General features: G+C 73.7%; 46 protein-coding genes (1 of these 46 only partly in view). 21 read left to right on the plus strand and 25 right to left on the minus strand.

What is annotated here, in order from left to right:
- Positions 1–131: 131 nt before the first annotated feature.
- Both ACIPLC_RS16965 and ACIPLC_RS16970 read right to left on the minus strand, forming a co-directional pair.
- Complete coding sequence (locus ACIPLC_RS16965) at positions 132–1487, minus strand: M64 family metallopeptidase (RefSeq protein ID WP_400473762.1); 1356 nt, start codon at positions 1485–1487, stop codon at positions 132–134.
- A 432-nt stretch (positions 1488–1919) separates the two neighbouring features.
- Positions 1920–3107, minus strand: a complete 1188-nt coding sequence (locus tag ACIPLC_RS16970) for an FAD-dependent monooxygenase (RefSeq protein WP_400473763.1) — start codon at positions 3105–3107, stop codon at positions 1920–1922.
- Positions 3108–3285: 178 nt separating this feature from the next.
- Here ACIPLC_RS16970 and ACIPLC_RS16975 point away from each other — a divergent pair, with 178 nt between their 5' ends.
- A complete protein-coding gene (locus ACIPLC_RS16975; RefSeq protein WP_400473764.1) occupies positions 3286–4005 on the plus strand; it encodes a TetR family transcriptional regulator in 720 nt (239 codons plus the stop codon).
- A gap of 139 nt (positions 4006–4144) precedes the next feature.
- Here ACIPLC_RS16975 and ACIPLC_RS16980 read toward each other — a convergent pair whose 3' ends face one another.
- Positions 4145–5464: a cation:proton antiporter gene (locus ACIPLC_RS16980; protein WP_400473765.1), complete on the minus strand. Its 1320-nt coding sequence runs from the start codon at positions 5462–5464 to the stop codon at positions 4145–4147.
- Positions 5465–5770: 306 nt separating this feature from the next.
- Here ACIPLC_RS16980 and ACIPLC_RS16985 point away from each other — a divergent pair, with 306 nt between their 5' ends.
- Genes ACIPLC_RS16985 through ACIPLC_RS16995 form a run of 3 tightly spaced genes read left to right on the plus strand, consistent with a single transcriptional unit; the run spans position 5771 to position 7000 of the window.
- On the plus strand, positions 5771–6718 hold the full coding sequence (locus ACIPLC_RS16985) for a Scr1 family TA system antitoxin-like transcriptional regulator (protein WP_400473766.1): 948 nt from the start codon (positions 5771–5773) through the stop codon (positions 6716–6718).
- Positions 6681–6812 carry a DUF397 domain-containing protein gene (locus ACIPLC_RS16990; RefSeq protein ID WP_400473767.1) on the plus strand — a complete coding sequence of 44 codons (132 nt, stop codon included), beginning with the start codon at positions 6681–6683 and terminating at the stop codon, positions 6810–6812. The genes ACIPLC_RS16985 and ACIPLC_RS16990 overlap by 38 nt, the downstream gene beginning before the upstream one ends.
- Positions 6809–7000, plus strand: a complete 192-nt coding sequence (locus ACIPLC_RS16995) for a DUF397 domain-containing protein (RefSeq protein WP_400473768.1) — start codon at positions 6809–6811, stop codon at positions 6998–7000. The genes ACIPLC_RS16990 and ACIPLC_RS16995 overlap by 4 nt, the downstream gene beginning before the upstream one ends.
- Positions 7001–7018: 18 nt before the next feature.
- Here ACIPLC_RS16995 and ACIPLC_RS17000 read toward each other — a convergent pair whose 3' ends face one another.
- From ACIPLC_RS17000 to ACIPLC_RS17025, 6 genes are all read right to left on the minus strand, one after another.
- Positions 7019–7243 (minus strand): holin, encoded by a 225-nt coding sequence (locus ACIPLC_RS17000; RefSeq protein WP_063346317.1) that lies wholly within the window; start codon positions 7241–7243, stop codon positions 7019–7021.
- Between the two features lie 171 nt (positions 7244–7414).
- Positions 7415–8110: a formyltransferase family protein gene (locus tag ACIPLC_RS17005; protein WP_400473769.1), complete on the minus strand. Its 696-nt coding sequence runs from the start codon at positions 8108–8110 to the stop codon at positions 7415–7417.
- 5 nt (positions 8111–8115) lie between these two features.
- Positions 8116–9354: a cytochrome P450 gene (locus ACIPLC_RS17010; protein WP_400473770.1), complete on the minus strand. Its 1239-nt coding sequence runs from the start codon at positions 9352–9354 to the stop codon at positions 8116–8118.
- A complete protein-coding gene (locus ACIPLC_RS17015) occupies positions 9351–11144 on the minus strand; it encodes a beta-ketoacyl synthase N-terminal-like domain-containing protein (protein WP_400473771.1) in 1794 nt (597 codons plus the stop codon). Before ACIPLC_RS17015 ends, ACIPLC_RS17010 begins: the two co-directional genes overlap by 4 nt.
- 66 nt (positions 11145–11210) lie before the next feature.
- Positions 11211–13037 (minus strand): amino acid adenylation domain-containing protein, encoded by a 1827-nt coding sequence (locus tag ACIPLC_RS17020; RefSeq protein WP_400473772.1) that lies wholly within the window; start codon positions 13035–13037, stop codon positions 11211–11213.
- Entirely contained in the window at positions 13034–19138 is a 6105-nt protein-coding gene (locus ACIPLC_RS17025; RefSeq protein WP_400473773.1) for an acyltransferase domain-containing protein, read from the minus strand. The genes ACIPLC_RS17020 and ACIPLC_RS17025 overlap by 4 nt, the downstream gene beginning before the upstream one ends.
- Positions 19139–19898: 760 nt before the next feature.
- On the opposite strand from ACIPLC_RS17025, the gene ACIPLC_RS17030 reads away from it, so the two are divergent.
- Positions 19899–21254 (plus strand): MFS transporter, encoded by a 1356-nt coding sequence (locus ACIPLC_RS17030; RefSeq protein WP_400473774.1) that lies wholly within the window; start codon positions 19899–19901, stop codon positions 21252–21254.
- 240 nt (positions 21255–21494) lie between these two features.
- Here ACIPLC_RS17030 and ACIPLC_RS17035 read toward each other — a convergent pair whose 3' ends face one another.
- Complete coding sequence (locus ACIPLC_RS17035) at positions 21495–22037, minus strand: hypothetical protein (protein ID WP_363589385.1); 543 nt, start codon at positions 22035–22037, stop codon at positions 21495–21497.
- A gap of 178 nt (positions 22038–22215) precedes the next feature.
- Between ACIPLC_RS17035 and ACIPLC_RS17040 the strand changes: the two genes are divergently transcribed.
- Entirely contained in the window at positions 22216–24303 is a 2088-nt protein-coding gene (locus ACIPLC_RS17040; RefSeq protein ID WP_400473775.1) for a BTAD domain-containing putative transcriptional regulator, read from the plus strand.
- 57 nt (positions 24304–24360) lie between these two features.
- Here the strand turns inward: ACIPLC_RS17040 and ACIPLC_RS17045 are convergent, their stop codons facing one another.
- The gene (locus ACIPLC_RS17045; protein ID WP_400473776.1) at positions 24361–25014 is read right to left on the minus strand and encodes a TetR/AcrR family transcriptional regulator C-terminal domain-containing protein; all 654 of its coding nucleotides are present in this window, start codon (positions 25012–25014) and stop codon (positions 24361–24363) included.
- Positions 25015–25084: 70 nt separating this feature from the next.
- On the opposite strand from ACIPLC_RS17045, the gene ACIPLC_RS17050 reads away from it, so the two are divergent.
- Entirely contained in the window at positions 25085–26536 is a 1452-nt protein-coding gene (locus tag ACIPLC_RS17050) for an FAD-dependent monooxygenase (protein ID WP_363589391.1), read from the plus strand.
- Between the two features lie 135 nt (positions 26537–26671).
- Here ACIPLC_RS17050 and ACIPLC_RS17055 read toward each other — a convergent pair whose 3' ends face one another.
- Together ACIPLC_RS17055 and ACIPLC_RS17060 are read right to left on the minus strand one after the other, a co-directional pair.
- Complete coding sequence (locus tag ACIPLC_RS17055; RefSeq protein ID WP_400473777.1) at positions 26672–27550, minus strand: alpha/beta fold hydrolase; 879 nt, start codon at positions 27548–27550, stop codon at positions 26672–26674.
- 189 nt (positions 27551–27739) lie between these two features.
- Complete coding sequence (locus tag ACIPLC_RS17060) at positions 27740–28963, minus strand: FAD-dependent monooxygenase (RefSeq protein ID WP_400473778.1); 1224 nt, start codon at positions 28961–28963, stop codon at positions 27740–27742.
- 329 nt (positions 28964–29292) lie between these two features.
- On the opposite strand from ACIPLC_RS17060, the gene ACIPLC_RS17065 reads away from it, so the two are divergent.
- Positions 29293–30546 (plus strand): MFS transporter, encoded by a 1254-nt coding sequence (locus tag ACIPLC_RS17065; protein WP_400473779.1) that lies wholly within the window; start codon positions 29293–29295, stop codon positions 30544–30546.
- Between the two features lie 82 nt (positions 30547–30628).
- Here ACIPLC_RS17065 and ACIPLC_RS17070 read toward each other — a convergent pair whose 3' ends face one another.
- From ACIPLC_RS17070 to ACIPLC_RS17100, 7 genes are all read right to left on the minus strand, one after another.
- Positions 30629–31504 carry a helix-turn-helix domain-containing protein gene (locus ACIPLC_RS17070; RefSeq protein ID WP_400473780.1) on the minus strand — a complete coding sequence of 292 codons (876 nt, stop codon included), beginning with the start codon at positions 31502–31504 and terminating at the stop codon, positions 30629–30631.
- Between the two features lie 112 nt (positions 31505–31616).
- Positions 31617–32459, minus strand: a complete 843-nt coding sequence (locus ACIPLC_RS17075; protein ID WP_400473781.1) for a class I SAM-dependent methyltransferase — start codon at positions 32457–32459, stop codon at positions 31617–31619.
- On the minus strand, positions 32456–34060 hold the full coding sequence (locus ACIPLC_RS17080) for a 4-hydroxyphenylacetate 3-hydroxylase family protein (protein ID WP_400473782.1): 1605 nt from the start codon (positions 34058–34060) through the stop codon (positions 32456–32458). The genes ACIPLC_RS17075 and ACIPLC_RS17080 overlap by 4 nt, the downstream gene beginning before the upstream one ends.
- Positions 34061–34087: 27 nt before the next feature.
- Positions 34088–34618 carry a flavin reductase family protein gene (locus ACIPLC_RS17085; protein ID WP_400473783.1) on the minus strand — a complete coding sequence of 177 codons (531 nt, stop codon included), beginning with the start codon at positions 34616–34618 and terminating at the stop codon, positions 34088–34090.
- Entirely contained in the window at positions 34615–36450 is a 1836-nt protein-coding gene (gene asnB / locus ACIPLC_RS17090; RefSeq protein WP_400473784.1) for an asparagine synthase (glutamine-hydrolyzing), read from the minus strand. Before asnB ends, ACIPLC_RS17085 begins: the two co-directional genes overlap by 4 nt.
- Position 36451: 1 nt before the next feature.
- Positions 36452–37231 (minus strand): hypothetical protein, encoded by a 780-nt coding sequence (locus ACIPLC_RS17095; RefSeq protein ID WP_400473785.1) that lies wholly within the window; start codon positions 37229–37231, stop codon positions 36452–36454.
- Positions 37232–37498: 267 nt separating this feature from the next.
- Positions 37499–38464, minus strand: coding sequence for a LuxR C-terminal-related transcriptional regulator (locus tag ACIPLC_RS17100; protein WP_400473786.1), 966 nt, complete (start codon positions 38462–38464; stop codon positions 37499–37501).
- Between the two features lie 732 nt (positions 38465–39196).
- On the opposite strand from ACIPLC_RS17100, the gene ACIPLC_RS17105 reads away from it, so the two are divergent.
- The 7 genes from ACIPLC_RS17105 (at position 39197) to ACIPLC_RS17135 (ending at position 46627) form a co-directional block, all read left to right on the plus strand.
- Positions 39197–40141 carry an ABC transporter permease gene (locus ACIPLC_RS17105; RefSeq protein ID WP_400473787.1) on the plus strand — a complete coding sequence of 315 codons (945 nt, stop codon included), beginning with the start codon at positions 39197–39199 and terminating at the stop codon, positions 40139–40141.
- Position 40142: 1 nt separating this feature from the next.
- A complete protein-coding gene (locus tag ACIPLC_RS17110; protein ID WP_400473788.1) occupies positions 40143–41066 on the plus strand; it encodes an ABC transporter permease in 924 nt (307 codons plus the stop codon).
- Positions 41063–41845 carry an ABC transporter ATP-binding protein gene (locus ACIPLC_RS17115; RefSeq protein ID WP_400473789.1) on the plus strand — a complete coding sequence of 261 codons (783 nt, stop codon included), beginning with the start codon at positions 41063–41065 and terminating at the stop codon, positions 41843–41845. Before ACIPLC_RS17110 ends, ACIPLC_RS17115 begins: the two co-directional genes overlap by 4 nt.
- Positions 41842–42627: an ABC transporter ATP-binding protein gene (locus ACIPLC_RS17120; protein WP_400473790.1), complete on the plus strand. Its 786-nt coding sequence runs from the start codon at positions 41842–41844 to the stop codon at positions 42625–42627. Before ACIPLC_RS17115 ends, ACIPLC_RS17120 begins: the two co-directional genes overlap by 4 nt.
- A gap of 100 nt (positions 42628–42727) precedes the next feature.
- Positions 42728–44347, plus strand: coding sequence for an ABC transporter substrate-binding protein (locus ACIPLC_RS17125; protein ID WP_400473791.1), 1620 nt, complete (start codon positions 42728–42730; stop codon positions 44345–44347).
- A gap of 67 nt (positions 44348–44414) precedes the next feature.
- Positions 44415–45476 (plus strand): LLM class F420-dependent oxidoreductase, encoded by a 1062-nt coding sequence (locus ACIPLC_RS17130; protein ID WP_400473792.1) that lies wholly within the window; start codon positions 44415–44417, stop codon positions 45474–45476.
- A gap of 62 nt (positions 45477–45538) precedes the next feature.
- Positions 45539–46627 carry an LLM class flavin-dependent oxidoreductase gene (locus tag ACIPLC_RS17135; RefSeq protein WP_400473793.1) on the plus strand — a complete coding sequence of 363 codons (1089 nt, stop codon included), beginning with the start codon at positions 45539–45541 and terminating at the stop codon, positions 46625–46627.
- Between the two features lie 82 nt (positions 46628–46709).
- Here ACIPLC_RS17135 and ACIPLC_RS17140 read toward each other — a convergent pair whose 3' ends face one another.
- Positions 46710–47282, minus strand: a complete 573-nt coding sequence (locus ACIPLC_RS17140) for an RICIN domain-containing protein (RefSeq protein ID WP_363581878.1) — start codon at positions 47280–47282, stop codon at positions 46710–46712.
- A 203-nt stretch (positions 47283–47485) separates the two neighbouring features.
- On the opposite strand from ACIPLC_RS17140, the gene ACIPLC_RS17145 reads away from it, so the two are divergent.
- Positions 47486–47842 carry a hypothetical protein gene (locus tag ACIPLC_RS17145; protein ID WP_400473794.1) on the plus strand — a complete coding sequence of 119 codons (357 nt, stop codon included), beginning with the start codon at positions 47486–47488 and terminating at the stop codon, positions 47840–47842.
- 32 nt (positions 47843–47874) lie between these two features.
- Here ACIPLC_RS17145 and ACIPLC_RS17150 read toward each other — a convergent pair whose 3' ends face one another.
- Positions 47875–48633, minus strand: a complete 759-nt coding sequence (locus ACIPLC_RS17150) for a helix-turn-helix domain-containing protein (RefSeq protein WP_400473795.1) — start codon at positions 48631–48633, stop codon at positions 47875–47877.
- A 287-nt stretch (positions 48634–48920) separates the two neighbouring features.
- Between ACIPLC_RS17150 and ACIPLC_RS17155 the strand changes: the two genes are divergently transcribed.
- Complete coding sequence (locus ACIPLC_RS17155; RefSeq protein ID WP_400473796.1) at positions 48921–49724, plus strand: alpha/beta fold hydrolase; 804 nt, start codon at positions 48921–48923, stop codon at positions 49722–49724.
- Between the two features lie 289 nt (positions 49725–50013).
- Positions 50014–50751 carry a class I SAM-dependent methyltransferase gene (locus tag ACIPLC_RS17160; RefSeq protein WP_400473797.1) on the plus strand — a complete coding sequence of 246 codons (738 nt, stop codon included), beginning with the start codon at positions 50014–50016 and terminating at the stop codon, positions 50749–50751.
- Between the two features lie 48 nt (positions 50752–50799).
- Here the strand turns inward: ACIPLC_RS17160 and ACIPLC_RS17165 are convergent, their stop codons facing one another.
- Entirely contained in the window at positions 50800–51903 is a 1104-nt protein-coding gene (locus ACIPLC_RS17165; RefSeq protein WP_400473798.1) for a trypsin-like serine peptidase, read from the minus strand.
- A 149-nt stretch (positions 51904–52052) separates the two neighbouring features.
- Complete coding sequence (locus ACIPLC_RS17170) at positions 52053–53006, minus strand: AraC family transcriptional regulator (RefSeq protein ID WP_400473799.1); 954 nt, start codon at positions 53004–53006, stop codon at positions 52053–52055.
- Between the two features lie 198 nt (positions 53007–53204).
- Between ACIPLC_RS17170 and ACIPLC_RS17175 the strand changes: the two genes are divergently transcribed.
- The 3 genes from ACIPLC_RS17175 to ACIPLC_RS17185 all read left to right on the plus strand — a co-directional run bounded on the left by ACIPLC_RS17175 (position 53205) and on the right by ACIPLC_RS17185 (position 57506).
- Positions 53205–53585, plus strand: coding sequence for a nuclear transport factor 2 family protein (locus tag ACIPLC_RS17175; RefSeq protein WP_363624713.1), 381 nt, complete (start codon positions 53205–53207; stop codon positions 53583–53585).
- Between the two features lie 187 nt (positions 53586–53772).
- A complete protein-coding gene (locus ACIPLC_RS17180) occupies positions 53773–55749 on the plus strand; it encodes an ABC transporter transmembrane domain-containing protein (RefSeq protein WP_400473800.1) in 1977 nt (658 codons plus the stop codon).
- Positions 55746–57506, plus strand: coding sequence for an ABC transporter ATP-binding protein (locus tag ACIPLC_RS17185; RefSeq protein ID WP_400473801.1), 1761 nt, complete (start codon positions 55746–55748; stop codon positions 57504–57506). The genes ACIPLC_RS17180 and ACIPLC_RS17185 overlap by 4 nt, the downstream gene beginning before the upstream one ends.
- Before the next feature lie 21 nt (positions 57507–57527).
- On the opposite strand, the gene ACIPLC_RS17190 is transcribed toward ACIPLC_RS17185, so the two are convergent.
- Positions 57528–57671 carry the end of an SPFH domain-containing protein gene (locus tag ACIPLC_RS17190; protein ID WP_400473802.1) on the minus strand. 1044 nt of this gene lie beyond the right edge of the window, so the window shows 144 of its 1188 coding nt (coding positions 1045–1188); its start codon lies off the right edge, out of view — the gene reads right to left on this strand; it ends in the stop codon at positions 57528–57530.

The raw sequence follows: 57671 nt of genomic DNA on the forward strand, positions 1-57671 counted from the left end.
CGCGGGGGGGGCCCCCCCGCCCCCCGGCGGGCCGGGGGGGGGGGGGGGGGGGGGGGGGGCGGGCGGGGGGCGGGCCCCGGGGGGGGGCCCCCCCCCCGGGGGGGGGGGGGGGGCGGCCCCCACGCCGGTGGTCAGCGGGTGACGCTCCAGACCAGGCTGCGGCTCAGCGCCGGGGTCAGGGCCGGGTCGATGACGGCCGAGGTGGGGTCGTTCGCGACGGCCTTGAGCTCGTGGGCCGCGGGCTTGGGGCCGGTGGGGCCGAGGTCGGAGACGGCGATCGTCTTGCGGTCGCGCAGGGCCGTCACCTCCTTGCCGTCGAGGTACCACCGCAGCTTGGTGCCGGAGACCGGGAGGTCGACGGTGAGGCGGTCGGTCGCGGTCAGCCGGGTGGTGGTGGGCGTGGCGCTGGAGAGGGTGGAGGCGTGCCGGTAGAAGCCGGCGATCATCGCCTCGCGGCCGGGGAGGTTGAACTCGCGGCCGAGCGAGCGCATCACCGAGTTGTCGGTCGGCCGGTTGAGGCCGGACGGGTAGTTGCTGGCGCCCTGGTAGGCACCGACCTTGCCGCCGTCGGGCGAGGTCTTGCCGAGCCAGCGGTACCACTTGGTCTTGTCCTGGCGCATCCGGTCGGCACTCAGGGTGGTGATGTTGGCCTGCCCGGGCTCCGCGCCCTGGTAGGGCCCGGCCCCATCGGCCCAGTACTCGTCCGCGAGCTTGCCCAGCGAGTGGCCGGTCTCGTGCACCGCTATCTGCCCGGACGCGCCGTTGCCGCCCGCCACGGTGGCGATGCCCTCGTAGCCGAGCGGGGACTGGGTGCTGCCGTAGCCGGCGCCGCCGTACTTGGCGGTGTTGGCGACGACGATCACGAGGTCGGCCTGCGGAGCCTTGGCGGCGTAGGCGTCGACGGCCTTGACGTCCACGCACAGCAGCCGCTCGATGTTGTTGCACCAGAAGTGCGAGCCGAGGGCGGTCTTGCGGACGGTGTCCTGCTTCGGGTCACCGGAGACGCCCGACTGGGCGGAGACGGCGTCCACGGCCCACACGTTGAACAGCTTGCGATAGGTGGCGTAGGGCTCGACGGCGCTGATGTCCTTCCACTTCGCGGCGGCGTCCTTGCGGAACTTCTCCTGCTCCTTGGCCGTGTAGCCGTCACCGATCATGACCACGTCCAGCTTGCTGTCCGTGCTCCCGTTGTTGACGATCTTCGTGACGGCACCGTCCCCGGCAGCGGCCCCGGCGGCGTCCACGCCCATGGACTGCTCGGCGACGAAGGGGGACTCCGCAGGGACCTTGGTCCGGCTGATGGCGCCGTCCTCGGCGAAGACCTCGACGTCCTGGTCACCCGGGAAGGCGTCGGGGAAAGCGTCCGGGGAGTCCGCGATGGCGACCGGCTCGGATGGGGCGGCGACCGCCGGGCCGACGCCGACGGCGAGGGCCGCCAGCGTCGTGACGCCGGCCAGGAGGAGCGAGGTGAACCTGCTGTTGCGCAAGGGAATTTCTCCGAACTCGACGGGCAGCGAGGGCCGGTGGCGAGCTTTCGGGCTGGGGACGTGTATGCAGTACCGCACCGTCCCGTGCCGCGACACCGCCACCCACCACCAACACGGCCACACGAGGCCGGAGCTGACGTGGTGACACCGCCCGCTCGTCACCTCACCGGTGGATACGGCCGGCTGCCCACGAACGGTTCACACCTGCCGCCACCGCCCCGACACCCTCCACCCACACACCACCAGCGCACATCAGACCGGCGTAGCCGGGTTCGCGGTGCAGTCGGCCGGATCCCCGCGCGCGGGGGGCCGGCGACCAGGAGCTCCTTCTCCACCCGGACGGCCTGGCCGGATCCCCGCGCGCGGGGGGCCGGCTTCGCCGCCCGGACCGCCCTGCGCTGCCGACAGGAGCGGCTTCCGTACGGCAGGGGACTATCCGCGCGCGGCACGGGACTTGAGCACACTCCCGGCCCGGGCTGTCGCGAGCACGACCGGCGACAGCCGAGTGGCCAGGTTCCTGGCCAGGATGCCGCCGCGGCCGGCCGGGACGAGCAGCGCGAAGGCCGGTCGTACGGACTGCCGGGCCTGGTCCACCAGCCCCCGGTGCGCGGCCTCGTAGCGGGCCAGGGCCGCGCCGTGGTCGGCGGGATCGGCGGCCAGGGCATCGGCCAGGCCGTAGGCGCCCGCCATGGCCAGGCTGGAGCCGCCGCCGAAGAGCGACACGCAGGACGCGGCGTCGCCGAGCAGCGTGACCCGGCCCCGCGACCACTGCGGCAGCCGGACCTGGCTCACCGCGTCGAAGTACAGTTCCTCGCTCTCACGCACCTGCGCCAGCACCTCGGGCGCGCGCCAGCCCATCCGGGCGAACGCGGCGGTCAGCAGTCGCCGATGCTGCTCGGTGTCGCGGTGGTCGAAGTCCGGCACGGCGGCGGACCGGACCATGAACGCGGCCAGCGGCCTGCCGCATCCGGGATGCACGCAGAGGGCACGGCCCGGCGCGTTGTGGATCGCCACTTCCCGCAGGTCGCCCGCCGCCCCGGCCAACGGCATGGTGGCCACGTACATCCCCAGGTGGCGGACGAACCCGGGCTCCGGGCCGAAGGCCAGCCGGCGGACGGCGGAGTGCAGGCCGTCGGCGCCGACCACCAGGGCGAAGCGGCGGGGGCGGCCGTACTCGAAGGTGACGTCGACACCCGCCTCGTCCTGGCTCAGGCTCGCGATCGAGTCGCCGAACACGAACTCGGCGTCGTCCCGGCTCGCTTCGTGGACGATCGCGGCGAGATCGCCGCGCGGCAGCTCGACCGTGTCGGCCCGGGCCGCGCCCGACAGGCCCCGCAGGTCGATCCTGCCCACCCGGCGGCCCGCGCCGTTGTAGAAGCCCACACCGGTCACCTGGGTGGCGGCCGCACGGAGGCGGTCCCTGATCCCCATCCGCTCGGCGACCTCCATCGCGCGACCGGCGACATCAACCGGGCTGCCGCTGGAGCGTACGGCCGCGGCCCGCTCGACCACGGTCGGCTGGAAGCCGTGGCGGGCCAGCCAGTGGGCGAGCGTCGGTCCGGCGATGCCGGCCCCGGAGATCAGCACGGTGCGATCGGCCGTCTTGGTCGAGGCGTTCATGGACGCTCCTTCTGTCATCGCCTGATCGCGTGTCATCGCCTGATCGCGGTCAGGCCGACTCGCGGCAGCCGTCGCCGGTCAGCGGTCGCGTCGGCGCTCCCGGACTGACCATCGGTCAGTAATTCGACGCTACGCCCTGACCGCCGGTCAGGCAAGGGGCAGCGACTAGGCTCCCCACATGACTGCCGAGAACCCCGACACCCGGGCACGGATCCTTGCGGTGGCCCTGGAGGAGTTCGCCGCGCACGGCTACCACGCCACCTCGGTACGCGGGATCGCCGAACGGGTGGACGTGACGAAGGCCGCAGTGCTGTACCACTTCCCCAGCAAGGCGGACATCCTCGGCGCGCTGATCGAACCGATGCTGGACGACCTGGACGCCGCGCTGGCACCCACCGACCCGCCGGATCCGGCCGCAGCCCGCTGGGCGGCGATCGAGGGGCTGCTCGACGTCTGGCTGCGCCACCGCGACCTGCTGCGGATGAGCCTGTACGACGCGGCGCCGGGCCTCTCGGGCCCGGGCTTCACGCGGTTCCGCGACGGGATGATGCGCGCGAACGTCCTGGTGGCGGGGCCCCGCCCGGACTTCGTCGCCCGGGTGCGCGCCGCCCAGACGATCGCCATGCTCTCCGACCCGGTGATCCTGCTCGCCGACGCCCCGCCCGAGGACCTGCGCGCCTGCGTCCTGGCCGGGGTGCACCGGCTGCTGGACGGCCCCGAACCCCCCGCCGCCGCCCCCGGGCGCGTCGGCGGTGAGCGGCGCGGCCGACCGAGCGCGATGAGCCCGGCGATGGTCGACACCGCCCGGCGCCTGCACGCGGCCGGCCGCACCGCCGAGCAGATCGCGGCGGCACTCGGAGTCTCCCGGGCGACGGTCTACCGCCACCTGCCGACGTAGCCGGAGACACCAGAACGGCCGCCAGGCAACGGCTAATAATGAGACTTCATTGAGACATCGGAGGTCATCTCAGCGGTGATGCCGGTCGAACAGGCGCAGGAAGTCTCCACCCCGCCGGTGCTCCGGGTCTCACGGCGCGTCACGCGCCGCTGGCCTCCTCGATGCCCGATCTCGCGGCGGTGTCCTGCTGTTGACGGGGCAGAGCGACCGGCCCGGTCCCGGGACGGGCGTCAGGAGCGCGGATGAGGCGCCGCACGAGCGGATTGACGGGCAGGGTCGCGGCGAAGGCGGTGACGAGGAGGACGGTGAACAGCCGGTCGCCGATGATGCCGAGGTCACGGCCCAGCGTCAGGATGAGGACCTCGCCGAGACCCTTGGCGTTGAGCAGGACCGCCACCGTCGTGGCCTCACCGCGCGGCACGCCGATCAGCCGGGCACCCAGTCTGGCGCCGGCGAACTTGCCGCCCCAGGTGACGACCAGGAACACCACCACCGCGACCAGGCTTCCGGAACCCAGCCCGCCGATGTCCACGGACAGCCCGGTGAGCGCGAAGAAGACCGGCACCAGCAGCGCCCCCGCGTGGCGCATCGGCGCCTCGACGTCGTGCCGCAGTTCCTCGGCGGCGTCGCGCGGCATGGCCAGCCCGAAGGCGAAGGCGCCGATCACGGCGTGCATGCCGAGCCACGAGGTGGTCCACGCGGACAGCAGGATCCCGCTGCCGAGGGTCAGCAGGACGAGCAGGGGATGTCCGTCGGCGCGGGTCGGCCGGCGCAGCAGGCGCCGCAGCAGCGGGCGGATCACGAAGGCCATCGCCGCCGCGTAGCAGGCGAGTTCGGCGAACGCGAGGAGGACGTGGTCCGAACCACCGCTGCGGGCCACGGAGGCGATGCAGGCGACGCCGCACCACGCGGTGATCTCGGTGAGCGCCCCGCAGGCCGTGGCCATGGCCCCGGTGCGGGTCGCCTGCAGCTGGTTCTCCCCCACGATGCGCGCCAGCACCGACAGCGCGCTGGCGGACAGCGCGATGCCCAGGAACACGGCCAGCAGCACGGGGGACGCGTCCGTACCGATGAGGCGGGGCCACCTGGCCGCGAGGACGGCGGCCAGGGCGACCGCGAGGGCGAAGGGCACGGCGACGGACGCCGCAGTGACCGCCACCACGGTGCGGACCCGCCCGTTCAGCCGCTTCAGGTCGAGTTCCCAGCCGACGGCGAACATGAAGAGCGCGATGCCCAGTTGGGCGATCACCGAGAGGTGCTCACGGACCTGGGGCGGGAAGAGGACGTGCGGGAGGTCGCCCGGCAGCAGCCCGAGGACGCTCGGCCCCAGGATCACCCCGACCGCGATCTCGCCGACCACCGCCGGTTGGCGCAGGCGGGTGCGCAGCGGCGACAGGACGAGCCCGATCAGCAGGATGGTCGCGATGTCGGCCAGCGCGGTCGAGGAGGAGCCTTCCATGGTCGTGCGCCTTCCTGGGAACGGGGACGTGCGCGGCCCGGTGACGCGGCCCCTGCATTATCGGGAAGGGCCCGTTCGTCGACGTAGCGTTCCCCGCGTGTCGCGGTCGCGCGGCTCCTCCCCCGCGCCCCGCCCCGGACCTTCACGCCCTTACCAGGCGGACCGGCGGACAGAGGCGCACGAAGGGCGCGCGGCGTGACGCTGTGCAAGCAAAAGATCGCGTTCCGATACCGGCGATCGGAATACGGGGGTACGGTGACGCCCGGATACACGTGTTGAGCACGTGGTGCACAGCAGGGGGCAGTGATGGCACGACGGAAGATCAAGCGGGGACCGACCGCGAGCTCCGCGATCCTCTTCGGCGAAGAGATCCGCTACGCACGCGAATTGGCGGGCTACACCCAGGAGGAACTGGGCAAGCTGCTGCACCTGGACCGGACGGTGATCTCCCGGACGGAGAGCGGACAGCGCAAGCCGTCGATCGACGAGGTCGAGGAGCTCGACCAACTGCTGAACACCGGCGGCCTGCTGAGGCGGCTGTACGACCGGGTGGACTGGACCGCGCAGATCGAGCACCCGGACTGGTTCCAGAGCCATGCCGACATGGAGGCCGAGGTAGTTGGGCTCCACGCGTTCCAGGCCAACTACATGCACGGGCTGCTGCAGTGCAGGGACTATGCGCGAGCGATGTTCGAGGCGGGCGGGACTGATGATCGCCCTGAAGTGATCGAGGAGCGGGTCGCGGCGAGGCTCGCGAGGCAGGAACGGTTCCTCGCTGAGGGCGGGCCGCAGTTGGTCGTTCTTCTGGACGAAAGCGCCATTCGATCGGTCGTCGGTGGACCGAAGGTGATGGTGCGACAGCTGGAGCACCTGCTGCGCATTGCTCAGCGCGAAAACATTGTCATCCAGATCGTGCCATTCACGGCTCGCGTGACGATCATCAAGACCTCAATGGTTCTTCTGGAAACGCCAGACGGGCAGCACTTGGCGTACTCGGAGAGCCTTGACCGGGGCAGCCCCAGCGACGATGCGGCCGTCGTTTCCGGGCATCGACGGCGCTATGATCGGCTGCGTGGCGACGCGCTCACGGTCGGCGATTCGCTCACGCTGATCGCCGAGGCGTTGGAAGGGTTCAGAGATGATGCGGAACGAGCTCGACGCGGTCAGCTGGCGCAAGAGCAGCTACAGCGGTCCGGACGGCGGCGACTGCATCGAGGTGGCCCCCGAGTTCCCCGGCCTCGTCCCCGTACGTGACTCCAAGGACCCCAGCGGCCCGACCCTCGCCTTCCCGGCCCCCGCATGGCAAGCCTTTGTCGCGGCCGTTCGCGAGGGCGAGTTCCCCGTATGAAGCTGCTCTGGCTCAAGAGCAGCTACAGCGGGGGCAACGGCGGCAACTGCATCGAGGTGGCCCCCGGATTCCCCGGCCGCGTCCCCGTACGTGACTCCAAAGACCCCGACGGCCCGACCCTCGCCTTCCCCGCCGCCGCATGGCAAGCCTTCGTCGCGGCCGTTCGCGAGGGCGAGTTCCCGGCTTAGTGCACCCGGCCGGGCCGGTCATTCGTGGGGGCGGGCCAGCAGGGCTGCCGAGTTCGGGTCGCCGACGAAGGTCGCGGCCACTCCCTTGACCACGGCCAGCGCGGCCGGCAGTGCCGCCACGGCCGCCGCCTTGAACGCGCCGATCGACGTCAGGTCGAATCCGTCCGCCAACAGCAGGCCGAGGAACGCCACGGCGTAGGTGGCGACGGTGCGTTCGGCCAGATCGATGATGAACTTCCGCATGGTCGGGACTCCTTCGCGGTGAAGGTGCAGAGGTACGCGGGGGGCGCTCGGAATTGCCGTCCCTGGTGTACACGTTCACGCTGTCGAGTTCCGACGACGGGCTCGGCGGCCAGTCCGGCGCCCCGCACACGCGTGGTGTGCGGGGCACCGGTTCCAGAGGCCACGCGGCCGTCACCCTTCGTGCAGGGCCCACTTGCTGCTGTCGACCTGCACCGTTCCGGGCAGCGCGATGAGTTCGGGTTTGAACAGCGGTGGCGCGCCCATCGCGGGCTCCCAGGTGGCCAGCTTCTCGTCCTGGGGGACCTCGATCCGCCGGTCCGCGGTGAGGTCGGCGACCACCTTCAGGAGCAGTCGCACGCCGAGCGGCGCCAGGTGGTCGCGCCACAGGCTCTGCGCGGTCGAGCCCGGGGGCACGAACAGGTGCTCCTGGGCGGCGAGCGGGCCCGCGTCGGTGCGCTCGGTGAGGTGGTAGACGCTTCCGCCCGTCACCTTGTCGCCGTCGCGGATCGTCCACCGGATGGCGTCCCGGCCGCGGTGCAGCGGCAGCAGGCTGGGGTGGTACCCGATGGTGGCGACGGCGGCCCGGGCGCGGGTCTGGCGGCCGAGGAAGGCGTGCGAGTGCGCGGCGACGATGATGTCCACCCCGTCCGGGATGTGCCGCGCGCGCAGTTCGGCCGAGTCCGTCCACGGGACGTCCTTGTGGTACGCCCAGGAGCGCAGGCGGTCCCAGCACATCGCGTCGCCCTCGTCGGACTTCCCCTTGCGCAGCCGGGGGGCGGCTGCACCGACGATCTTGTGCCCCTCGTCCGACAGGGCTTCCGCGACCGCGACCGCGAATCCCCCTTGTCCTGACATGTAGATGTTCATCCGGATCAGTCGACCTCTTTCAGTCCGCGGTGGTCGGGCTCGAACCGCACCGGCATCGTGGAGAACCCGGTCAGGAAGTTGGACCGGATCCGCAGCGCCTCCTCGGTCTGCTCGAACCCGGTGGTGAAGTCCCGCAGGGCCGTGAGCAGTTCGGCGATCTCCACCTTGGCCAGGTACGAGCCGACGCAGAAGTGCGGGCCGTAGCCGAAGGCCAGGTGCTTGTTGGGGGTGCGGCCGAGATCGAACGCCCCGGGCCGCGCGAAGACCCGTTCGTCCCGGTTGCCGGAGGCGTGCCAGAGCGTGACGATCTCGCCCGGCCCCAGCCGGACACCGTGCAGTTCGGTCTCCCGTACGGCGCTGCGCCCGAAGTGCATCGTCGGCGACGCCCAGCGCAGCACCTCGTCCACGGCGGTCTCGACCGCGACCTCGCCGTGCTTGAGCCGCCGCCACTGCTCGGGCCTGGCGGCGAGCGTGTGGACGCAGTCGATCATCGTCAGCCGGCTGGTCTCGTCGCCGCCGATGATCAGGCTGTAGCAGTTGAGCACGACGTCCTCGTCGGTCAGCGGCACACCGTCGATGGAGCTGCCGATCAGCATGCTGATCACGTCGTCGCCCGGGGACTCGCGCCGCTCCTCGACGACGTCCATGAAGTACATCAGGATCTCGTTGCGGGCCATCTCGGAGTCGACCTCGTCGACGTCCTCGTCCTCGGCCGACAGCGCGGTCTTGGTCAGGCCGAGCAGGTAGTCCCGGTCCTGCTCGGGCACGCCGAGCAGGTTCGAGATCGTGGTCATCGGGATCCGGCTGGCGATCTCCTCCGCGAACTCGCAGCCGCCGGACTCGACGGCCTCGCGGATCCACTGCCGGGTGTTGACCCGGACCGTCCGCGCGACCTCGTCGAGCACCCTCGGCGAGAGCACCCGCTGGAGGATCTTGCGCAGTTCGTGGTGCCGGGGCCCGTCGGTGACGGCCAGCATCCGGCCGGCCCCGGCGTCGCCGCCCTCCAGGAGCGTGACGAGCACGTTGCCGCGCTCGGACGTGAAGTTCGCGTTGTCCCGGTAGGTGGCCATGATGTCGTCGTGGCGGGAGAGCACCCAGAACCCCCGGCGGCCGTCGACGGGCGGGTTCCAGTGCATCGGGGCGGTGTCCCGCAGGGTGCGCCAGAACCCGTCGAGGTCGTGGTCCGCGAAGGTGGCCGGGTCGCCCAGGTCCACGGTGTCCGGTGCCGGCGTGCTCATGGTCACCAGTCCGTGCGCCAGAACCGGCGCGGCTGGAACGGGTAGGTGGGCAGCGGCACGCGGCGGCTGGCCTCCCCCAGGTGCAGGGCCTCGAAGTCCACCTGCTGGCCGGTCACCCAGGCGGCGGCCAGCTCGGACAGCGCCCGCGCGTCCTGGCCGGACGGCACGATCCCGTTGTCGTTGCGGGAGAAGCGGGAGAAGGAGCCCGGGTCGGTCTGCGGGGCGGCGGCGGTCGTGGTGGCCGGGCCGCGGGCGGCGTCGTCGGACAGCGCCGCGATCAGCTCCGCGCGGCTGCGGACCACGGCCGCCCACCGGCGGGCCATCACCTTGCGGCCGAGGTTGAGGCTGAAGCAGACGTCGTCCAGGCGCAGGTCGGGGTCGGCCTCCAGCCGGTCCTTGAGCCGCGCGCGCTGGCGGGCCAGCGCGTCGTCGTCCAGGGCGGACAGGGTGGCCAGCCGCGGCCGGCCCTCGTCCTCGGGGGCGCGTCCGGCGGCCGTCGGGGCCTCCTCCAGCAGCAGGTGCGCGTTGTAGCCGCCGCCACCGATCGAGGTGATGCCCGCGCGGCGGATGCCGGCCTCCGGCGCCCAGTGCGCCCCTTCGATCTGCGGCACGAAGGGGGTGCTGGGGAAGTCGAGGTCCTGGTTGACCTCGGTCAGGTTGATCGTCGCCGGGAGCGTCTTGTGGTGCAGCGCCAGCGCGGCCTTGATCGCGCCGAAGCCGCCCGAGACCACGCCGCCGTGGCCGACGTTGCCCTTGACCCCGCCGATCGAGGTGGTCGCGGTCTGCTTCCCGAACGCCATGGTCGCCGCGTGCACTTCGAGCTCGTCGGTCATCGGCAGGCCGAGGCCGTTGGCCTCGTACATGGACACCGTGTCCGGGGTGACGCCGCCGACCTCCATGGCGTTGGCGATGCAGGCGCTCAGCCGCTCGGGCTGGGCCAGGCCGTACGCCATCGCGCTGACGCCGTTGTTGTTGACGGCCGAGCCCTTGACCACGGCGTAGATGTGGTCGCGGTCGGCGACGGCGTGGCCCAGCGGCTTCAGCAGCACGGTGACGACCCCGCTGGACAGCGCGGTGCCGGTGCCGTTGGCGTCGAACGGGCGGCAGTGGCCGTCCTTCGACAGGATGCGGTTCTCCTCCCACAGGTGGCCGCGCGGGTGCGGCAGGCGGACCATCGCGCCGCCGGCGATCGCCAGGTCGGTCTGGCCGAGCAGCAGCGACTGACAGGCCAGGTGGACCGCGTAGTGGAAGCCCGCGCAGACGGCGGCGACGGTGACGGCCTCACCGATGAGCCCCATGTAGTACAGCGCGTTGGAGGTCATGGTGTCCGGCGACCACGCCAGGCTGGCCTCGATCGCCTCGGGGCCGACCGACACCCGGTCCGGCGGGGAGCTGTAGAGCGCGGCGGTCTGCGGGTTGTTGGCGCCGTACATGCCGATCTCGGCCCTGAGCCGGTCCGGGTCGTAGCCGCCGTCCTCCAGCGTCTCCCAGGCGCTCTCCAGGAACAGCCGGTTCTCCGGGGTCATCGCGGCCGCCATCCGGTCGCTGATGCCGAACACCGACGGGTCGAACTTGTCGTACGTGTCGAGCACGCCGCAGGCCCGCACGTAGAACGGGCTGTGGATCAGGGTCTCGTCGACGTGGATGTCGTCCTTGGCCAGGAACGACACGGACTCCCGGCCGTGGACGAGGTTGTCCCAGAACTGCTCCTTGGTGCGGGCTCCGGGCGCCCGCAGGGACATGCCGATGACGGCCACGTCGCCCGGGTCGTAGTCCTGCTCGGGGTTGTCGGTCATGGGGAGGCTCCTGCTTCGTTTCGAGTGAGGGTGACTCAGCGGCCGCTGTACGCAGACGTCGGCGGCTCAGCGGCCGGTGGCGCCGCCGCGGCCGCGCAGCGCGGCCCGCCGGGTGTTGGCGCGCACGCGGGCGGACTGGACCACCTCGGGGGTGGCGCCGATCTCGTCGTCGAGCCAGCGGGCGAGGGAGGAGATGTCGCGGAAGCTGAAGAGGTCGGGCACCCGGACGCGGCGGTCGAAGCGCCGGGTCATCAGCCGGGCGAGGCGGATGAGCAGCAGGGAGTCCCCGCCGAGGTCGTAGAAGGCGGACTGCACGTCGATGCTCGACGGTTCGAGGTCGAGCAGCTGGCCCCAGATCTCCGACAGGGCCACCTCGGTCGGCGTGCCGGCGGCCGTCAGGGGCCCGCCGCTGTCGGCGGCCGGCGGCTCGGGCAGTGCGTTGCGGTCGAGCTTGCCGCCCGGCCCCAGCGGCAGGACGGCGAGGACCACGAGCGTCGCGGGCACCATGTAGTCGGGCAGTTCGACGGCGAGCCTGCCGGTGACGGCGCTCTGGAGCGCGGCGTCCAGCCGGGGGCCGTCTTGCGGCGCGTCGTCGCCGGCGGGCACGACGTAGCCGACGAGCCGGTTGCCCCGGACGACGGCGGCGGCCTCCCGGACTTCGGGGCAGCCGGTCAGCCGGGCCTCGACCTCCTCCAGCTCGATGCGGTAGCCGCGCAGCTTGACCTGGTGGTCGGTGCGGCCGAGGAAGCGGAGTTCGCCGCCGTCGGTGAACTTGACGACGTCCCCGGTGCGGTACATCCGCTCGCCGTTGCGGAACGGGTCCGGCACGAAGCGTTCGGCCGTGGTGCGTGGCCGGTTGACGTAGCCGTGCGCGAGGCCGGCGCCGCCGAGGTAGAGCTCGCCGGGCTCACCGGCCGGGAGCGGCTTCAGCTGCTCGTCGAGCACGTAGACCCGGTCGCTGGTCGTCGGCGGGCCGATCGTCGGTTCGTCGGTCCCGTCCTCGGGCACCGGCCCGAACGAGCAGAAGACCGTGCCCTCGGTGGGGCCGTAAGCGTTGAACACCCGGTCGGCGCCGGTCTCCCGGTAGGTGCGGTCCACCAGCTTGCGGCGCAGGGCCTCGCCGCCGAACACGACCGTGCGCACGTTCGGCGGCAGGGCTCCGGCGTCGAGCAGGCTGTTCATGACCGAGGGGACGACGTTCAGGTGGGTGATCCGGTCGGCGTACCGGCTCTCCGGCAGGTGCACGGCGCTCTCGACGAGCACGACGGCGCCGCCGCGGCACAGCGCGTTGAAGATCTCCATCACGGACAGGTCGAAGCAGACCGAGCTCGCCGCCGAGACTCCGCTCAGGTCGCAGCCGTCGAGGACCCGGTCCATCTCGGCGAGCATCGCCACGCAGCCGCCGTGCCGGACGGCCACGCCCTTGGGCCTGCCGGTGGAGCCCGACGTGTAGATGACGTACGCGGTGTCGCCGGGCACGACCGCCACGGGCTTCGCGCCGGGCTCGGTCGTCACGCTCTCCCCCAGCACGACCACGGTCGGGCCGGGCGGGCAACTGGCCCGGGACGCGGGGGTGGTGAGCAGCAGGCGGGTCCCGCTGTCCTGGACCATGAAGGTCAGCCGGTCGGCGGGGTAGTTCGGGTCCAACGGCAGGTAGCAGGATCCGGCGCGCAGGGCCGCCAGGATGCCGACGAGCAGGTCGGGGGTGCGCTCGACGCAGATGCCGACCGGGACACCGGGGCCCGCGCCGTCGGCGACCAGCCGCGCGGCCAACGCCCGGGAGCGCTCGTCCAGTTCGCCGTAGGTCAGGACGCCGGCGTCGGAGTAGACCGCGGTCGCGTCGGGGTTCTTGGCCGCCTGCTCGACGAACGCGGAGTGCAGGGTTTCGGTCACTGGTCCGTCTCCTCGGGGAGGCCGGTCGACGCGATGTCGCCGAGGGCCAGGTCGGGTTGGGTGATCGCGTCGAAGAGCACGGTGCGGTACAGCGCGAGCAGTGCCGTCACGGTCTGCCTTTCCAGGTAGCTCGGTTTGAACTGGACGTGGCCGGCCACCTCGCCGTCGATGTCGGCCATCGAGATCTCGAGGTCGAACTTGGCGAGGTGCCTGCGGACCTGAAGCGGTTCGAGCGGCAGCGCGCCGTCGGGCGTGATGGTGTCGCCGATGCCGTGGAAGAGCTTGACGGACCGGGGGAACGCGTCCGAGGACAGCCAGTTGACGACCACGTCGAACCACGGGGAGCGGCCCTCGGCCCTCGGCGGCCGCAGCTGGGAGGCCAGCAGGTCGAGGGGGTAGTTCATGTGCTCCAGGAGGCCGAGCGAGAAGGCGTGGACCTCGCGCAGCAGCTCGCGGAAGCTGCGGTCACCGGCGGGGTTCGCCCGCACCAGCACGGTGTTGAGGTAGTAGCCGATGGCGGATTCCCAGCCGGGTTCGGCGCGTTGGGCGATGGCGGTGGCCAGCACGGCGTCCTCGGTGCCGACCGCGCGGTTGAGCGTGGCGAAGAACCCGGCCAGCACGACGGTGCTGATCGACACGCCTTCGCGCACCGCGAACTCCCGGAGCAGGCGCGTCTCTTCGGCGCTCCAGCGGAACGCGAGGTCGAGGCCCTCGTAGGTGACGCCCGGCGGCCGCTCCTTGGCGGACAGGTCGAGGTGGGCGGGCGGGTCGGCCAGCTTCTGCGACCACCAGTCCAGGGCCGCGCCGGCCGCCGGCCCGGCCAGCCACTGCCGCTCCCACGCGACGAACTCCGTGTACGGGGCGACCGGCGCGCTGTCGGCGGGGTCGGCGCCCTCGTAGAACTCCTGGAGTTCGCGGATCATCACGTCGGCCGACGCCGCGTCCGACGCGATGTGGTGGACGAGCACCAGCAGGTAGTGGTCCGCCGGACCGCGCGTCATGAGGACGATCCGCACCAGCGGCCCGTTGTCCAGGTCGAGCGGCTCGTGCCCGTAGCGGGCCAGTTCCTCGCGGGCCTGTTCGTCGTCCAGGTCGGTGCCGTCCGCCACGACGAACTCGTACACCGGTTCGTCCAGGATGACCTGGTACGGGCTGCCGCCCGCCTCCACGAAGAGGGTGCGCAGCGCGGGGTGGCGCTCCATCACGGCCCGTACGGCGCGGTCCAGGGCCTTCTCGTCGACCGCGGTCCGGATCCGGGCGGTCACCATGAAGTTGTAGGGCACGGCGTCCGGCGCGACCATCTGCATGAACCACAGCGAGGCCTGGCCGTGCGAGGCCGGTGCCAGTGCGAGGCCGAGGCCGTCGGCGCGCAGCTGGTCCAGGGCCGGTGCGTCGGTGGCCTCCAGCAGTCCGCGCGCGTCCAGTTCGTCCACCAGCTCCTCGGCGTCCAGTTCGGACAGCTCGTCGAGGTACGTCCGGTCCGGCTCGGCCTCGGGGGCCGAGGCGGGGGCGGCCGGCGGTACGGGCGGTGCCGTCGCGGGCGCGGCCGGTCCGGCGGTGAGCTCGACGAAGTGGCCGACGACCTCGGAGATCGACCGGCCGTCCAGGAACACCACCGGCGACACCCGGTGCCCGAACAGCGACTGCAGCCTGTTGACGAGGCGGATCGCCAGCATCGAGTCGAGGCCGAAGTCGAGCATGCTGGCGTTCACGTCGAACCTGCTCACCGGCACGCCCAGCGCGTCGGCGAGCTCGGCGAGGACGACCTCCGCCACCGGCCGGATCTCCGTCGGCTGCTCCTCCTCCACCACACGGGCCACGGGCGCGGCCACGGTTTCGACGGCCGGGGCCGGCGCGTGGGCGGGGCGGGGCTCGGTGTCGATCCAGTAGCGGTCCTTCTGCCACTGGACGAGCGGCGTCTCCACGACCTCGACGTCGTCGGCGAACAGCGGGTCGAAGGTCAGCGGCAGGCCCCTGACGTACAACGACGCGGCGGCACCCAGCAGGCAGCGGACGTCGCTCTCGTCGCGCCGCAGGGAGTTGATCGCGTGCACCTGGGCGCCACGGGTCAGCGCGATCTCCTCGACCGCGCCGCGCAGCGTCTCGTGCGGGCCGATCTCGATGAAGGTGCCGACGCCCTGGTCGACCAGCGCGCCGATCGTCTCGGCGAACCGGACCTGGTTGCGCAGGTTGTGCACCCAGTAGTCGACGTCGGCGACCGGGTTCACCGTGTCGGCCAGTGCCGTGGAGTGGAAGTCGATGCCGGGCGTCAGCGGGGTGATGCCGTCGATGCTCGCGCGCAGCGGCTGGAGCAGCGGGTCCATGCCGGGGCTGTGCACCGGCCGTTCGACCCGGATCCGCCGGGTCGAGATCCCGTCCCGCTGGAGGTCGGCCTCCAGGGCGTCGACGGCTTCGGGCGAGCCGGAGACCGCCGCGCTGGTGGGGCTGTTGACCACGGCGACGGCCGCGTGCGCGGCGTAGGGGGCGAGCCGCGGCAGCAGCTCCGCCTCCGGCAGGTCGACCGAGATCATGGCGCCCGCGGCGGCCTTGCGCTCCAGCAGGTGCGACCGGGCGACCACCACGCGGGCGGCGTCCTCCAGCGACAGCGCGCCGGCCACGCAGGCGGCCGCGACCTCGCCCAGGCTGTGCCCGACGACGGCGGTCGGCTGGACGCCGAGTCCGAGCCAGACCTTCGCCAGCGAGACCTGGAGGGCGAACAGCACCGGCTGCTGGAAGTCCATCTCCTCGTACCCGGCCTCGTCGGCCGGGGCGGCGAGCCGGTCGAGCACCGAGCAGCCGCCGGCCGCGCGCACGGCGGCGTCGCAGGCGGTCATCCAGGTGCGGAAGCCGGCGTGCGAGCGCAGGAGTTCGCGGCCCATGCCGACCCACTGGGTGCCGCCGCCGGAGAACACCAGCGCCACCCGCCGGTCGACGGTGCCGGAGACCGTGCCCGTCACGACGTCGGGGTGCGGCTGGCCGGCGGCGACCCGGGCCAGCCCGTCCAGGACGTCCTGCCGGTTGCGGGCGAACAGGGCCACCCGGTGGTTGTGGTGGGTGCGCCTGGCGGCGAGCGTGTAGGCGAGGTCGGAGACCCGCAGGCCCGCGTCGCGTTCGACGTGGTTGGACAGCTCGCGGCAGGTGTCGGTCAGCGCGCCCGCCGTCCGTGCCGTGACGGGGACGAGGTGCACCTGCTCGTCGGCCGCCGCGTCGCTCCGACTCGGCGTGACGTGCCGTCCCCGGTCGCCCGCGAGGAACGGGTGGGCCGGGACGGGGAGGCCGGCGGTGTACAGGGCGCCGAGCGAGCCGAGCAGGGTCGAGGCCTCGTCGGCGCCGCGCCGGAGCGAGGGCAGGGTGGTGGCCGACAGGATCTCCGACACCGACTTGAGCAGGACGGGGTGCGGGCTGATCTCGATCACCGCGTCGACGTCGTGGTCGCGCAGGTTCGTCAGGGCGTCGACCACCCGGATCTCCCGGCGCAGGTTGTCCGCCCAGTAGTCCGGCCCGAGCTCCGCGCCGTCGACGGGTTCGCCGGTGACGGTCGAGATCATCGGGATGCGGGTGGTCCGGGGCCTGATGCCGTCGAGTTCGACCTTCAGCGGGGCGAGGACGTGGTCGACCAGCGACGAGTGCGGGGCGTGGCCCATCCGGACCCGGTGGTTCGTGACGCCCGCTGCGGTCAGCCGCCGGACGAGGTCGTCGATCTCCTCCGGTGTGCCGGTGACCAGGGTGGAGTTCAGGCCGTTGTGGCCGGAGACGGTGAGGCGGCCGGTCAGGTGCGGCCTGACCTCGTCCGCGGCGGTCATCACCACGATGCCCTCGCCGCGTCCCACGGCCAGTTGCTGGAGGAGCCGACCGTGGTGGGCGGCCAGGCGGGAGGCGTCGTCGAAGTCGAGGGCACCGGCGATGTGGGAGGCGGCGAACTCGCCGACGCTCTGCCCGACGACGACGTCCGGCTCCACCCCCAGCGAGCGCCAGGCCTCGGCCAGTGCGACCTGGAGGGAGAACAGCAGCGGCTGGAAGACGTCCATGTCGTCGATGCGGCCGTCCGGGGACATCAGCTGCTCGACGAGCGAGAAGCCCAGCAGCTCCCGCATCCGCCGGTCGGACTTCATCATGGACCGGCGGAACACGGGCATTCCGGCGAGCAGTTGCCGGCCCATGCCCACCCACTGCGAGCCGTTGCCCGAGAACAGGAAGGCCACCCGCGGCCTGCGTCCGGTCCGCTCCCCGACGCTCAGCCCGACGGCCGTCGCCCCGCTGCCGAAGGCGTCCAGCTGGGCCCGGAGTTCGGGCATGTCGCGGGCGGTGGCCGCGAGCCGGAACGGGCCGTCGCCGGGCGTCCGGCGGCAGAGCGCGCGCAGGTCGTGCTCGTCCCGCAGCGCCCGGGCCCGCTCGGCCAGTGCCTCCGGGGAGTCCGCGGCCAGCAGGAGGAGCGAGCTCTCGGGGCGCGGCAGTTCCTCGACGGCGACGTGGCAGATCGCGCCGCCGAATCCGAACGAGCTGACGCCGCCCCGGCGGGCGTCGGAGCGTCGCGGCCACGGCGTCAGCCGGTCCTGGACGGTGAGGTTGTACTCGTCGAACATGATCTGCGGGTTCGGCGCGCTGTAGTGCAGGCTCGGCGGCAGCACGCCGTTGCGCATCGACATCGCGAGTTTGACCAGGCCGACGATCCCGGCGGCCGCCTCCAGGTGCCCGACGTTGGACTTGACGGACCCGAGCCGCAGCGGCTCCGTACGGCCGCCGCCCAGCACCGCGCCGATGGCGTTGGCCTCGATCGGGTCGCCGAGGGGCGTCGCGGAGCCGTGGCACTCGATGTAGTCCACGAGGTGCGGCGCGATGCCCGCCCGCTGGTACGCGGTGCGGAGCATCTTCTCCTGCGCCTGGGGGTTCGGCGCCGTCATGCCGTTGCTCAGACCGTCGTTGTTGGAGGAGCTGCCCTTGATCAGGCAGTACACCGGCAGGTCGCGCTCCAGCGCCACGCTCAGCGGGGCGAGCACGACGACGCCGGCGCCCTCGCCGCGGACGTAGCCGTTGGCGCGGGCGTCGAAGGACTTGCAGCGGCCGTCCGGGGCGAGCGCGCCCATCGCGTCCATCGCGGTGTAGTAGTCGGAGACGAAGCTCAGGTTCACGCCGCCGGCCAGCACCAGGTCGCTCTCGCCCAGCCAGATCGACTGGCACCCCACGTGCACCGAGACCAGCGATCCCGCGCAGGCGGCGTCGATGGCCATGCTCGGGCCCTGGAGGCCGAGGACGTAGGAGACCCGGTTGGCGATGATGCCGTCGTGCATGCCGGTCGCGGTGTGCGGGGTGATCTGGCTGTCGGGGCCGCGGTAGTGCGCCAGAGCCGCGTAGTCGCCCCAACAGGAGGCCATGAACACGCCGGTGTCGCTGCCGACCAGGCTGTGCGGCGCGATGCCCGCGTCCTCCAGCGCCTCCCAGGACAGCTCCAGGATCAGGCGCTGCTGCGGGTCCATCTGGACGGCTTCGCGGGGTGAGATGCCGAAGAACAGCGGATCGAACTGGTCGATGCCGTCGATGAACCCGCCCCAGCGCACCTTGTCGTTCAGCAGCCCGCGTCGCGCGGCCGGGACCGGTCCGACGGCGTCGCCGCCCTCGACCAGCAGTTGCCAGAACGCGGACGGGTCCGGCCCTCCGGGGAACCGGCAGCCGATGCCCACGATCGCGACGGGCTCGTGGGAGGGCATCCGGCGGTCGGTGCTCGGAGCGGGCTCCGCGGCACGAGGACCGTCGACGAGCGCACGCGCCAGCCCGTCGACGGTCGGGTACTGCCACATCCAGGTGGCCGGCACCTGCCAGCCGAGGAACTCGGACAGCGCGGCCGCGAGGGCCACCGATCTCAGCGAGTCCAGTCCGTACCGGTGCAACGGCGCCAAGCGGTCCACGGCGTTCGCGGACACGTCCAACAGGTCGACAACACGGGAAAGCAGGAAATCCGTTACGGCGGATATGTCTCGCGCTGCGCGCTCTTGGGGCACGGCGACTCCCTCAGCAGGGCGGATGGAATGGGCGGGTGGAGCTGCACGGCCGACCGGTCGGGGGATTCGGTCAGTGCCCGGGCAACCGGGCACGGGGCGGCTCATGACGCGGAGGGTCCCCTTCGCCGCATCAAGTGCCTTGGTGGAGACGACGGGTAGCGTGAGGACGGGATCGGCGTTCCGATCTCCACGGTCGGAGCGAGCCGGAACCCCGGTTCGCCTGACGCCGCTTCACCTGGCGGCGCAGCTCGTCCTCACCGCGGGGGAAATCACGAGCGTCTCTGGGTCGAATTGATCCGCGAGTGCGTCGACTACGGGATCGCGCACGCGGAATCCTCACCTGCACGACTACGGTCGACGGGCTCCAAGGTCCATTCGGTCAAGCGCAACGAGTATTGTGATTGAGGTAAAATGGATCGCCAGTGCTATTTCGACCGGCGGACAGCAGAGTGCCAGTTTGTGAATGGTGAGACAAGCGCCATTCGAGGGCCGGTTGAGGCAGTGGCGGGATTTGGCCTGCAAAGTGTCCGGTTCGATCTCCTCGGACGCGATGAACGTGCGACATCTCGGGCCTCACGGCCGAAATCCGGCATCAACCGGAGTGGGGCCTGCCGGCAGTTCGGGAAGGTGCCCCGGCTCGACGGTGCCCCGCATCCTCGCCGCGCCTCGGCCGATGGTAGGGCGCATGCCCCCGTGAAGGGTGCACTCCGCATGCGTGGGGATGGGGCAGACAGCGGGGTAGACAGCGGCTGAGTGACCCATGCAAGCTGACCCTCATGGCAGTTGAGAATCTTGATGCGGCGTCAGCCGGTGCCGACAGTTCCTTAGCCGGACTCGCCGGCCACGACGTCGACGGCAGGCCCGTATGACCGACACCACCGACACCACGGTCACGCCGGTGCGCCGGCCGGGGCTGGCACTCGGAGTACTGGCCGGGGCGCTCGCCCTGGACGTGAGCGGTCTCGGAGTGCTCAACGCCGCCCTGCCGTCCATCGGGGCGCGCTTCGACCTGGGCGAGACCACGCTCCAGTGGGTCATGACGGCCTACGCCGTCACGTTCGCCGGATTCCTGCTGGTGGGCGGCCGACTCGCCGATGTCCTCGGCCGACGGCGGGTGTTCGAGGTCGGTGTCGCCCTGTTCACCGCCTCCGCACTGGTCGGGGCGCTGGCTCCGGACACCGCGGTGCTGCTGGGTGCGCGCGCCGTCCAGGGCATCGGCGCCGCCCTGTCGGGGCCGGCCGCGCTGGCACTGCTCACCGAAACGTTTCCGGCCGGTCCGGCGCGCAACCGCGCGTTCAGTGTCTACGCCGCGGTCGGCGCCGCGAGCTTCAGCGGCGGGGTGCTGCTGGGCGGCGTCCTGACCCAGTTCTTCGGCTGGCGCTCGGTGCTGTGGTTCTCGGTGCTGCTGGGACTCGCCGTCCTGGCCACGACGCGCGCCGGACTGCCCGGTGGCGCCGGGCACAGCGGTCGGCTGGACCTGCCCGGCGCGATCTCGGGCACGCTCGGCCTCACCCTGCTCATCGTCGGCGTGAGCAGTGACGGTGCGTCGGCGTGGGGCCTCCTCGGCGCCGCGGTGGTCTTCCTGGTGCTGTTCGTGGTGCGCGAGCACCGCACCGCCGACCCGGTGCTGCCGCTCGGCCTCTTCCGGATCACGTCGGTCCGGGCCGCGAGCCTGGCGGCGTTCCTCCAGTACATGGGATCCGTCGGGCTGCTGTTCTTCGCGCCGCTGTACCTGCAGGGGATGCTGCACTACTCCCCCTTCGAATCCGGTCTCGCGCTGGTGCCGATGTCCCTGTCCGTGTTCCTCACCGCCAACTTCGCCACCGGACGCCTGCTGGCCAGGCACACCCCGCGCACGCTGATGGCCGTCGGCCTCGTCCTGATCGGCGTGGGTGCGGCGCTGTGGGTCGGCACCCCGAACGACGGCAGCTACGTGCAGCACGTACTGCCCGGCCTGGTGATCAGCGGCATCGGCCAGGGGCTGAACTTCCCCTCGATGACGTCCGCCGGGCTCACCGGAGTCCCGGCGCAGCAGCACGCCGTCGCCGGGGCGGTGAACGTCGTGGCGCAGCAGATCGGCGCCAGTGCGGGAGTGGCGGTGATGGTCCTGGTCGCGGCGACCAGCAAGGACCAGCTCACCGGCTACCACCTCGCCTACCTCGCCGCCGCCGCCGCGTGCGTGCTGGGTGCGGCGGTCATCGCCGTACGACGGCAGGCCTGAGGGCCCCGGCCTGCCGGCTCCCGGGGTTCGGGGTTCGGGGTTCGGGGTTCGGGCGAGATCATGCGGAAGGGGGGGGGGGGGGGGCCCCCGGGGGGGGGGGCCCCCCCCCGGGGGGCCCCGGGGCCGGGGGGGGGGGGGGGGGGGGGGCGCGGGCGGGGGGGGCGGGGGCGCCCCCCCCCCCCCCCGGGGGCCCCCCCCCCCCGCCCTGCTGCCGGCAGTCCCGGAGGTTCCAGGCGCCGGTCAGTTCCAGGGGTTGGCCGCCTGGTCGTTGATGGCCGTCCAGAACCGCGTGTTGTTGGGGATGTTGCCGTAGGCCCAGAAGGTCCAGCCACCGGTCTGCGCCAGGTCGGACCCGAAGTGGCCGTCGTGGAACTCGGCCTCGCGCCAGCCGGCCCCGAAGGAGGCCTGGCAGAGGCTGTCCGCCGCGGCCCGGCTGTTGAGCCGGGCGCCCTTGACCGGCTGGCTGAGGGCGACGGTGCCCTGTGCCCAACCGTTGTAGAAGCCGATGCTGATCCCGGACGGGGCCGGGCTGCCGTCGACGTTGAGGCAGAGCACGGGCAGCGAGACCGACGGCGCGGTGTCGCCGTTGTAGGCGTTGCTCGGGCTGCCCCCGGGGCCGCCGACCTGGACGGTGCCCTCCGGGCCGTAGGCGACGACGGACCAGGTCATCCCCAGGTGGGTGCCCGGTCCGGTGGCGGCCTCGGCCGGGGCCGCGGACAGCGGGATCAGGGCGGCTGCGGCGACGGCGGTCGCGGTGGCGACGACCTTCTTCAGACGGTTCATCAACTGCTCCTGGTTCGAGGCGTCTCGTCAGACGACCGGCTCGTTTCGGCCGGTGCACAGCAAAGGTCTCAACCGGACGCACACAACTGGCATGATCTGGTCATTGATCCATCACCGCCCGTGCCCATCCACGCGCAGCGACGGTCCGGCCCGGCCCGCGGATCCCAGGGAGGGACACTTGGAGTTCAGGATCCTCGGCTCGCTGGAGGTGTGGACCGGCGACGGGAGGCGCGTCCCCTCCGAAGGCTCCCGGCAGGAGCGGCTGCTCGCCGCCCTGCTGCTCAACGCGGACATCTCCGTTCCCGTCGCCCGTCTGGTCGACGCCGTCTGGGACGAGCGGCCGCCGGCCACCGCCACTCGCCAGGTCCGCAACCTCGCCGGGGTGTTGCGGCGCCGCTTCGCCGAAGCCGACCCGGACGCACCGCCGGTGCTGCTGACCGACGGCCGCGGCTACCGCATCACGCTCACCGGCCACCGCCTGGACGCCCGCGCCTTCACCGACCGACTCGCCCTCGCCCGCCGCGAGGCCGCCGCCGGACGATCCCCGGCGGCGGTCGACGGGCTCCGCGAAGCGCTCGCCCTGTGGCGCGGCCCCGCACTGGACGGACTCGCCGTGGACGCGGACGCCCCGGGCGCGGTCGCGCTGGACGAACTGCGACTGACCGCCTGGGAGGAATGCCTCGATCTGGAGCTCGCCCTCGGCCGGCACCGCGCGGCCGTCCCCGAATTGACCGCGCTGGTGGTCGACCACCCGCTCCGGGAACGCTTCACCGGACAGCTCATGCGTGCACTGCACGGTTCCGGGCGCGCGCCCGAAGGGCTCACCGCCTACCGCCGGTTCGCCGAGCGACTGGCCGACGAGCTCGGGCTCGACCCCGGGCCGGAACTGCGGGCGCTGCACCTGGAACTGCTGGCCACCGAGCCGGTCCGCCCCGAGGCGGCGCCGACCGCAGCGGCCCCGGTGGCCACACCCCCCGTGGCCGCACCCCCCATGGCGGCACCCCCAGCGGCCGCACCCCCGGTGGAGGCGCCGCCGCCCGCCCAACTCCCGCCCGCACTTCCCACCTTCGTCGGACGCGGCACGGAGCTTCTCGTCCTGGACTCGCTGCTCACGACGCCCGCGACCGGTGCCACCGGCGCGGCCGTCCCCGTGTGCGCGCTCTCGGGCCCGGCCGGGGTCGGCAAGACCACCCTGGCCGTCGACTGGGCCCACCGCGCCCGGGACCGGTTCCCGGACGGCCAGCTCTACGCCGACCTGCACGGCTACTCCGTCGCCGCGCCCCTCGACCCGCACACCGTCCTCGCCCGCTTCCTGCGCGCCCTCGGCGTGCCCGGCGACCGGATCCCCGCAGCGCCGGACGAGGCGGCCGCGCTCTACCGCTCCCTGCTGGCCGACCGCCGACTGCTCGTGGTCCTCGACAACGCCCGCGACGCCGAACAGGTCCGCCCGCTGCTGCCGGGTGCCCCGGACTGCCGCACGGTGGTCACCAGCCGCACCCGACTCGACGGCCTGACCGCCCGCAACGGCGCCCGCCCCCTGGTGCTCGATGTCCTGCCCGCCCATCAGGCCCTCCGCCTCCTGGCCCGCATCGCCGGCGAGCACCGCACCCGCGCCGAGCCGCACGCCGCGGCCGAACTCACCGCCGCCTGCGGCCGACTGCCCCTCGCCCTGGCCATCACCGCGAGCCGCCTCGCCGCCTTCCCGGGCCGCAGCCTCGCCGACCACGCCGCCGAACTCCTCGACGCGGAACACCGGTTGAGCGCCCTACAGATCGACGGTGACGCCACCTCGGCGGTCCGCGCCGCCTTCGACCTCTCCTACCGCTCGCTCCCCGCCGAGGCCCGATCCCTGCTCCGGCTGCTCGCCCTGGCCCCGGCCGTCGGCGTCAGCTCCGGCGCGGCAGCCGCCCTGACCGACACCCCCACCGCCGCCGTCCGGCCCGTCCTCGACCACCTGGCCACCGCCCACCTGCTCACCCACGAGGACCGCCACCGCTACCGGCTCAACGACCTCCTGCGCCTCTACGCCGCCGAACGCTGCACCGCCGAGACCGGTACCGCCGAGCGCCGCGCCGCCCTGGAACGCCTCAGCTCCTGGTACCTCCACCACGCCGACTCCCCCACGCCGCCGCCCTCCCCTCCCGCCGCGGACCACCCGTGGAGCCGGGGCCACCACCTGATCGGCCTCCACCTCGACGAATGGGTCGAGGTGGACCGCCTGGCCGCCCTGGCCGCCTGCGCGGCGCAAGCGCCGGACGCCCCCTGATCCCGGCCCCGGCCTCCTGATCCCGGGCCCGGCCGCCGACCCCCGCGGTCCGTACGGCTACCGCACGAGCAGCGTCGCCTCGACGCCGGCCAGGACCGCCACCAGGCCCTGCTCGAAGCCCTGGTCGAAGCCCTGGAACATCACCCGGCCGGCTTCGGCGGCGAGCGGGTGGGCGGCCAGCCGCTCGGCCCGGGCGTCCAGGTCGTAGCCCTCCTCGCCGTCGAAGGGGTTGGGGCCCATGGCCTGCTCCTCGATGACGTAGCCGATCGTGTAGCTGTACGCCGTGTACCAGGCGCGGGCCGCCGCCTGCGGGGTGAAGCCCGCCCCCGTGAGCAGGAGCAGCCCGGCTTCGAGCCCCGCCGCGTACGAGGTGTCGGTGAACCGGGCTCCGCTGTAGACCCTGGCCCCGTCGCGGTAGCGGAGCAGTTCGGCCCGCAGCCCCCGCATCGTCGCCAGGTAGGCCTCCCGCCAGTCCGCCGCCGGGGGGATCCGGGACGGACCGGCGGCCGCGCGCCGCATCATCTCGGTCGCCATCTCGTCGAGCAGCGCCTGCTTGTCCTTGAAGTGCCAGTACAGCGCCGGTGCCTTGACCTCCAGCGCGGCGGCGATGGCGCGCAGGGTGAGGCCGTCCAGGCCCACCTCGTTCAGGAGTGTCAGTGCGGTGTCGACGACCGTCCGGCGGTCGAGCTTCGGGGTTCTCTGCGGCGTCACGGTTGACAGCTTAACGACGTTAAGTGCAGTCTTCCAGCAGCGACCACTTAACAACGTTAAGGAGATGCTCATGGCCACCCGCGCCACCGACCCGCACACCGACGTCCTGATCGTCGGAGCCGGACCGACCGGCCTCGCCCTCGCCGTCGACCTCGCCCGGCACGGCATCACCGCACTGCTCGTCGAACGCGAGAGCGGGCTCTTCCCCGGCTCCCGCGGCAAGGGCCTCCAGCCCCGCACCCTGGAGGTCCTGGACGACCTCGGGGTACTGGCCGACATCCGCGCCGCCTCCGGGCACTACCCGCCGAACCTGTTCTGGCGCGACGGCGAGCCGCAGGACGAACGCCGCATGTACGAACCGACCGAGCCCTCCGAGGCCGAGCCCCACACCGAGACGCTGATGCTGCCGCAGTGGCGGACCCAGCAGGTGCTGCACGACCGGCTGCGCGCCCTCGGCGGTTCGGTCGCCTTCGGACGCGAACTGGTGGGCCTGGCCCAGGACGCGGACGGCGTCACCGCCGAGTTCGCCACCGGCGCCCCGGTCCGGGCGCGGTACGCGGTCGCCGCCGACGGCGGACGGTCGGCGGTCCGCAGGCTGCTCGGCATCGGCATGACCGGGCAGGTCGTCGACCCGGACCCGATGCTGGTCGCGGACGTCCTGGTCACCGGCCTCGACCGCGACCACTGGCACGTCTTCCCGCCCAGCGACGGCGCCGCCGGGCGCGGACCGCTCGGCGGCCTGCTGGCCCTGTGCCCGCTGCCCGGCACGGACGAGTTCCAGCTCGTGGCGCAGTACCCGCAGGACACGACCGTCGACGCGTCCCTGGACGGCATCCGCGACGTGGTCGCCGCCCGCTCGCACCTGACCGCCGAACAGGTCACCGGAGTGCGCTGGGCCTCCGAGTTCCGGCCGCGGGCGGCCCTGGCGGACCGCTTCCGCGCGGGCCGGGTGTTCCTCGCGGGCGACGCGGCGCACGTACACTCCCCCGCCGGCGGGCAGGGCCTCAACACCAGCGTCCAGGACGCCTACAACCTGGGCTGGAAGCTGGCCGCCGTGCTCGGCGGCGCGGCCCCGGACGCCCTGCTCGACACCTACGAGGAGGAGCGCCGCCCCACTGCGGCGGCGATGCTGGACCTGTCGACCCGGGTCCACCACGGCGAGGCCCGCCGGGGCCGGGCGACCCAGCAACTCGGCCTCGGCTACCGGGAGTCGTCGCTGGCCGAGGAGACCCGCCCAGCCCTGCCGGAGGGCGCCCTGCGGGCCGGGGACCGCGCACCGGACGGGCGCCGGGGTGGCGTCCGGCTCTTCGACGCCTTCCGCGGACCGCACTGGACCCTGCTGGCGGTCGGGACCGAGTCCCCGCTCCCGCAGACCGCCTGCCCGGTGGTCCGCATCCCGGACTACGAGGCCTACGGCACCGGCGTGTTCCTCATCCGCCCCGACGGATACGTGGGCTGGGCCGGGGCCACGGCGGACGGCCTGACGACCTACGCCTCCCGGTACGGCGCCCTGCGCCGCTGACGCCCCGGCCCGCCCGGGCCCCGGCCAGGGCTCGGACGGCCACACCTTCCACCTCGGCGGCAACACCTACCCCGGCGGCGTTCCGGGCACTGTCGCCAGTCTGGAGATCATCAAGAACTGACGAGCCATCAAGTCCTAGACAGCTGAGATACCTTCGACGATCCGGCGGATCTCGCGTGCCAGGGCGTCGGGGTCGCTGGTCGGCACCATGTGGTCGGCGTCGGCCGCCAGCACGTGGCGGCCGACCTCGGCCCGACCGGCGCGGTAAGCATGGGAGGCGTTCACGGCTTCCCGGACCTTCGGGCCCATGCCGGTGGAGGTCCGGGCGGCCGAGACCACCGTGAGCGGGATGCCGCCGGGGGCCGGCGGGTTCTCCTTCATGGCGGTCAAGTCCGCGACGACGGAGCCGAGTTCGGCGCCCCTCGTGCGGATGGTGGAGACGGTGAAGCCCTCCTCGCGCATCTCGGCCGCGGCGTCCGCCGGCAGGGCGTCGAGCATCGGGCGGAAGGCCCGGGCCAGCAGGCCGGTGCGGGCCAGCAGCATGCTGACCGCCTGCCCGATCCGCTCCTGGCGGCGCACCGAGGGCACGAACACCAGGTCGCAGGACTCGTCCGTCGGGTCGGCCAGCACCAGGCCCGCGATCCGCTCGGGGCGGGCCGCGGCGGCGATCCGAACGATCGGCCCGCCCCAGCTGTGCCCGACCAGGACGAACGGCCCGTGGCCGAGGCCGCCGAGGTGGTCGAGCAGGTCGTCGAGGTCCTCGGCGAGGCGGCGCAGCGGGCGCGGCGCCGGGTCCGGAGCGCTGCGGCCGAGCCCGCTGCGGTCGTACGCCACCGTCGCCGCGACCCCGTCCAGCCGGAGCTGCACCGGCGCCCAGTACGAGCGGCTGGAGGCGAGCCCGCCCTCCAGCACGACCGTCGGCACGCCCGCGCCGCCGGGCCCCGGCCGCCGCATGTAGAACAGCTCCCGGCCGTCCCGTGTCCGCGCCCGCCCCGGCTCACCCTGACTGTGCATCCCCGGCACCGCCCTCACCCTCGACCGTCCATCAAGTTTGGTTAGCCTAACCTCACTTACCTGGTGATCGCGACCACCCGTGGCCGACCTGCGGGGCGGCGGGGTCGGCGCGGGCGGCGCGGGCGGCGGGGTCGGCGCGGGCGGCGCGGGCGGCGGGGTCGGCGCGGGCGGCGCGGGCGGCGGGGTCGGTCAGTACTCGGCCAGGTCGAAGACCGTGGCCGCGCGGAAGGCCTCGCCCAGCTCGGGGCCGGGCCGGTCGAAGCCCTCGACCCCCTCGGGGTCGGCCTCCGTGGTCTCGAACCGGCCCCTGGTGTGGTCGAGGATGGCCTGATTGGCCGCCACATGGCCGCGCAGCCGCTGCTCGTAGGCCTGGTAGGCGGCCTCGTGGTCGCCATCGGCCGCGTGCAGTTCCCCGGCCAGCACATAGGCGGCGGTCAGGGCCACGCTGGTGCCCTGGCCGGTGGCCGGGGAGCAGCAGTACCCGGCGTCGCCGAGCAGGGCGACCCGGCCCTGCGACCAGCGGTCCATCCGGATCTGCGCGACCACGTCGTAGTGGAAGGCGTCCCCCTCCCCCAGGGACTTGAGGAACTGCGGCACCTCCCAGCGCATCCCGGCGCAACGCTCGGCCACCAGCCGCCGCTGCTCCGCGAGGTCGCGCGGCAGCAGGTCCCCGACCGGCTCGTCGGACGTGAAGACGGCGAAGACGCGCAGCTCGCTGTTGTCCCGGACGGTCATCGCCATGCAGCCCCAGGCGGCCTGGCCGTTGGGCTGGTGGATGACCTCCCAGTGGTCGAGGCCGAGGTGGTTGGGGGCGCTCCAGCCGGCGATGTAGATGCTGGTCGGGTGCAGGTAGTCGGACTCGGGGCCGAAGACCAGGCGGCGGGTGTTCGAGTGCAGGCCGTCGGCGCCCACGACGAGGTCGAAGGACTGCTCGTCGCCGCTGGTGAAGCGGACCTGGACGCCCTCCTCGTGCTGCACGAGGGTGTCGATCGACTCGCCGAAGCGGTACCGGACGCCGGGCCGGGCCGCCCCCGCCAGCAGGGCGGCCAGTTCGTCGCGCAGGATCTCCACGTCCGGGCCGTCCACGGCGCCCCCGGTGGCCGTCCACTCGGTGGTGCGCTTGAGCTCGCGGCCGTCCGCGTCGACCAGGGACATGCCGCGCAGTCCGGTCCTGCGGGCCCGGACCTCCTCCAGGAGGCCCATCCGCTCGATGACCTCCAGGGCGTTGCCCCGCACGTCCACCGCCTGTCCGCCGCCCCGGAGTTCCGGGGCGCGCTCGACGACCGTGACGTGGAAGCCGTAGCGCTCCAGCCAGTAGGCGAGGGCGGTGCCGGCGATCCCCGCCCCGGAGATCAGGACCGAGGTGGTGCGCGAGTGGTGCGGTCGGGCGCTGTTCGACGTGGTGCTCGACATGGTGGACCTCCCGTGAGTCGATGTCGTGCCGCCAGTCTCGCCACGGCGGCCGACAGGTCGCTCACAGGACGCTGACACGACCGGCGAGCGACCGCCGGACCGCCGACAGACCACCGACAGACCACCGGCAGGCCGCGTCACCGACCGCGTCACCGGCCGGGCCAGGGCGGCAGCCTGTGACCTGGGGTCACAGGATGACCGCCTGTCTGGCTGGCCGCGAGGGCCGTCCGCAGGATGGCCGCATCGGACTCCTGCCATCCCATCGCGGCCGCTTCCGCCTGCCGTCCGAAGGCCCGGCCGCTCCCTCGCACGACAAGGTGGTGATCGCTGTGAGCAGCATCTCCGACCCGCCCCGGCCCGACCAGGCCGAGGACGTCCCGCCCCTGGCGCCGGCCCAGGCCTTCGACCGGTGGCGCTACGCCGGGGTGTTCCTCCTGCTGTTCCTGTTCGGCACCGAGACCTTCCTGGTGTCGCCGTTGCTGCCGACCATCGCGGACTCGGTGCACACCAGCGAGGCGGCCGCCGCCTCCAGCGTCACCGCCTACGTGCTGGTGTACGCCGTCGCGGCGCCCTTCCTCGGACTGCTGAGCGACCGGTTCGGCCGCCGCCGCACCCTCGTGGCCGGCACCCTGCTGTTCGTCCTGTCCAACGCGGCGGCCGCCCTCTCCACCGGGCTGACCCTGCTGGTCGTCTCCCGCGCGGTGGCCGGGCTGGCGGCGGCCGCGGCCGGGCCGGCGATCTGGGCGCACATCGCCGAGACCGCGCCGGAGGCGGTGCGCGGCCGGGCGCTCGGCCTGGGCATGGCGCTGTTCTCCTGCGGCCAGGTGATCGGCGTGCCGCTCGGCGGCTTCCTCGCCGGACTGGCCGGCTGGCGGTCGGCGTTCTGGGCGCTGACCATCGGCACTGCGGCCGCCGTGCCGCTGCTGCTGAGCCAGGTCCAGCGCCGCTCGGCGCAGACGGCCGCGCCGCAGGTGGGGGCGGTCCGGGCGATCCTGGCGGGCTGGGCCGACCCGACGCTGCGCCGCGCCCTGCTCGTCAACACGGTGTTCAACACGGCCAACCTCGGCGCCTACACCTTCCTCGGCGCGGTGCTGGTGCAACGCTTCGACCTGTCGGTGCAGGCCCTGGGCCTGGTGGGCGTGCTGGTCGGTGCGGGCAGCCTGGTTGGCTCGCTGCTGGGCGGCCGGCTCGGGGACCGGGCCAGGACCGCGGGGCGGTCCGACCTGCCGCTGCTGCCGCTGTGGGGCGTGCTGCTGGCGGTCGGCGTCGCGCTGGCGGCCAAGGGGCCGGGCCTGGTCCTCGCCCTGGCCGGCGTGGTGCTGTGGTTCCTGGCCTCCGGGGGCTTCGTGACGGACCAGCAGACGCTGGCCGGCACCATCGCCCCGGAGCTGCGCGCGACCTCCAGCGCGTGGCTGACCTCGACCATGTACGCGGGCACCGGCGTCGGCGCCTGGGCGATCGGCGCGTTCGGCGACGTCGCGGACGGCACCCTGCTGATCGGCACCGGGCTCGCGCTGGTGGCCGCGCTGGGCGCGCTGGCGGTCAGCCTCGGCCTGCGCCGGACCACCGCATCGGGCACCTGAGGCCGCGCCGGCCACCGCGTCGGGCGATCGAGGCCGCGCCGGAACGGCCGGAACACCTCGGGTGCTCCGGCCGACCGGCGGCTCAGCCGACCCGGCGCTCCCCCTCCACGCCGCCGACCGCGCGCAGCGGATGATCGACCAGTTCGGTCATCCGCGCCCGGTCGGCGGCGTCGTGCGGGGTGAACAGCAGCACCGTCGCGGTCGGGTCGTCCACCGGGTGGAAGGACGACAGCATCAGCCGGACCGGGCCGAGCCCGGCCGGCTCGACGGTGACGGTGCGGACGGTCAGTTCCGCCACCGAGTGGCACCCCCACCAGTGCCGGAACTCGGGCGCGTCCTCGTCCAGGTGCCGGTAGACCTCGCCAGTGCGGGGGTCGGCCAGGGCGGGGCCGGCCTGGGCCCGGAAGTGCTGGAAGACGTTCATCGCGAGCGGCTCCCAGTCGCGGAACACGGCCCGCACCCGGTGGTCGGCCGCCATCACCCACATCAGGTTGCGCCGGTCGGCGGGGACGAACTCGGGCGAGCCCCAGAGCGCGACCCAGGCGGCGTTCCAGCCGAGCAGGTCGAAGTGGCGGTCGAGCAGGACGGCGGGGCTGGTGGGCCAGGAGTCGAGGACCGGCCGGATGGCCTCGGCGAGCCGGTCGGCGCCCTCCGGGGCGACGGCCGCCGTCGGCTCGTGGTAGCCGGCCAGGCGCATGGCGTGCCGCAGTCCGGCCACGTCCAGCCGCAGGACGCGGGCGATCGCCTCCAGCACCTGCCGGGAGGCGGTGACCCGCCCCTGTTCGACCCAGGTGTACCAGGCCAGGCCGACGCCGGAGAGGGAGGCGACCTCCTCCCGGCGCAGGCCGGGGGTGCGGCGCCGGGTGGTGGCGGTGAGACCGACGTCGGAGGGCTTCAGGAGCTCACGGTGGGCGCGCAGGAAGGCGCCGAGTTCCCTGCCTGCGGGGGGAGTTGACACGGTTGACTCCTCGGCCCTGGTCGGATCCGTCGAATGCGGGTGTGCGGGCTGCCACCAGCGTAGACGCAGCCCGCCGCCCACCCCAGGGGTGAGCGGCGGGCTACACATGTTGTTAACGGGACGTCAGCTGCCACAGCCGGACGGGCATGTGGCTGACGTGGCCGCGCTCCTGCTGCCGGCGCCAGGCGCTCTCGCCGACCGCGCGGAAGAAGGCCGGCCGCTGCTGCGCCGGCACCGCACGGCTGTAGTAGTCGCCGAAGGTGGCGGCGTGGAAGTGCTCGTACCGGGCGGCGCCGTCGACGGTGACCACGGCGTCGCGCTCCAGGTGCCCGGCCACCGCGAGGTGCGGGCCCACCACCGCCGCGAGCTCGTCGACGGTCCTGGTCCGGGTCGCGATCGGCAGCACCCCAGCGCGGGCCAGGACGCCGGGCACCTCGTCGTACGGGGTGCCGAGGGCGACCAGGGCCTCGCGGACCAACTCGTCCTCACCGCCGAGGCCGCGCTCGTCCCGGGCGGGGTGGTAGGTGGTGAGCAGGAAGCGCCCGCCGGGGGCGAGGTGCGCGGCGGCCCAGGCGAAGATCCGTTCCTCGTCCGGGTACAGCCAGTGCAGCACCGAGGTCTGGGTGATCACGTCGGCCCGGAACGGCAGCGGCTCGGGCACGGTGAGGTCGGCCCGGTGCAGGGCGACCCGCTCGCCGTAGGGCTTCAGCCGGGCGGCGGCCTCGGCGATGCGGTGCTCGGAGCGTTCCAGGCCGACGGCGCGCTGGAGCGAGGGGAAGCGCTCCAGGGCCTCCTGGAGCAGCTGGCCGATCCCGCTGCCGAGGTCGATCAGGGAGCCGGGGGCTCCGGTGACCTGGTCGAGCACCCAGTCACGGTCCTGGACCTGGCGCAGCCTGCTGGCGTCGGCGTACCCCGCGAGGGTACGGGCCTGGATCTCGACGGCGGACGTGGTCACGGCTGGTTCTCCTCCACGGTGGACGGCTGAGCGGTGGACGACTGCTCGGTCGGCGGCTGAGCGGTGGACGACTGCTCGGTCGGCGGCTGTACGGTCGGCGGCTGCGCGGCGGCGGGCTGCGCGACGGCGCCCTGGTCGACCAGCTGCAACAGCCGTTCACGGGCGGCGCTCTGGTCGTAGCGCCTGAGGATGTTGATCCGGTTGCGGGTCAGGTCGCCCCGGTGCACGTACTCGTAGAGGTCCTGCCGCTGGCCGAAGCCGTCGCCGGTCAGCTCCCAGGCGATCCGGAAGAGCCGGGCCTTGCGTTCGGCGTCGATGTCCCGGCCGCGCATGTAGCGGTCCAGGTGCGGGCGCAGCCGGGGGTTGGCGAGGTCGCCGGCGGTGGGCTGGATGAGCAGCCCGGAGGCGCCGATCCGGCGGACGATCTCGACCGCGCTGCCGGCCACCTCGGCCGACCAGACCCGGGAGGCCGCCGTGTCGCCGGGGGCGAACAGGCCGCCGTCGGTGAGGCCGCCGCGCGCCTCGGCGGCGTCCAGGAAGTACTCGGTCAGTTCGGCGTACCCGGCGAGGCGCCCCAGGTCCTCCTGGATGTTGCGGAAGCCGTCCACGCCGATCGACTCGGCGACCAGGGTGGCGGCGGCCAGCAGGGTCCGCAACCGCTCGCGGTAGCGGATGTGGCCGACGTAGGCGCTCCAGGCGTTGATCCGGCCGAGGCCGGTGCGCGCCAGGTTCGCGTCGCGCAGCAGGAAGACGCGGTCCCAGGGCACCAGGACGTCGTCGAAGAAGAGCATCGCGTCCTGCTCGTCGAACCGCGCGCCGAGCGGGTGGGCGTGCCCCCAGGAGGCGCTGCCGAGCGGCTCGCGGGCGAGGGTGATCAGGCCGGGGGTGTTGAGCGGCAGGGCGAACCAGGTCACGAACTGCTCGCCGCGGCCCTCGGTGAACGACGCCGAGAGGTAGACCAGCACCTCGTGGGCGATCGGGGCGAGCGTGGTGAGCTGCTTGGCGCCGCGCACCACGATGCCCCGGTCGTTCTCCTCCACGACGCGCAGGGCGAGGTCCGGGTCGTCGAGCGGGTTGGCGGAGCGGTCGATCTGCGGGTCGCCGAGGGCGTGCGAGAGGACCAGGTCGTTGCTGGCGCAGTGCCGGTACCACGCCTCGGCGTTGGCGCCGAAGCGCGGGTCGGCCTCGGCCAGCCGGTGCCGGAAGTCGTAGACGCCGACGGCGATCGAGGCCATGAAGGCGGGTGAGCGGCCCTGTTGTCCGAGTGCCTCGGCGTGCCACAGCTCGGCGCTGCGGCGCTGGAGCCGCAGGTCCTCCAGGGTGCGCGGGGGCTGGTAGGCGCGGGCGAGCCGCAGGCCGCTGTCCGGGTCCTCCCAGGTGAGCAGGTCGCGGTGGGCCGGGTCGTGCTGGAGGTCGATCAGGCGGGCCAGTTCGTCCACGGCCGGGCGGAACGCGGGGTGCTCGGCGGGGTTCGCGATGCGCTTGCCGTCGAGGTAGAGCTCGCGGCCGTCGTCCAGTTCGGCCCGGTACCGGTCGCCGGTCAGCAGGCCGCGGGCGGTGGCGGGTGCGCCGCGGCCGGTGATGGTGCCCAGCAGTGTCATGCGCCAACTCCGTTTGATGTCAAGGGTTCAAGGGTTCAAGGGTTTCGGGTCGATCACGCGGTACCGGCCGTCGTGGTAGAGCAGCGGGTCGCCGTCGCCGCGGTCCGCGGCGGCGACCCGGCCGACCAGGATGGTGTGGTCGCCGCCGGGCAGGGTGCCGTGCAGCCGGCAGTCGAACCAGGCCAGGGCGTCGTCGACGAGCGGGGCACCGGTGACCGCCGTCCGCATCGGCACCGTGGTGAAGCCGCCGAGCGCGCGCCCGGCCCCGGGGGTGGCGAAGCGCCGGGCCACCGCCGACTGGCCGTCCGTCAGGACCGAGAGGCCGAACCTTCCGGAGGCGCGGGCCGCGGCCACGAGCGGGCTGTGGCGGCTGACCGCGACGGTGACCAGCAGCGGGTCGAGGGAGAGGGTGCTGAAGGAGGAGACCGTCTTGGCGAAGACCTCCTCGTCCACACGGGTGGTGACCACCGCGACCCCGGTGGTCCAGCCGCGGGAGGCGGCCCGGAAGGCCTCCTCGGTGGCCTGCGCCGTGCTCACGGCCGGTGCGGGGCCGCTCATCGCAGCCCCACCCGGTAGGCGCGCAGCCACTCGTCGACCTGGACCAGGTGGTCGAGGCCGCCGACCGGGTTCGGCGCGGTGCGCGGGCTGGGCAGCGGGCGGCCCTCGGCGAGCAGCCGGCGGACCGGCTCGCGGTCCACCAGCTCGAAGACCGGCGCGTTCGGGTCGGCCAGCAGCTCGTTCGCCCGGGCGGTGAGCACCTCGGTGTAGCGGACGGCCGGGGTGGACGGGTAGCCGCTCTTGGGCCGGTCGGCGACCTGCGGCGGGAGGAGGTCCCGGACGGCGTCCCGGAACAGCCCCTTGGCCCGCCCGTCCGGCGCCTTGAGCGCCCACGGGACGTTCCAGAGGTACTCCACCAGGCGGTGGTCGCAGAACGGCACCCGCACCTCCAGGCCGACCGACATCGACACCCGGTCCACCCGGTCCAGCAGCGGGGGGAGCCAGCGGGTCAGCGCGAGGTGGAAGACCTCGCGGATCCGCGCGTCGGCGGCCGACTCGCCGGGCAGGCGCGACACCTCGCCGAGCGAGCGGTGGTAGGCGGCGGCGGTGTACTCCTCGGGGCGCACCTCGGCCCGGACGTCCGGGCGCAGCAGCTCCGCCGGTGTGGCCTTGCCGTGCAGCCACGGGAAGGTGGGCGCGGCGACGGCCTGCGCGTCGTGGAAGTACGGGTAGCCGCCGAAGATCTCGTCCGCGGCCTCGCCGGAGAGCGCGACCGTGGAGCGCCGCCGCACCTCGCGGAAGAGCAGGTGCAGCGAGGCGTCCATCTCCCCCCAGCCGGGCCGGTCCCGGGCGCGCAGGACGGCGTCGCGGGCGTCCAGCAGGTCGTCGTCGGGCACCAGGACGGTGGTGTGCAGGGTGCCGATGTGCTCGGCGGCGGCCTGCACGTACGGGGCGTCGAGGGTGGTCCGCCAGGCGTCCGGGGTGCGGTCGGTGCTGCCGGGGAAGTCCACCGAGAAGCTGGCGATCTTCCCGTGGCCGGCCCGCTCCCGGGCGGCCGCGGCCAGCGCGGTGACGGCGCTGGAGTCGACGCCGCCGGAGAGCAGGGTGCACAGCGGCACGTCGCTGATCAACTGCCGCTCGACGGCGTCGGCGAGCAGCTCCCGGACGGTGCTGCGGGTGGTCGCGGCGTCGTCCCGGTGCTCGGCCGACTCCAGCCGCCAGTACCGGATTTCGCGGGTGGCGCCGCGGCCGACGACCACCAGGTGGCCGGGCCGGACTTCGTGCAGCCCGCGGAACAGCCCGTGGCCGGCGCTCGGCGCGGCGGGCAGCGCGAACAGTTCGGCGATGCCCTCGGCGTCCAGTTCGGCACGGAACAGCGGGTTCGCGAGCACCGCCTTCGGCTCGGAGCCGAACAGCACCCCGGTGGCGTGGGCGTGCCAGTACAGCGGCTTGATGCCGAGGTGGTCGCGGACCAGCAGCAGTTCCTCCCGCGCGGCGTCCCACAGGGCGTAGGCGAAGATGCCGTTGAACCTGGTCGGCGCGTCCTTGCCCCACTGGAGGTGGGCCCGCAGGACCACCTCGGTGTCCGAGCGGGTCCGGAAGACGTGCCCGAGGGCCTCCAGTCGCGCGCGCAGCTCGCGGTGGTTGTAGAGCTCCCCGTTGTAGCAGAGGACGGCGCCGGCGTCCGGCCCCGGGCGGTCGGCGAGCGGCTGGGCCCCGCCGTCCAGGTCGATCACGGACAGCCGGCGGTGGCCGAACGCGGCGTGCCGGGAGAGCCAGACGCCGTCCGCGTCCGGGCCGCGGCAGGCCAGGGTGGCGGTCATCTCCCGGACCGTCCGCGCCTGGTGGCGCAGGTCGGTGTCCCAGTCGATCCAGCCGGTGACACCGCACATCTCAGGACTCCCCCGGTTCGTCGTGGGCGGCGGGCCCGGCCGCGGCGTCCGATTCCCAGCGGCAGCCGTGGCCGGTCGGGCCGTTGGTCAGGCGGTGCGCGGGCCGGTAGCCCTTGGCGCGGATGTTGGCGGACAGCGCCTCGGTGCAGTAGGTGCAGGGCGACGCAAGGGTCAGCTGGACGCCCGAGCGGCGGGCCTTCTCGCGGTAGTCCCAGATCGCACAGTGCGTGATGGTGAGCGCCGCGTGCTCGGCGCCGGGCGGCTCGTCGTCGTCGAACTCGTACTCCGAGCCGTACAGTTCGGCCTGCCGGGCGATCCGGTGGATCGGGTCGGCGGCGCCCCGGCCGTGGTCGGGTTCGACCTCGCGGTGCACCTCGGCATTGGACCGGGCCCAGTCCCCCAGCCCCTCCTCGCCGTAGCGGCGCACGAGGAAACGTTCCATCAGCGCCTGGTCGCGGAAGAACACCCGCTGCCACTCCGGGGCCGGGGCGTCCGGCGCGGGGAGGTCGGCGAAGAGCTCGGACTGCAGCACGAACCAGTCGGTCAAGTGCAGCCCGTTCCCGCGCGACACCAGGTACCGCGTCAAGCCCGCCTCGGCCTCGTGCAGCCGCTGGCGCCAGAGCGCGGACCTCTCGGCGTCCGACATCGCGCGGTACGGGGACCTCGGCTGCTCCGCGCCGGGGCTCCGGTGGCTCGCGGCCGCCAGCACCGCCGTGCGCGGGCCGGCATCGGCACCCGCCGCACCGGCGGAACCGGTCGGGCCCCCGGTCCTGTCGGACACACCCCCCATCGGGCCATCTCCCTTCGGCTGAACGATCCCTGGGACCGTCGTGTGGTGGTCGTTTCCCGCCACGCTACGGAGCGGGCCCCGCACCCCGGTAGCCCCGAACGGCGCCGCTCAGGGCGCCGATCGTCGCCTCGTTCATGCTCCGAAGGTCACCTGCGGAGCATGCGCGAGGCGGCCGGAACACGACGGAGGGCGGGCCCCGCGTGCTGCGGGGCCCGCCCTCCGGAGGGTGGTGACGAACGCGCTGGAACGGCCCGGGAACTACCCCGCGAGGCCGTGCCGGTGCGCGTAGAGCGCGGCGCGCAGCCGGTCGGGCTGACCGATCTTGCGCATGGCCTGGGTGAGGTGCTTCTTCACGGTCGCCTCGGCCAGGGCGAGTTCACGCCCGATCTCGGCGTTGCTCAGCCCTAGCCCGAGCTGGACCAGCACCTCGCGCTCACGCTCCGTCAGCCCGGCGTGCTGCGGCGGCAGTTCGCCGACGTGCTGCGGGGGCACCACCGCGTGGGACCGGGCCGGCGGCGGCGCCGGCAGGAACACCGACCCGCCCGCCGCGGCGAGTTGGACGGCGCCGATGATCCGGTCCTCGGCCAGGTCGAGCGGGAAGCACCCGCTGGCCCCGGCCAGCAGCATCCGGCTCGCCTCGGCGGTCGACTCGGCCCGGCGCAACAGCAGCACCCGGGCGTCGGGCGCCGCGTCCGGGCCGCGCAGCGCCACCACGACGGCGAGGTCGGCCTCCAGGCTCGCGCCGCGGCCGAGCAGGATGACGTCCGGGGCGACCCGGCGCACGGCGGCCACCGCGCGCAGCGGGTCGCCGGTGGACCCGACCACGGCCAGTCCGGGCACGGTCGTCAGCACGCTGCGCAGCCCGGCGCTGGCCACCGAGTGCCGCTCGACCAGGAACACCCGGGCGTCGGCGGTGCGGTCGCGGTCCTCCTCCCCGCACATCGGATGGCCGCACCCACAACCGGTGGCGGCCGGAGCGGCCGGCGGCGGCGCCACCGTCTCCGCCAGCAGCTGGTGACCCGCGATCAGGTCGAGCGGATTGTCGATCTCGGCGTGCACCGGGGGTGCGCCGTGCACCGGCGGTGCGCCGTGCACCGGGGGTGCGCCGTGCAGCGGCGGCGTGCCCGCGGCGGGTGCGTCCACCAGGGTGGCGCCACCGCAGGCGCCGCGTCGGGCGGGAAGCCGGCGGCCGCGCGGGCCGACCGGGACGGCGAGCTTGCTCACTGCTGCCATCCTGCACCCCCGGGGACGGAGGCAGGGCGTCTGAGATACGACATGGCGATACGGTCCCCTTGCTGGTGGCGGGCCGGCCCGGTGGGCACGGGTGCTGCGGCGAGGATCCGTCGAGGACGCGCACGGGCGTCGGCTGCGGAATCCGGGACTGGGGAGGGGCGCCGACCGCAGCGGCTGGAAACGGGGCGGTCAGCGCGCAGCGCGCGGGCGACAGAGCTCGTCGAAACACCTTCGGTGCCACGAGCCGCCGATCCCGACCAGGGTGATGTCGGTCCGCCGAATAGCCATGCGGGGAACCCTAGGTCCGGTTCCTTGTGCAGGTCAAGGACGGAACCGGGCCTCGGTGCCCCGGGCAGTGGCGGTCCTGACACTCCGGATGCTGTGACCAGGAGTAACAGCATCAAGTGCTGACTGGCTGTCCGGGCCACCCGTCCGCAACTCTCCTTCAAGCGGCCGCAGCTGCCGGAGCGGCACCGACGTCCCACGTCCCACGGACCGCCCGACCCGTGCTCCGGCACCCGATCCCGCCCGGACGCGGCATCCGCCCCTCGGCGAACGGCCCGTCCCACGGCCCCGGTCCGGCGGCCCGGCATCCCGGGCACCGCCGGTGACCGCCCCGACCCGATCCCGAACCACCCCTCCCGGAAGGACCACCAGCCCCATGCCCGCCCCGCCCAACCGGCCCGCCGCCGGCCAGTCCGGCGCCACGCCACGGAGGGCCGGGTGACCCGCTTCCTGCTGCGCCGCCTCCTGCTGGCCGTACCGACCCTGCTCGGCGTCACCGCCGTCGTCTTCGCGACCGTCACGCTCGTCCCCGGCGATCCGGTGGCCCTCTTCCTCGGGCCGGGCGCACCGCCCGAGGCCCGCCGCGAACTCTCCGAACGGCTCGGCCTGGACCAGCCGTTGCCCGTCCGGTACGCCGACTGGCTCTGGCACGCGCTGACCGGCGACCTCGGCACCTCCGTCTCCGGTCAGCGCCCGGTCGCCGACCTGCTGCTCCCGGCGCTCGGCCAGACGCTGACCCTGACCGCGGCCGCCTTCCTGCTGGTGCTGGTCGGCGGGGTGGCGCTCGGCGCGGTCGGCGCGCTGCGCCCGCGCGGCCCCGGCGGGCGGATCTCCGGCGCGCTGTCCGCCCTCGCGGTCTCCGCCCCGCAGTACTCGGTGGCCCTGCTGCTGATCGCCGTCTTCGCCGTCGGCCTGCGCTGGCTGCCGGCCGGCGGCACGCACGACGTGTTCGGCTCCGGCGGCCTGCCCGACCTGGCCCGCCACCTGGTCCTGCCGGCCGTGGCCGCCGCGCTCGTCCCGCTCGGGCTCACCGCCCGGGTGTTCCGGGCCGCGCTGGGGGGCGTGCTGGCCGGCGAGCTGGCCGACTCGCTGCGCGCCCGCGGCCTGCGCCCGGCCACCGTGCTGCGGCACTGCGTGCACAACGCCTCGCCGGCACTGCTGACCATCGGCGGCCTGCAACTCGCCTACCTCCTGGAAGGGGTGATCTTCGTGGAGACCCTGTTCGCCTGGCCCGGCGTCGGCCGGCTGCTGTACGACGCCCTCACCTCCCGCGACCTGCCCCTGGTGCAGGGCGGGGTGCTGGTGGTGGCGGTCGCGTTCGTCGGCGTCAACATCCTCGTGGACGCGGCGCACGCGGCGATCGACCCGCGAGTAAGGAACTGATGTGACGTCACGTGCCCTCAGTCGGGGCAACCTCGGCCTGACCGTCCCCGCCGCCCTGGCGGCCCTGCTGGTCCTGCTCGCGCTCGCCGCGCCACTGGTCGCCCCGTACGACCCGGCCGCCGGGCGGCTGGCGGACCGGCTGCTCGACCCGGGCAGCCCCGGCCACCCGCTCGGCACCGACGGCCAGGGCCGCGACCTGCTCAGCCGGCTGATCTGGGCCGGGCGCGCCTCGCTCACCGGCGGGCTCGTCCCGGTCGCGGTGGCCGCCGTCGTCGGCACCCTGCTCGGCGTCGTGGCCGGGCTCGGCGGCCGGATCACCGAACAGGCCCTGCTGCGCCTGCTGGACGTGCTCTACGCCTTCCCCGGGGTGCTGCTGGCGATCGCCATCGCCTCGCTGCTCACACCCGGCCTGGGCGCGACCGTGCTCGCGCTCTCGGTGGTGCTCACCCCCGCGGTGGCACGGGTCGCGTTCACCGAGACCCGGCGGGTCCGGGCCGCCGAATACCTGGTGGCCGCCCGGGTCAGCGGCGCCGGCTGGGGGTCGCTGGTCCTGCGCCAGGTCGCCCCGGTGGTGGCGCCGGTGGTCCTGGTGTACGCGTCCTCGCTGGTCGGGCTCGCCATCATGTACGCCGCCGGGCTGTCCTTCCTCGGGCTCGGGGTCGCCCCGCCCACCGCCGAGTGGGGCGCGATGCTGGACGAACTGCGCCCCTCGCTGCTCACCCACCCCTGGGTGGCGGTGCTGCCGGCCCTGGTCATCCTCGCCGTCTCGGTCGTCTTCAACACCCTCGGCGAGACGCTGCGCACCCGGGTCGGCGACACCGCCGCCCTGCTGCCGCACACCGCCCCCGCCACGGCGGGCCGGTCTGCCGACCGCTCGGCCGACGGCTCGGCCCGGCCGCGGGCCGCGAAGCGGGTGGGCGCATGAACGCGCTGCTGGAGATCGACGGCCTGACCGTCGAGTACCCCGGCGGGGTCCGGGCCGTCGACGACGTCTCCCTCGCCCTGCCCGCCGGCCGCTCCCTGGTGCTGCTCGGCGAATCCGGCAGCGGCAAGACCACCGTCGCCCGCACGGTGCTCGGGCTGCCGGGGCACGGCGCCGCCGTCACCGGAGGCGTCCGGCTCGCCGGGACCGACCTGCGGGCGCTCGGCGACCGCGAACTGGCCGACGTCCGCGGCCGGCGGATCGGCTACGTGCCGCAGGACCCGACCGCCTCGCTCGACCCGCTGCGCCGGATCGGCCCGCAACTCGCCGAGGTGCTGCGGCGGCACGGGATCGCCGCCGACCGCCGGGCCGCCCGCGCGGCCGTCCCGAAGCTGCTCGCCACCGCCGGCATCCCGGACCCGGAACGCGTCGCCCGGGCCTACCCGCACGAGCTCTCCGGCGGCCTGCGCCAGCGCGCCGCCATCGCCGTCGCGATCTGCTGCGGCCCGGAACTGCTGATCGCCGACGAGCCGACCACCGCGCTCGACGCGCTGATCCGCGGGCGGATCCTCGACCTGTTCACCACCCTGCGCGCCGACTGCGGCATCGCCCTGCTGCTGGTCACCCACGACCTCGCGGCGGCCCGCCGGATCGGCGGCACCGTGGCGGTCATGCGGGCCGGCCGGATCGTCGAGCTCGGGCCCGCCGAACGGGTGCTGGGCGACCCGGAACACGCCTTCACCGCCGCCCTGGTGGCCGCCGAACCGGGAGCCCGCCGATGACCGCCGCCAGCCACACCCCGCACGACGGGCCCCCGGCCCTGCTCGTCGTCGACGCCGTCACCAAGCGCTACGGCGACCGGACCGCCCTGGACGCCGTCAGCCTCACCGTCGCGCCGGGCGAGACCGTCGGCCTGGTCGGCGAATCCGGCTCGGGGAAGTCCACCCTGGCCCGGCTCGCCCTCGGGGTGCTGGCCCCCGACGCCGGCAGCGTCCGGTTCGCCGGCCGCGATCCGTACCGGCTGCGCGGCCGCGCCGACCGGGCGCTGCGGGGCCGGCTCCAGTTCGTCCCGCAGGACCCGCGCGGATCGCTCAACCCCAGCCTGCGCGCCGGGGAGGCGGTCGCCTTCGCGCTGCGCCTGCACGGCACGCCGCGCGCCGAACGCGCCGCGGCCGTCGCCCGACTCTTCACCCAGGTCGGCCTGGAGCCCGCGCTCGCCGACCGCTACCCCCGGGAGCTGTCCGGCGGGCAGCTCCAACGGGTGGCCGTCGCCCGGGCCCTGGCCACCGGGCCGGACCTGGTCGTCTGCGACGAACCGACCTCCGCCCTCGACCGCAGCGTGCAGGCCCGCCTGCTCGACCTGCTGACCGACCTCCAGGAACGCACCGGCCTGGCCTACCTGTTCATCTCCCACGACCTCGCCGTCGTCCGGCACCTCGCCCACCGGGTGCTGGTGCTGCGGCACGGCCGGGTGGTCGAGGAGGGCCCCGCCGGCCTGCTCTGGGACTCCCCCGCGCACCCGTACACCCGGGCACTGCTGGAGGCCGCCACCGGCGTCGCGTGACCCGCCGCCGAAGCCCCGTACCGACACGCCGACACACCCCCGCACCACCGCACCACCGCACCGCTGAACCTCCGCACCACCGAACCGACGAGGACTCACCATGACGCGCACCAGCCGTATCCGCTCCAGAGCCGTCGCCCTGCCGGCCGCCGCCGTTCTGCTCGCGGCGGCGGCCGGCTGCGCCGGGTCCGACGGCGGCGGCTCCGCGGGGGCGGGCGGCGGTGACGGCCACGGCGGCACCCTGGTGATCGGCGCCACCGGCAGACTCCCCAACCCCGACACCGTGATCGGCGGCGCCGGCTTCGAGGGCAAGCGGCTGGTCTCCTTCCAGCTCTACGAGGGCCTCACCCGGTACGAACTGCTCAAGGACACCGACAAGCCGCCGGTCGTCACCGGCGCCCTGGCCACCGACTGGCAGGTCGCCGCCGACGCCAGGACGTGGACCTTCACCCTCCGCAAGGGCGTCACGTTCCAGGACGGCACCCCGTTCGACGCCGACGCCGTGGTCTTCAACCTGGCCCGCTACCTCGACAAGAAGAGCCCCGAGTACACCGACGCCCTCGGCGCCGCCGCCGCCGAGTACGCGGGCGACATCGCCTCGTACCGCAAGACCGACGCCGACCACGTCGAGCTGGTCACCAAGGAGCCCAACGGCCACTTCCCCGAGGACCTCGCGCACGTCCTGATCGCGAGCCCCACCGCCGTCCGCAAGACCGGCTCGGCCGACTTCGCCCAGCACCCGGTCGGCACCGGCCCCTTCTCGTTCGTCTCGCAGACCGAGGGCCAGCAGATCGAGCTGGCCGCCAACAAGGGCTACTGGCGCGGCGCTCCCAAGCTCGACCGGCTCGTGATCAAGGCGCTGCCGGACGCCGCGGCCCGCACCGCCGCCCTGCGCTCCGGCGGCGTGAACTGGATCGAGTACCCGAACCCGGACGACATCGACAGCCTCAAGGCCGACGGCGTCCAGATCGCCACGAACAGCTACGACCACCTCTGGTACTGGATCCTGGACACCTCCAAGGCGCCCTGGGACAACCCTCTGGTCCGCAGGGCCGCCAACTACGCGATCGACCGCAAGGCCATCGCCGAGAAGCTGCTGCACGGCACCGCCGACCCCGCCTACCAGACCGCGCCGCGCGCCACCGCCGCCTACGACCCCGCCGGCGACGTCTACTCCTACGACCCCGCCAAGGCCCGGCAGTTGCTCGCCGAGGCCGGCGTCCCGAACGGCTTCAGCACCTCCGTCACCGTGCCCACCGGCGGCAGCGGCAACCTGCTGCCGGTGCCGATCGCCGAGGCCCTCCAGCGGGATCTCGCCGCCGTCGGCATCAAGGTCGAGCTGCGCACCACCGACTGGACCACGCTGATCGGCGCCGAGGCCAAGGGCCAGGTGGCACTCGGCTCCGACGCCGTCGCCCAGTCCACCACGCTGTTCCAGTCCGAGGCGCTGCTCCCGCTGTTCATCGGCTCCAAGAGCCCGTTCTGGACCGGCCACTACGCCAACCCGCAGGTCGACGAGCTGCTCGCCTCCTCGGCCGCGAACGCCGACCAGGCCGCCCGGCAGGCCGGGTACCGCAAGGCGCTCGCCCTGGTCACCCAGGACGCGCCCTGGCTGTTCGTGGTCAACGACCGCAATCCGCGGGCCCTTTCGCCGAAGGTCCAGGGGCTCGTGCAGCCGCAGTCCTGGTTCCTCGACCTGACCACCGTATGGGTCCGCTGACCCGCGGACACCGCCTCTCCCCCGGCTCCGAAGAGCACCGCGCACCACAGGAAGGACGGCCATCCCGATGACCGACCCGCACCGACCGCACCACCACAGCGGGACCGTCCCGCCCGGCTCCGCACACGGCCCCGTGCCCGGCGCGCCGCCCAAGTGGGGCATCACCCTCCCGCTGCCCGGCCTGACCATCGACCGGCACCGGTTCCTGGTCGAGCGGCTGCCCGACCTCGGCTACACCGACGTGTGGAGCGCCGAGGGCGGCGGCACCGACGCCTTCACCCCGCTGGCCGCCACGGCGGCCTGGTCCCCCTCGCTACGGATCGGCACCGGCATCGTCCCGGTGCACACCCGCGGCCCGGCCGTGCTCGCCCAGACCGCCGCGACGCTCGCCCAACTCGCCCCGGGCCGGCTCCTGCTGGGCATCGGCGCCTCGGTGCCCGCCCACGTCACCGACATCAACGGCATCCCGTTCGACGAGCCGTTCAAGCGGACCAGGGACGTCCTGCGCTTCGTCACCCGGGCGCTGCGCGGCGAGTACGTCACCGGCGGGTTCGACACCTTCGACATCACCGGCTACCGGCTGCCGCACCCGCCGACCGAGCCGGTCAAGGTCATCCTGGGCGCGCTGCGGCCCAACATGCTCCGGCTCGGCTTCACCGAGGGCGACGGCGCCATCACCAACCTGCTGTTCCCGCACGACGTGCCGAAGATCCTGGACGCCGTCGGCCCGCAGCCGCCCGGGAAGGAACTGGTCGTCAAGGTCTTCGTCTGCCCCACCGAGGACACCGACTACGCCCACCGTGCCAGCCGGCCGTTCCTGGCCTGGATCCTCAACCGCGAGCCGTACCGCAAGTTCCACGAGTGGCTGGGCCACGGCGAACTCCTCGCCGAGACCCACCGCCTCTGGGCGGCCGGCGACCCGGAGGGCGCCCAGAAGGCGCTGCCCGACGAGGTCGTCGACGGGCTGTTCATCAGCGGCTCGCCGGAGGAGTGCCGGGAGCGCATCCTCGCCTACCACCGCCCCGGTGTCACCACGATCCAGCTGTACGTGTCGCTGCCGCCCGAGGTGTTCGTCAGCCGCGCCAAGCTGCTCGACACCCTGGCCCGGCTCGGGCCGGCCGCCCTCTGACCGTCGCGCCCCGCCCTGTCCGCCCCGTCCGCCCCGTCCGCCCTCACGACCCGAGGAGAGCCGTGCCGCTCGAAATCCGCGGTGGGGTCCGCGCCGCCCCCGTACCCGGCCACACCGCGCAGGAACGCCAGGCCCTGCGCTGGGCCCCGGACGGCCGCGACCGCACCGCCGACCCCGCGTACGTCGCCCGCACCGCACGGGAGAACGAGGAGGACGGGCTGGACAGCGCCCTGGTGGTGCAGTCCAGTTCGTGGCCCGACCCGTGGCTGGTGGCCTCGTGGGCCCTGGCCGCCACCACACGGCTCCGCATCGCGGTCGCCCACCGGGTCGGCACCACCGCGCCGACCGTCGCCGCCCGCTCCCTCGCGACCCTGGACCGGCTCTCCGGCGGGCGGGCGGCGGCCCACGTCATCATCGGCTCCAGCGACCACGACACGGCCCGCGACGGCGACCTCCTGGACAAGCAGGAGCGCTACCGCAGGGCCGAGGAGTACCTCGACCTGTTCACCCGCTACCTCGCCGCCGACCAGGACATCGACCACGAGGGCGAGTTCTACACCGTGACCGCCGCCCGGCCCGGCCTGCACCCCAGACCCGGCGGCGAACTGCTCTCCTTCGGCGGCTCGTCACCGCAGGGCCTCGACCTGGCGGCCCGCTACGCGGAGGTGTACGCCGTCAGCCCGCTGCCGCTGCCGGATACCCGGCGCCGGATCGCCCAGGTCCGCGCCGCCGCCGCCGCGCACGGCCGGACCCTGCGGATCTGGCGGCACGTCACCGTCGTCCTCGCCGACACCGACGAGGCGGCCCGCGACCGCGTCCGCCGGCTGCGCCGCGACGCCCTCCGCCTCACCTCCGGCGGCGGGCCCTGGACGGAAGCCGTCCAGCTCGACCGCGACCGCGAGCGCGGCCGCTCCGACCCGGCCCGGGGCGACGAGCAGGTGGCCGCCTACATCCGCCGCTCCCTCACCGCCGCCTACGCCGGCTCCCCCGCCACCGTCGCCGCCCGCATCGGCCTCCTCCGCTCGGCTGGCGTGGACATCGTCCAGCTCGACCTCCCCGTCGAGACCGACCAGGACCGCGAGCTGCGGCGCAGCCTCGTCCGCCACCTCCGCACCGGCCTGGGCACCCCCGCCGACCGCCGCGTCTGGTGACCGGCGCCCCCCGTTCGGCCGGGGCCGAGGCGATCACCGCCTCGACCCCGGCCACGCCGGCCCCCTGACAGGGCCCAGATGTCTAGATGTTGGGGTTGATCGGACGGTCGCTGTCGGAGTGGTGCCAGTCGAACTCCTGGGTCTGCCCCATGCTCGCGTTCCGCCCCAGCGTCCAGAGTCCGTAGGAGTTCCGCGGGCCCTGGTTGCCGACGTAGGTCAGGCAGGCACCGACGGCGTTGCACACGCCGCGGTCGGTGCCGAACGTCCAACGCTGCTTCGGGTCACCCCCGTTGCACCCCACCGCCGTGGCGCCCGGGCTGTCGGACGGGCCGCTCGGGACGTGGCCCGACAGACAGCGGCCGTCGTTGGTGCTGTGGATGAGGCCGTCCTCCGAGACGAACCAGAACTGGTTCCAGGAGCCGTCGCACGGACGCAGCACGACCGGCCGCCCGTCGCCGTTGGTCTGCCGGTACTCGTCCATGCAGTAGTAGGTGCCGTTGGGGCCGCCGCTGGCCGGGCGGGCGAGCGCCGCGAGGTAACCGTAGGCGTAGGGCTGCGGATTGGCGGGGTCGGCCTGCGCGGCGGCGACGGGCAACGAGACGCTCAGGCCGATCGCGAGTGCCAGTGCTGAGACGATCTTTCGGGCGGACTTCATGAGGTCCGACACCTCCCTCTCTGACGTCGGGTCACTGCGGAATGCGGCCATCCTGGCAGCGGGGTCGAGGGCCTGGGCAGCATTCCGAACGATCCCGAACAAACGGGAGTGTATGGATTTCGCCATTTGATTCATCTCAGTTGACAGGAACCCCTGGCCCGAAGAGGCTGTTCACGCAGGCCCGGCGGGGGGAGGACAGAGCGTTGACCTGGTCACCTATGCGCACCACGGCGGCCCCGTGCACCTGCCGGGCCGTCGAGGTCAACTCAGCTTCGAGGCTGGCCCGTTCGCACTCCCTGGACGCACTGGCCGAGTCCCTCACCCTGCTCAGGCAGGAGGCCGGCAGCCCCTCCTACTCGACCATCGTCCGACGGATCAGCTCCGTCCGGGCAGCCCGCGGCGTCCCGGCCGGGGAACGCACGCCGGGGCGGATCACGGTCTACGACTGCTTCCGCAGCGGACGCCAACGCCTGGACGTCGAACTGCTCTCCGACATCGTCCAGGCCCTCGGCGCGGACCCGGGCCCCTGGCGCCGCGCCTACCGCGCCGCCTCCCGGTGATCGCCAGCGACGAGCCGCCGCCCGCGAGGGTGTCACCCCTCTGACACCGGGCCGCTCCGAGCTCCGTCCGAGGCCGTCTCGGGTTTCGTGTGGAGGATCTCGCGGGCCTGCTCCGCGGCGCGCACGATGCTCTCGGAGACGAAGTCGACGAAGCGGGCGATGTTCTCCAGGCGGGTGGCGGCCGGGGTCTGCGGGCCGAGGACGCCGACGCCCTGCCGTGCGACCTCGACGAGATGGGCGGTGGCGCGGGCGCTGGCCATCATCGACTGGTACCAGACGTCGTCGTCGACGACGTAGCGCTCGCGGCGGCGCTCGTCGCGCTCCCGGCGGACGAGGCCCTGGTCGTCGAGGAACGCGATCGCCTTGGAGATGGACGGCGGGCTGACCTGGAGGCGCTGGGCGAGCTCGGACGCGGTGAGGCTGCCGCTGTCGGTGAGGGTGAGGCAGGCCAGCACCCGGGCCGTCATCTTGGGCATGCCCGAGGCCATCAGGACGGTGGTGTACGTCTCCTGGTACTCGCGCACGGCCTCGGCGTCTCGCCCGTGGACCTGCGGGGGCGCCTCCGGCCCCCGGGGCGCGACCGGCCTGCGCCGGTGGGCGCGGCGGCGCTCGGTGGCACGGTGGGCCAGGTCGGCACGGTAGGCGGTGGGGCCTCCGTTGCGCATCACCTCGCGCGTGACCGTCGAGGTGGGGCGGTCGAGACGCCTGGCGATCTCCGCGTAGGCGAGGCCGTCGGCCATCCCCAGCGCGATCTGCTGGCGTTCCTGCTGAGTGAGTCTGCCTCCCGGCACCGCGATTCTCCCTTCACGCTTCCCTGGCTGCCCCCACCATAGCGTTCACTCCCATTCCAGTGCAACGAACACGGTGACTGACGTTGCGTTAAATTCAAAGTCACTGCAACGATAATCACGCCTCCACCTGCATTGATACCGATTGCGAGCAACGAGCCTGTTGCCATCAATCGTGAAGGCAACGTAGCGTTTCCATCACCAGAAACAACGAGCCGCAGCAGAGCGGCCCGCAGCAGCCCGCCGCACCCGCACCCGCACCCGCACCCGCACCCGGAAGAAGGCACACCATGACCATCGAGCAGCCCGCCTGGACCGGCCTGGTCTCCGTCGACGACACCGCCCTGGCCGTGACCGACACCGGCGGGCCCGGCCGTCCCGTGGTCTACCTCAACGGCTCCTACGCCGACCAGTCGCACTGGCGGCACGTCATCGCCGACCTCGGCGACGACTACCGGCACATCACCTTCGACGAGCGCGCCCGCGGCAGGTCGAAGCGCTCGGCGGACTATTCGTTCGAGGCGTGCCTGCGCGACGTCGACGCCGTCCTCACCGCGAGGGGCGTGGACCGGCCGATCCTGGTGGGCTGGTCCTACGGCGCGATGCTCGCGGTGCACTGGGCCGCCCGGAATCCGGACCGCGTCCTCGGGGCGGTGTCCGTGGACGGCGCGTTCCCGCACGAGTGGCTCGACGACGCCACCCGGGAGCAGGTCCGCAAGCTGTTCCGCCGGCTGAGCCCGCTGTTCCCGATCGCCCGCCGACTCGGCATGGCCGCACGGATGAGCGCCGAACAGCACGCCGAGATCAACCTTGAGATCAACGAGCTCTGCGCGCCCGCCGCCCTCGACCCGGTCTTCGACCAGGTGACCGCACCGGTCCGGTACGTGGTCGCCACGGGCGGCAACCTGGGCGGCGAAGCGAAGCTGATGGAACAGATCCGCACCAACCTCGACCCGGTGCTCGCCCGCAACCCGAACATCCGGGTCAGCGCGAAGGTCGCGAGCAACCACTCCAAGATCCTGCGCAAGGACTTCCACGCCGTCGCCGACGCAGTCCGCGACCTCGCCGCCACCCCCGCGAGCGTGGCCGGCTGAGCCCCGACCCGGCCTGACGGGCGAGGTGACGAAGCGCTCGCACGGCGGGGCGGCCGTTCGGGCGAACTTCCCTCGGAATCACCGCATTCGGGTGACTCGCGGCCGGCCTTGTCCGCCGGGGCCGTTAGCGTGATTGACCGTCATCGGCCGTCCGGTCGGGCGGAGCTGCGCGCAGCTCGGGGGTCAGGGAAAGCCGGGGGGCGGAGGCCTTCGTGGGATTCTCCACGCGCCGCTCGCCGTCCGGGGACGATCCCGACACCGTGCTTCACCAGCTGGGAGGTTCTCCGCCATGCCCGTGTCGAGTCGGTACCTGAACGCCTGGGAGGGCTTCTGGCGCGACGCACCGGCGGAGGCCGGCGCGGTGATCTGGGACGCGGAGCCGGCGCTCACCGCGAGCGTGCACCTCGCGCTGTTCGACCCCTACCTCGCCGACCCGGCGCTGCCCGTCGTCGACGTCGGCTGCGGCAACGGCACCCAGACCCGTTTCCTGGCCGGGCGCTTCGCCCAGGTCCTCGGGGTCGACCTGTCCACCGCCGCCATCGAGCTCGCCCGCACCCAGCACCCGGACGGGCGGGCCGAGTTCGCCCGGCTCGATGCGACCGACCAGCAGGCCGTCCGGGAGCTGCACGCCCGGCTCGGCGATGCCAACGTGTACGTGCGCGGCCTGATCCACCAGTCCGAACCGGCCGACCGCCAGCCGGTCGCCGACGCCATCGCCACTCTGGTCGGGGATCGCGGCCGGGCGTTCGTCGTCGAGCTGTCCGCGGCGGCGAAGGCCGTTCTGGCCGGCCTCGCCCAGCGCCCGGAAGGCCCTCCCGCGAAGCTGCGCCCCGTCTTCGAGCACGGCATCGCCCCCGCCGAGGTCGTCGACTCGGCCTTCGGCGAGCTGTTCCGCACCGCCGGGCTCACCGTCCTCGCCTCCGGCGAACTGCCGTTGTTCCTCACCGAGTTCACGCCCGACGGCAGCCGGATCGACCTTCCGTCCCACTGGCTGGTGGTGGGCGCGGACGGCGCACCGCAGAGGTGACCCGGTGGGGGCGGCCGTCGGGGCTCCCCCCACCGGGTCACACACGGGTCAGCCGGTGATCCGGGCGCTTTCGGCCGCCTTGTACAGCGGCTTCGTGATCGCGGAGGTGAACTGCGGGCCGACCAGGTGCCGGGTGCAGGAGGTGTCGCCGTAGTCGCAGACCCCGCCCGAGGCGTCGAACGACGGGCCCTGGGTGTTGTCGCCCACCACGGTGCCGATCCCGGAGGCCGGGTCGAAGTCGGCGATCCGGGGACCGCCGCTGGAGCCGCCGCCCATCACGCAGGGGGCGCCCCACTCGCCCGGGGGCAGCGGGTGGTCCTTGGTGCCGGGGAACTCGCGGGTCTGCCCCGCGCAGTAGGCGAGCCGGGCCCCGGTGTACTCGGGCAGGCCCTGGCGCGCGGGGTCGCCCGACGCCGCACGCGGGTAGCCGAACTGGTGGACCTTCGCGCTGCCCGGCCGGTCGAAGCCGATGCGCTGCGCGGCGCCGACGGCGTCCTGGACCCGCTTGCCCTCGGCGTTGCCGTTCAGGACCAGGAACGCCTGGTCGTAGGCGGAGTACTTGCCGTCCTGCTGGTCGTTGAGGAGCCAGGTGGCGTGGACGACCCCGGTGCGGGCGACGAACGTGCCGTACGGGGCGGTGCCGTCGTGGTAGCCGGGGACGAACATCGAGTTCGTCAGCCACTCGTTGTTCTCACCGAGCAGGTCGGTGTTGTTGACGCAGTGCGCCGCCGTGACGACGGTGCTGCGGTTGGCGCTGTCGACGACGGTCGCGGTGCAGCTCCCGTCCTCGCCGTGGTCGGTGAAGAAGAGCCGGCCCACCGTCTTGCTCAGGGTGGCGGAGCCGGTCCACGGAGCCCCGTCGGGGCCGCTCTTGGGCGGGTTGCCGGAGGACGGCTGGGTCAGGGCGGCCATCCGCTCCGGGGTCCAGTAGTCCAGGACGGCCTGCTGCTGCGCGGGCGTGACCGCCTCCGGGTGGACGGCCACCTGGCTGGTGGCGGCCCCGTCCTGCGGCGCGGCCCCTGCGGGCGCCGCCAGCGCGAGGCCGGCGGCCACCACGAGGGCGGTCAGGAGGACTCGGCCGCGCGCTCGACCGCGGGCCCGGTCGTGGTTCCGGTTGTGCTGACTGCTGGTCTGGCCATAGGTAGGTGGCATGCCTCGCACGGTAGGAGCGGGATGTCAGGTTCCTGTCGAGGAGGCGTTTCATCCGTCCATCGGTCACGTCAGGTTCCCGTGTGGAGCGCGTCTCATCCGTGTATCGGTCATGAGGATCGCAGGCCCCGTCACCGCTGAGCAGGGTGGAATCATCGCTGGGCCCGGCGGAAGTCGCCCGGGGTGCGGCCGGTCTCGCGGGCGAAGAACTTGCCGAAGTTGGTGGCCTCGGTGAAACCGAGCGCGCGACCGATCGCGGCCACGGGCAGGTCGGTGTGGGCGAGCAGCCGCTGTGCCTGTAGGGCGACGCGGGCGTCGGCGAGTTGCTTGGCGCTGCGGCCGGTGGCGGCCAGGCAGGCGCGGGTCAGGGTGCGCGGGGAGTAGCCGAGCCGCGCGGCGTAGTCCTCGACGGAGCGGGTGGCGGCGAAGGAGCGTTCCAGTTCGCGGCGGAAGGCGGGGTAGACCCCGGCACCGGGCGGGGAGAGGGCGGGGCGTCCGGCCGGGTCCGGGAGGCGCGCCATGCGGATGAGCAGCGCGCCGAGGAGCTGGCGCAGCAGCACTCCGGTCAGCTCGGCATCGACATCAGCACCGGCATCGGCATCGACATCGGCATCGACGGGCGCTGTCGGGCCGGGGGCCTGCCCGTCCCGCAGCCTCCGGTACTCCGTGTCCAGTTCCGTCACGGCGCGGTCGAAGGCGTCGAGCTCGGCCGGCGGCAGGAGCCGTGCGACGGGGCCGAACCCGTCGAGCATCTGCTGCGTCGCGGGCAGCGGCGGCGGGAAGTCGGCGGTGAACAGCAGCAGGACGGCGTCAAGGTCAGCGGGGCGGCCGTTCGCGTCCGAGGGCAGACGCTGTACCTGGCCGGGCCGCAGGTGCAGCAGTGTGCCGCGGGTGCACGGGTAGGTGACGAAATCGACCATGGCGGTGCCCTCGCCACCGCGCACCAGGATGAGCTGGTGGAAGTCCAGGCGGCTCGGCCGGCGGGCGACCGCGCTCTTCAGGCGCGGTTTCAGTGCGCCGAAGGTCAGCACCTCGATGCCGGTCCGCAAGCGGTCGGGGTTGTCGTAGGCGATGTCGACGACGTCGCGCTGTCCACTTTCGACCATGTCGAGTCCCGACTCTACCTCGCCCGAGGGGTGGCTGCGGCGGCATCGTGGAGTCACGGCCGAACGGCGGGCACCGCAGCGAACACCGCAGCGAGCGCCGCACCGGGCGCCACGCCCGGCAGCACAGCGAGCACCACACCGGGCGCCGCGCCGAAGGGCCGTCACCACCACCCGTTCCCGACCTGAGGACCCCTCACCATGCTCCCTGTCATCACCGACCCCACGCAGCTGCCGACCGTGTTCCAGGACGCGCTGAACGCCGGCGACGTCGACCACGTGCTGGCCCTGTTCGCCGAAGGTGCCACCATGCGCACGGTGGCCGGCGAGCTCCTCACCGGCGTCGAGGCACTGCGTGCGGAGATCGGCGGAACCGTCGCCGCCCGCGGCAGGCTGACGAACGTCCCGCGGCACAAGGTCATCGGCGCGGACACGGCCCTCCTGGTCACCGACTGGACCCTGGAGATCGACGGCCCCGACGGCGAGCGGATCGCCCCCACCGGCACCACCGCCAACATCGCCCGCCGCGACGCCGACGGCGGCTGGCGCTTCACCGTCCTCAACCCGCGCGGCATCGCCTGAGCCCTGCCGCCCCGCAACCTGGCGGCCCCCGGCGCCGGCTGAGCACTTCGGGGGGCGGCAGGCCCGCCGCCCCCGACCTGTGGGTGCGTCAGTTCCGTGGTGGGGCGGTCTGCCAGACTCCGGGAATGAGACATCAGCGAATCCTGGACCAGTTCGCGGCCCGGGGCCCCGTCCGAGGGCAGGCGGGATGACCGGCGCCGGACCGGACCTGCCCGCGGGTGCGCGCCGGGTCCCCTACCGCGATCCCGGGGTGCCGGACCACCGGAGTCCGCTGCGCTTCCTCTGGTGGCTGGTGCGCAGGCAGCGCGGCCGCGTACTGCTCGGCGCGACCTGGGGCAGCCTGTGGATGTGCGCCCTGATGCTGCCGCCCTACCTGATGTCCAGGACGATCGACGAGGGCCTCCGGGCCCGCGACAGCGGCGCGCTGGTCTTCTGGGTGTCGGCCGTCCTCGCGGTCGGCGCGCTCATCGCCGTCCTCGGGATCCTGCGGCACCGCACCATGACCTTCATCCGGGTGGACGCCGCGTACCGCACCGTCCAGGTCATCGCCCGGCACGTCAACCGGCTGGGGACGACGCTGCCGCGCCAGGTGTCGGCCGGCGAGCTGACCCACCTCCAGGCCGGCGACATCGGCCGGATCGCGCAGACACTGACCATCACCGGGCCCGGCGTCGGCGCGGTCATCGCCTACCTCGCCACCGCCGTCCTGCTGGTCCGGATCTCCGTCCTGCTCGCGGCGGTGATCCTCCTCGGGGTGCCGCTGCTGGCCCTCACCGTCGGCCCGTTGCTGGGGAAGCTGCACGGCGCCGAGGGCGGCTACCGCGAGCAGCAGGGGGCACTGACGGCCCTCACCGGCGACCTGGTCGCCGGGCTGGGCGTGCTGAACGGCATCGGCGGCAAGCCGATGTCCGCCCGGCGCTACCGGGAGCGCTCGCAGGCCCTCGTCCCGCTCGGCTACCAGGTGGCCTCGCTCACCAGTTGGGTGCAGGCGCTCGGCGCCTGCCTGCCGGTGGTCTTCCTGGCCGTGGTGACCTGGCTCAGCGCCCGGATGGCGGCCGCCGGTTCGATCACGGTCGGTGAACTGGTCGCCGTCTACGGCTACGTGGCGGCCCTGCTGGTACCGGTCTCCGCCTTCATCGAGGGCGCGGACGACCTGCCGCGCGGGCTGGTCTCCGCCCGCCGGGTGATCGACATCCTGGCGCTGCGGCCGGAGTCGACGCGCAGCCGGACGCTGACGACCCCGCCCGACGCTCCGGCGGGGCTGAGCGATCCCGACTCCGGCCTGCTGCTGCGGCCCGGGCGGGTCACCGCGCTGGCCGCCGCCCGGCCCGAGGAGGCCAGGGCCGTCGTCGAGCGGCTGGCCGGTTACACCGACTCCGACGCCACCTGGGGCGACACCAGGCTGTCCGACTGGGTGACCGCCGAACTGCGGCGCCACATCCTGGTGTCGGACGACGACGCCTACGTGTTCGGCGGCACGCTCCGGTCCGCCGTGTCGATCCGCGGCGACCGCACCGAGGAGGAGTTGCGGCGCGCCCTGCACGCCGCCGCGGCCGAGGACATCGTCGACGCCCTGCCGGCCGGCCTGGACGCACCGCTCGACGACCGCGCCGCCAACGTCTCGGGCGGGCAGCGCCAGCGGCTGCGGCTGGCCCGCGCCCTGCTGGCCGATCCCGAGGTGCTGCTGCTGGTCGAGCCCACCTCGGCGCTGGACGCGCTCACCGAGGCGGCCGTGGCGGCCCGGATCGGCGCCGTGCGCGGCGACCGGACCACGCTGATCGTCAGCACCTCCCCCTTGGTGCTCGGCCGCGCCGACGAGGTGGTCCACCTGGTGGACGGCAAGGTCCAAGCCACCGGTACCCACGGCGAGTTGCTCGCCCGCCATCCCGGCTACGCGGCGCTGGTGTTCCGCGGCAGCACCGACGACCACCCGGCAAGCGTCGCGACCGACCACCACCCCGAGAGCGTCCCGGCGGACGACCACCCGGCGAGCGTCGCGACCGACCACCACCCGGAGACCGTCCCGGCGAACGACCACCCGGCAAGCGTCGCGACCGACCACCACCCCGAGAGCGTCCCGGCGAACGACCACCCGGCAAGCGTCGCGACCGACCACCACCCGGAGACCGTCCCGGCGGACGCCGAGGAAGGAGTGGTCCGATGAGCGACCCCGACACCCCCTACCGCCTCCCGGTCGCCGACACCGCGACAGTGCGCCGGGCCAGTTGGCGCCTGCTGGCGGACGACGGCCGGGCGATGGGCGCGATCATCGCCCTCACCTGCCTCGCCGCCCTGGCGGGCATCGCCGGGCCGTGGCTGCTGGGCCGCATCGTCACCCGTGTCGAGAACCGCGAGTTGACGGTGAGTCAGGTGGACGGCTTCGCCGCGGCGGTCCTGGGGTTCGCCGTCGCCCAGCTGGTGCTCACCCGCTACGCCCGCTACCTCTCCCACCGGTTCGGCGAACGCGCCCTGGCCCGGCTCCGCGAGGAGGTCGTCGACCGGACGCTCGCACTGCCCGGGCGGTACGCGGAACGGGTCGGCGCCGGCGACCTGGTGACCCGTTCCTCCCTGGACGTGGGCACCGTGGCCGCCACTCTGCGCAACGCGGCCCCGGACGTCTTCATCGCCGCCGTCCAGGTGCTGTTCATCCTCACCGCGGCCTTCCTGCTCGGCCCGCTGATCGGGCTCTGCGCCCTGGCGAGCCTGCCGATCGTCTGGGCGGTGAGCCGCTGGTACCTGTCCCGGGCCCGGGAGGCCTACCTCGCCGAGGGGGCCGCGGCCGGCGGGGTCACCGAGGTCCTCAACTCCACCGCCCACGGCGCCCGGACCATCGAGGCGTACGGGGTCGGGGCACGCCAGGACGGCGCGGTCGACCGGGCCATCGACACCACCTACCGGACCCGCGTGCGCACCCTGTTCCTGCGGACCGTACTGTTCCCGGTCACCGAGTTCGCGCACGCGCTGCCGATGGCGCTCATCCTGCTGGTGGGCGGCCTCGGCTACCTCCACGGCTCGGTGACGCTCGGCGCCGTGGTGGCGGGCGGCCTCTACATGTGGCAGCTCGTCGACCCGCTGGACCGGGCGCTCAACTGGGTCGAGCAACTACAGAGCAGCGGTGCCTCGTTCGCCCGCATCAAGGGCGTCGGCCTGGTGTCGCAGGAGCCGCCGGCCACCGGCCTGCGCCCCGCCGACGACCGGATCGAGGCCGTCGGCGTGCGGTACGCCTACACCGGCTCGCACGACGTGCTGACGGACGTCGACCTGGTGGTCCGGCCGGGCGAGCGGCTGGCGGTGGTCGGCCCGTCCGGCGCCGGCAAGTCGACCCTCGGCAAGCTGCTCGCCGGCGTCGACGCCCCGGACGCCGGGCGGATCCTGGTCGGCGGCGTGCCGGTCGCGGACCTCGCCGCGGCGGGCGAGCTGGGCAACCGCATCGTGCTCATCACCCAGCAGCACCACGTCTTCATGGGGACGCTCCGGGAGAACATGAGGCTGGCCGCCCCGGACGCCGAGGACACGGCGGTCCTGGCCGCGCTCGCCCTGGTGGAGGCGGACTGGGTGCGCGACCTCCCGGACGGGCTGGACTCACTCCTGGGCGCCGGCGGGACGGAACTCGACGCCGCGCAGGCCCAGCAGCTCACCCTGGCCCGGGTCCAGCTGGCCGATCCGCACACCCTGATCCTGGACGAGGCGACCTCCCTGCTCGACCCGACCACGGCCCGGCAGGCGGAGCGGGCGATGGCCGCCGTGCGCTCCGACCGCACGGTCATCTCCATCGCCCACCGGCTCCAGACCGCGCACGACGCGGACCGGGTCGCCGTCATGGAGGCGGGCCGCATCGTCGAACTGGGCACCCACGACGAGCTGGTCGCCGCCGGCGGGCCGTACGCGGCGCTCTGGCGGTCGTGGAGCGGGGAGTCCTGACCGGCCGCCGCCGGGCTGTCCTCAGGTGCGTTCCGGGAAGCGGGGCTTGGACTTGCCGTCGCCGAACGGGCCCGTCGAGTGCTGGAGCGAGTGCAGGATGGCGAGGCCCTGGCTGACGATGCCCGCCGCCATCTGGTTGACCCCGTCGCTGCCGTTGAGGACGGT

The sequence above is a fragment of the Kitasatospora sp. NPDC086801 genome, from assembly GCF_044745805.1.
Taxonomy (GTDB): Bacteria; Actinomycetota; Actinomycetes; order Streptomycetales; family Streptomycetaceae; genus Kitasatospora.

Coding starts and splice junctions, on each gene's coding strand:
- ACIPLC_RS17005 (WP_400473769.1), bottom strand. CDS start 8,110: ATGAACATCTACATGTCAGGACAAGGGGGATTCGCGGTCGCGGTCGCG.
- ACIPLC_RS17160 (WP_400473797.1), top strand. CDS start 50,014: ATGCCCGTGTCGAGTCGGTACCTGAACGCCTGGGAGGGCTTCTGGCGC.
- ACIPLC_RS17125 (WP_400473791.1), top strand. CDS start 42,728: ATGACGCGCACCAGCCGTATCCGCTCCAGAGCCGTCGCCCTGCCGGCC.
- ACIPLC_RS17115 (WP_400473789.1), top strand. CDS start 41,063: ATGAACGCGCTGCTGGAGATCGACGGCCTGACCGTCGAGTACCCCGGC.
- ACIPLC_RS17180 (WP_400473800.1), top strand. CDS start 53,773: ATGACCGGCGCCGGACCGGACCTGCCCGCGGGTGCGCGCCGGGTCCCC.
- ACIPLC_RS17055 (WP_400473777.1), bottom strand. CDS start 27,550: ATGCACAGTCAGGGTGAGCCGGGGCGGGCGCGGACACGGGACGGCCGG.
- ACIPLC_RS16975 (WP_400473764.1), top strand. CDS start 3,286: ATGACTGCCGAGAACCCCGACACCCGGGCACGGATCCTTGCGGTGGCC.
- ACIPLC_RS16985 (WP_400473766.1), top strand. CDS start 5,771: ATGGCACGACGGAAGATCAAGCGGGGACCGACCGCGAGCTCCGCGATC.
- ACIPLC_RS17035 (WP_363589385.1), bottom strand. CDS start 22,037: ATGAACCGTCTGAAGAAGGTCGTCGCCACCGCGACCGCCGTCGCCGCA.
- ACIPLC_RS17050 (WP_363589391.1), top strand. CDS start 25,085: ATGGCCACCCGCGCCACCGACCCGCACACCGACGTCCTGATCGTCGGA.
- ACIPLC_RS17130 (WP_400473792.1), top strand. CDS start 44,415: ATGACCGACCCGCACCGACCGCACCACCACAGCGGGACCGTCCCGCCC.
- ACIPLC_RS17080 (WP_400473782.1), bottom strand. CDS start 34,060: ATGACACTGCTGGGCACCATCACCGGCCGCGGCGCACCCGCCACCGCC.
- ACIPLC_RS17085 (WP_400473783.1), bottom strand. CDS start 34,618: ATGAGCGGCCCCGCACCGGCCGTGAGCACGGCGCAGGCCACCGAGGAG.
- ACIPLC_RS17030 (WP_400473774.1), top strand. CDS start 19,899: ATGACCGACACCACCGACACCACGGTCACGCCGGTGCGCCGGCCGGGG.
- ACIPLC_RS16980 (WP_400473765.1), bottom strand. CDS start 5,464: ATGGAAGGCTCCTCCTCGACCGCGCTGGCCGACATCGCGACCATCCTG.
- ACIPLC_RS17015 (WP_400473771.1), bottom strand. CDS start 11,144: ATGACCGACAACCCCGAGCAGGACTACGACCCGGGCGACGTGGCCGTC.
- ACIPLC_RS17060 (WP_400473778.1), bottom strand. CDS start 28,963: ATGTCGAGCACCACGTCGAACAGCGCCCGACCGCACCACTCGCGCACC.
- ACIPLC_RS17155 (WP_400473796.1), top strand. CDS start 48,921: ATGACCATCGAGCAGCCCGCCTGGACCGGCCTGGTCTCCGTCGACGAC.
- ACIPLC_RS16995 (WP_400473768.1), top strand. CDS start 6,809: ATGAAGCTGCTCTGGCTCAAGAGCAGCTACAGCGGGGGCAACGGCGGC.
- ACIPLC_RS17025 (WP_400473773.1), bottom strand. CDS start 19,138: ATGAGCCGCCCCGTGCCCGGTTGCCCGGGCACTGACCGAATCCCCCGA.
- ACIPLC_RS17140 (WP_363581878.1), bottom strand. CDS start 47,282: ATGAAGTCCGCCCGAAAGATCGTCTCAGCACTGGCACTCGCGATCGGC.
- ACIPLC_RS17170 (WP_400473799.1), bottom strand. CDS start 53,006: ATGGTCGAAAGTGGACAGCGCGACGTCGTCGACATCGCCTACGACAAC.
- ACIPLC_RS17185 (WP_400473801.1), top strand. CDS start 55,746: ATGAGCGACCCCGACACCCCCTACCGCCTCCCGGTCGCCGACACCGCG.
- ACIPLC_RS17165 (WP_400473798.1), bottom strand. CDS start 51,903: ATGCCACCTACCTATGGCCAGACCAGCAGTCAGCACAACCGGAACCAC.
- ACIPLC_RS17000 (WP_063346317.1), bottom strand. CDS start 7,243: ATGCGGAAGTTCATCATCGATCTGGCCGAACGCACCGTCGCCACCTAC.
- ACIPLC_RS17120 (WP_400473790.1), top strand. CDS start 41,842: ATGACCGCCGCCAGCCACACCCCGCACGACGGGCCCCCGGCCCTGCTC.
- asnB (WP_400473784.1), bottom strand. CDS start 36,450: ATGTGCGGTGTCACCGGCTGGATCGACTGGGACACCGACCTGCGCCAC.
- ACIPLC_RS16970 (WP_400473763.1), bottom strand. CDS start 3,107: ATGAACGCCTCGACCAAGACGGCCGATCGCACCGTGCTGATCTCCGGG.
- ACIPLC_RS17175 (WP_363624713.1), top strand. CDS start 53,205: ATGCTCCCTGTCATCACCGACCCCACGCAGCTGCCGACCGTGTTCCAG.